A 54,084-nucleotide genomic window follows, 5' to 3' on the forward strand; every position below is an offset into this window, starting at 1 on the left:
AACCCCGGCGGTGAAGCCCACTACAGCGACACCAACCAGCGGACCTCGGTCACGTCGAGTTCCGGCACGCTGTTCACTGCCGGCTACGACACGCTCGACCAGACGCAGCCCGCGTCGATCACCGAGCGGGTCGGGTCGAGCGACGTCACGCACGTTTTCACCCGCACGGCGTTGGGCATTTCCCGGACCGTGGACAACGGCGCGGGTACCACGTACGCCCACGACATCGACGGCAAGCTCACCGGGCTGGTCGATGCCGCGGGTAAGCACCACAACGCCATCACCGACTACCAGGGCAGCGTGATCGCCTTGGTGGACGATGCCGGGGCGGTGACCGCTGGTTACACGTACACGCCCTATGGGTTCAACACCGGCATCACCGGCTCGGCGGGCTCGGCCAACCGGCTGCGGTGGCTGGGTACCTACCAGCTGGCCAGCAGTGAATATCTGACCGGTTACCGGCACTACAACCCGGCCTACGCCCGGTTCACCCAGCCTGACCCGACCGGTCAGGAAGCGAACGCCTACGCCTACGGCCAGGGCGACCCGGTCAACAACGCCGATGCCAGCGGAGCGATCTCGTGCCCGGCGGGTAAGAAGTCGATCACTGTGGCTGGTGGCTCGCAGGTATGCGGCGGAGGCCAGCTCTTCCCGCATGAACAGAAATGCGAGTACGCGTTTCTCAGTGGCACGTTGTTTGCTTGGGTCACGGGGAAGCCTGGCGCAGCCCTTATCGCCGGAGTCGGCGCTTGCGTCGGCGCCCTAAATCCGTTCAGCTGACCAATGATCCAGGGGAGATAGCCATGAAAGAGAAGAAGACCGGGTCGTTGACGTACTTCTTGGTGGCTACTCCTGTGCTGCTTGTCGTGCTCGTCCTGGGTTTCAGGTTTCTGTTTGGCGAACCTTTCGGGCAAGCGATTCTTGAGGGGATCATTGCGACCGTTGTGGTCGTGATGGTCGTGGTGACGAGCAACTTTTGGAGCAGCAGGAAGCGCAGGCGGCAGCGCGCCAAGTAGTGAAACACCTGGTCGCCCGACGGCTGGGTTTGCGAAATGGCCGCTGCCCTCGTGTCGGCAGCGGTGTCGTCGGCCACTTCCTCGGCCGGAGCCGAAAGGACAGATGAGCACCACCTGGGCCCGGAACCTCGCGAGGTTCCGGGCCCAGGTGCGTCGCGTCCCGGTCAGCCCTGGCGGGCCTTCGAGCGCGGGTTGTCCTTGTTGATCACCACTACCTTCGCGCCGCGGCGGATGACCTGGGCACCCGGCTGGCGAGCGAGCGGAGCGAGCTGCGGACCTTCATGGCGAGCCGTCCTTCCTGCGGGACCGTCTTCCCCGCACTCGCTTCAACTGCCCACCCGTCGGTTTCATTCCGCAACTCAGCTGGTCTCCCGGGCCACCCAGCCCTGGAGGTCGTCGCCGCGGATGGCGGCGGCCATCAGGTCGGGGAACTGGTCCGGGGTGCACGCGAAGGCCGGGATGCCCAGCTCGGCCAGTGCCGCCGCGTTCTCGTGGTCGTACGAGGGTGCGCCCGAGTCCGACAGTGCCAGCAGCGTCACCACCTGGACCCCCGCGCCGGCCAGCTCGGCGATGCGGTGCAGCAGCTCGTCTTCGTCGCCGCCCTCGTAGAGGTCGCTGATCAGCACCAGCAGCGTCCGCTCCGGGCGCTCGACCAGGCCCTGGCAGTACGCGATCGCCCGGTTGATGTCCGTGCCGCCGCCCAGCTGGGTGCCGAACAGGACGTCCACCGGGTCGGCGAGGTGCTCGGTGAGGTCCGCGACCTCCGTGTCGAACGCGACGAACGACGTCTTCAACGCCCGCATCGACGCCAGCACCGCGCCGAACAACCCCGAGTACACCACCGACTCCGCCATCGAGCCCGACTGGTCGACGGCCAGGATCACGTCCCGCTGCACCGCCTGCTGCCGCCGTCCGAAGCCGATCAGTTTCTCCGGGACGATCGTGCGCAGGTCGGGGGAGTAGTGCTTGAGGTTCGCGTGGATCGTGCGCGCCCAGTCGACGTCGCCGGGCCGCGGCCGGTGCGTGCGCGACGCCTTGTCCAGCGCGCCCCGGATCGCTGCGCGGGTGCGCTCGGCGAGCCGTTCCTCCAGCTCCGTGACGACCTTGCGGACCACCTCGCGCGCGGTCTCCTTCGTCTCCTCCGGCAGCACGCTGTTCAGCGACAGCAGCGTGCTGACCAGGTGGACGTCCGGCTCGACCGCCGACAGCAGCTCCTTCTCCAGCAGCATCCGGGTGAGCCCGAGCCGGTCGACCGCGTCGCGCTGCATCACCTGCACGACGGTGCTCGGGAAGTAGCGCCGGATGTCGCCCAGCCAGCGCGCGACCCGCGGGGCCGACGCGCCCAGGTTCGCGCTGCGCGGTCCGCCCGCGGCCTCCTCGTCGGGTTTGTCGTAGAGGGCGGCCAGCACCGCGTCCACCCCACTGTCCTCATCGGACAGCTGAGCGTCCTCCAGGCCCGACCCCGGCCCGGCGCCGTCCCCGCCCAGCACCAGCCGCCAGCGCCGCACGCGATCGGTATCGGTGCTCATGCTCCCACCCCCAGCAGCGTCGCCAGGACCGGCAGCACGCGCTCGGCCCGGTCCTCGTCCAGTTCGTCGGCCACCGCCACCACCCGCGCGGTGCCGGTGAGCCCGGCCGCGCGCTGTCCGATCGCCCGCTTCTCGGGCCCGCTGAACGCGCCGAACGTGCGGCGCAGCAACGGAAGCACCTCGGTGAAGACGTCGTCGGGGATCGCCGCCAGCCAGGCGTCGATCACCCGCAGCAGGCCTTCGTCGTGCACCAGCAGCAGCGCGCCGCCGTCGAAGAAGCCCTCGACGTAGGCCGCGCCGGCCGACGGTGTGACGCCCGGCGTGAGGGCCCGGCCCAGCCGCAGTTCGATGTCGAGCGCGTCGAACTGCCCGGCGTCGTGCAGGATTCGGGTGAGGCGTCCGGCGAGCAGCGGGGGCAGCGACGGCCGTTCGGCCAGCCGGGCCAGCGCCGCCAGCCAGCGTTCCTTCGCCTCGTCGCCCAGCAGGGAGGTGGCGTCGTGCACGCCGTCGATGAGCTGGGCCAGCCGGGCCGCGGCGTCGTCGTCGATGCCGTGGGCGGCCGGGGGCAGGCCGGCGCAGATCCGGTCCAGCATCCGGTCGGCGACCGCCCGCAGCGCGCCGGTGTCGGTGCCGCGGACGTTGCCGTACCGGGTCGCCCTGGCCAGTGCGGGCAGGGCCGACATCAGCCGGGCGACGTCCGCGTCCGCCGCCGCCCGGGCGTCGAGCGCCGCGAGCGCTTCGGGCAGCGCCTCCGGCAGGTCGGCGAGCAGGCAGTTCTCCACGGCCGTGGTGACCTCGTCGAGCGGCGGCGTGCCTTCGACAGTGCCGCGGACCGCCGCGGTGGCCGCCGACGGCACGGTGGTGCCGTACACGGCCGCCGCGACGAGGTCGACCTCGAACGACGGTTCCCAGGCCAGCGCCCACGTCTCGCGGAAGGTGCCCTTGTTCCGCCGTGCCGACGCCTCCCGGCTGCCCCACTCGATGCCGAGGATCCGCAGCCGGTGCAGCAGCTTCGACCGGTCGAGGCCGCCCGGGGTCCGCAGGTCGAGGTCGAGCTCCTTGACGACCGGGTCCTTCTTGAGCCGCAGGCGTTTCGCGGTCGCGGTCAGGTCCGCGGCCAGCGGCGGCTGCGGGACGCTGTCCGGCACTTCGCCGAGCCGTTCGCCGACCACCAGCCGCCGCGTGACGAGCTCGACCTGCACCTCGTCGCCGCCGCACAGCACGGCCCGGGTGGCTTCGGTGACCTCGGCCAGCCCGGCCGACGACCGGCCCCGCAGCGTGGCCAGGGTCTCGGCGAGGCGGACCGCCTCGATCACGTGCGCGGTCGAGACGGGCAGGTCCTCCTCCCGCAGCACGGCCGCGACCCCGGCGAGCCAGCGCGCGGTGACGTCGTCGGCCGTGGTGAACAGGTGGTGGTACCAGCCCGGCGACCGCACGCCCGCGCCGTAGCCGCTGGCCGTGGCGAGGCGCCCGTGGGTCCACGGCACCCAGGTGCACGCGACCTTCCGCTTCGGCAGTCCTTTGAGGACCGCCTGGTCGTGCGAGGCAGGCGGCAACGGGTCGGCCAGCGCGGGCACGTGCCAGGCACCGCAGACGACGGCGATGTTCTCGAAGCCGTCTTTGCGGGTGCGGCGCAGCACCGAGCGCATGTAGGCCTCGCGACGGGCTTCGTTGCCCTGCGGGGGTTTCTCGTCCTCGCGCACCGCGGTCATCGCGTCGGCGATCACCTCGAACGGGCTTTCGCTGTCCCGCCGCGATTCGACGACGTCGTCCCACCAGCGTTCCGGGTCGTCGTAGCCGCCCGCCGAAGCCAGCAAGGCGAGGGGATCGACCGGCGGGCCGGCGTGCTCGTCCGGCGGCGCGGCGAACGTGTGCGCGGCCGGGAGGTCGCAGAACCGCACCGGAATTCCGGCCTCGCGGGCGTAGGCGAGCGCCTGCCATTCGGGGCTGAAGACGGCGAACGGCCAGAACGCGGCCCGCGAGACGTCGTCGGTCGCGTACGCCAGGAGCGCGACCGGCGGCTGCATGGCCGGGTCCTCGGTGAGCTCGACCAGGGCATCGGCCTCGGGCGGTCCCTCGATGAGGACGACGTCGGGTTCGACTTCGGCGAGCCGCGTCGCCACGGCCCGGGCGGATCCCGGGCCGTGGTGACGGATGCCGAGCAGGTGGGTGGTCAAGAGATCTCCTGGCCCGCCCGGTAGAAGTCGGCCCAGCCGTCGCGTTCGCGGACCACGGTCTCCAGGTATTCGATCCAGATCGCGCGGTCGGCCACCGGGTCCTTGACCACGGCGCCGTGGATGCCCGCCGCGATGTCGTGCGGGCGCAGGACGCCGTCGCCGAAGTGGGCGGCCAGGGCGAGCCCGCCGGTGAGCACGCTGATCGCCTCGGCGGTCGACAGCGTGCCGGATGGCGACTTCACCGCCGTGCGGCCGTCTTCCGTGCGGCCCGAGCGGAGCTCGCGGAACACCGTGACCACGCGGCGGATCTCGCTCAGCTCGGCGGCTTCGGCCGGCAGCTTCAGCGACGCGCCCAGCTCGGCGACCCGCCGGCTGACGATCTCGACTTCGGCCTCGGCACTGTCTGGCAGCGGCAGGACCACCGTGTTGAACCGCCGCCGCAGCGCGCTGGACAGCTCGTTGACGCCCTTGTCTCGGTTGTTCGCCGTCGCGATCAGGTTGAAGCCCGGCCGCGCCTGCACCTCGGTGCCCAGCTCCGGGATCGGCAGCGTCTTCTCCGACAGGATGGTGATCAGCGAGTCCTGGACGTCCGCGGGGATGCGCGTCAGCTCCTCGAGCCGGGCCAGCTTGCCGTCGCGCATCGCGCGCAGCACCGGGCTTTCGACCAGGGCGGCGGGGCTCGGCCCCTCGGCGATCAGCCGGGCGTAGTTCCAGCCGTAGCGGATCGACTCCTCCGACGTTCCCGCGGTGCCCTGCACCAGCAGCGTCGAATCCCCGCTGATGGCGGCCGAGAGGTGCTCGGACACCCACGTCTTCGCCGTGCCGGGCACGCCGAGCAGCAGCAGCGCGCGATCGGTGGCGAGGGTGGCGACGGCGACCTCGATCAGCCGCCGCGGGCCGACGTACTTCGGGGTGATGACAGTGCCGTCCGGCAGCGTGCCGCCGAGCAGGTACTCGACGACGGCCCACGGCGACAGGTTCCAGCTGGGCGGCTTCGCCCGGTCGTCGGCGGCGGCCAGCGCGGCCAGCTCGGCGGCGTGGTCCTGTTCGGCGTGCGGCCGGAGGACGGTGGGGGCGGTCATGCGAGCTCCTCGTACATTTCGCGGCGGAAGTTCAGCGTTTCGGTGAGCGCCCGGCGCCACGGCCCGGCGTCCATGGTCAGGCGGGTGGTGGCCAGCGGGTGGCGCAGGCACTCCGGTGGGACCGCGCGCGCGATCACGACGGCGGCGTGCGAAACCAGGCGGTGGTCGTCCTGGCGGGCGATCCAGTCGAGCAGCGCGGTGCCGAGCTCCTTCGTCCACGGCCGCGGGAGCTCGTGCACCAGCCGCGCGAAGGATTCGACGGGCAGCCGGCTGATCAGGTGCCCGACGGTGGCGGCCTGGCTGCCCGGGCTCAGCACGCCGAGCAGCGACGGGGTGGTGCGCCCGCCGGGGTCGGCGCCGATCAGCGCCTGCGCCCAGGTCTCGTCGCGCTGCCGCAGGGCGGCGGTGGCCCAGGAGTCCCGCAGCACGGCGGCCGGGCAGCCTTCGACGGTCATCCGCACGACCTCGGCCGGCGGGCCGAACTCCGTCCAGAACGCCAGGGGAGCGGACGCGACGAGGGTGCGCAGCCGGACGGTGCCGTCACCGCGTTCCCCCTGCGGGACGGTGACTTCGAGGACCCGGCCCCGGCGGCGGACCAGCGGACGCAGCCGTTCGGCCATGCTCTCGCCGTAGCGCGTGCCGGGCAGCCGGCCGAGCAGATCGGCGGCCTGTTCCCGGACGGCGGCGGCCCGATCGGTGAGCGCGGCTTCGAGGAATGCTTCGTCCTGGGGGCGCACGTGTCCGGAGAGGACACCGAGGAAGTCGGCCCGGACGTCGGCGGGCTCGGTCTTCCAGGAAGAGGTGAGGGCTTCGCGGGCGGCATCCGGGTCTCGGGCGAGTCGGTCGGCGAGCCACCGGCGGCGCTGGGCGAGGCTGCCGTACTGCCAGACGTCGCCGGATTCTTCGGGCGGCGCGGCCAGGAACGCCCAATCGGGGTTCCGTTGGCCGAGCCAGGCCCCGACGGGCCCGGCCACGGCGGCGAGCGGCCCGCGCAGGGCGGCTTTGGTGCGGGCGGCCTCGGCGAGCAGCGGCAGGGTTTCCGGCGGGACGCGGTAGCCGGTGCCGGCCACGATGCCGAGCCACTCGAGGAGGAGATCGGGGTGGCTGGCGGCCAGCAGGCGTCCGAGCCGGTCCCGGGCGAGCGCGGGGACGAACGGGCGCTCGTCTTCGGGTGCCACGGGCAGCGGCCGGACGTCGCGCAGCGGCTGCCGCCCGGCCCGCCGGTAGGTGGCTAGCACGGCCGCGGCGGCGAGCAGCTGCTCGGCGGGGTCGCGGCGATCGGCGACGAGCTCCCGGACGGCGGCCGGCTGGGCGGACGGGTCCAGGGTGCGCCGCCGGGTGCCGAGGAGGGCGGTGCCGACGAGGTCTTCCCAGGCTTTCACGGCTTCACCGCCTTTCGGAGTGGGTGGGTTCGGGATGGTCGGGCTTCGAGGTGCGCGGCCGCAGCGCCGGACTCGGGTGCGGATCGGGACCGCTCGGCGTGGCTTCGGGATTCACAGCCGCACCGCCCGGCCTTCGTGCCAGCAGGTCAACGGCCGCAACCCCGCTTGGCTCCACTCGCCCGCCACCGTCAGCGGACGGCCCGCCGACAACGCCAGCAACGACCAGGGGAACGCGGACGGCACGAGCGGCAGCGCTGTTCCGTCCGGTTCGGACAGACACCAGCCGCCCGCGTGTTCCGCCGGGGTGACGCCCGACAGCAGCACCGGCCAGCGCTCCAGCCACGGGTCCGCCGCCATCGCCCGCGCGTGGGCCGCCAAGGCGTCCGCGATGGAACCGCCTTCGGCCGTGGGGGCCGGCAACGGGATCCCGCGCTCCGCCACCAGGGCGCGCATCGGGGCCGCGCCCGGGTAGAACGCCAGGTGCGCGGTCAGCCGGTGGCCCGGTGGCAATGTCGCGTCGAGGGGACGGCCCGGCGGCGCGAACGACAGCACCAGCGCGTCCCGGCCCGTGGCGAGGCCGCGCAGCCACGTCCGGCGGGTGAGCAGGCGGTCGTTTTCCTCGTCGGCCGCGCCCGTGATCAGCCATTCGTCCGCGACGCGCTCGCCGCTTTCCAGGACCCGGGCGGTTTCCACCGAGAAACCGAGCCTCGTGCGGACCGTTTCCGCCAGCGCGGGTGGCAGCGAGTCCAGGCGGGTGGCCGCGTCGGCGAGCAGGTACAGCTGGGACAGCTCGGCCAGCAGCGCCTCCGGCCAGTCGCGCCGGCCGACGAGGCCCGCCGCCCGGCGCAATCCGCCCGCGAGACCCGATGCCTGGGCGTCGACCATCCGCGCCGCGACCGTGCGCAGCTCCTCGCCGCCGGTGCGCTCGAAGCCCGCGAAACCCGCGCCGATCCGGTCGGTGAGCCAGACCTTCAGCTCCGCGACACCACCTTCGACGCGCGCCGCCCGCTCGGCAGCACGCCGCGCGGCCGCCTCCTCGTCTTTCGGCCCCGCCGCCTCGGCGCGCTTCTCCGCTCGCCGTGCGCGGTCGGCGCGTTCGGCCAGCCACGTGTGCACCCACTCGGGTGGTTCCGCGGCGTCGACCTGGCCGGCCGCCCAAAGCAGCAGGAGCCCCAGCGCGTGCTTGCACGGGAACTTCCGGCTGGGACAGGAACACCGGAACGCGGGCTCGGCGAGCTCGACGCACGTCTGGTACGGCTTCTTGCCGCTTCCCCGGCAGAAGCCCCACACGGCGTCTTCGGACGCGCCCGCGCCCGACCACCTCGCCGGCGTGGCGAGCGCCCGGCCCGCCTTTTCCGACGCGGGATCCGGCGCCAGCCCGGCCACGCGTTCCGCGGTCCACGGCACCGCCGTCACCACCTGTCCCCCCACTGTTCTCCCTCGCTTTCCGGTACGAGGTGAAGCATGCCAGTCACCACCGACATTTTGTGGGTGGCGAGTATTCTAGTGCTAGAGTACGGCCGTGCTGACCGACGCGGAGCTGACGGTGCTGGGCCTGGTGGCCGAGCGGCCGAGGCACGGCTACGAGCTGGACGAGGTCGTCTCGGAACGCGGCATGCGCGACTGGACGGCGCTCGGCTTCAGCTCGATCTACTACGTCCTGGGAAAACTCCGTGAGAAAGGCCTGGTCGCCGAGGTCGAAGCGGAACGAGCGCACGCCAAGGCCAAGAAGACGTTCACGGTCACCGAAGCGGGCCGCCAGGCGTGCGCGGCGGCCGCCGAAGCCGCCATCGCGGAGCTGCGGCCGGTGCACCCGCCGGTGCTGGTCGGCCTGGCCAACAGCCCGGCCGTCCCGCCCGAACGGCTCGCGGCCGCGCTGGCCCGGCGCGCGGAGGCGGTCGGGGAGCGGCTGGCCGAGGTCCGGCGCGCCGCCGCGGCCCAGGACCACGCGCCGCCGTTCGTCCGGGCGATCTTCGACTACTCCATCGCGCAACTCGAGGCGGAAGCCCGCTGGCTGGAAGGAATGACCTGATGCCGTACGACCTCAAGAAGGAACTGAAGGAGCTCTACGCTCCGAAGAACCGCGACTGGGCGCTGCTCGACGTGCCCGAGCAGCAGTTCCTCGCGATCGACGGCCGCGGCAACCCGAACACGGCGGAGAGTTACCAGAAAGCCGTCGAGGCGCTCTACGCCTTCGCGTACACGATCAAGATGGCGGCGAAGCAGCGAAGGGAAGACTTCGTCGTGGGTCCGTTGGAAGGCCTGTGGTGGGCCGAGGACTACGCGGCGTTCACCGTGCGAGCCAAGGATTCCTGGCAGTGGACGATGCTCATCGCGCAGCCGCCGTGGATCGGTGAGGACGCCGTCGAGGAGGCCCGGGAAACCGTGCGGCGCAAGAAGAAGCTCGACGCGCCGGTCCGGTTCGAGAAGCTGCACGAGGGCCGGTGCGCGCAGGTGCTCCACATCGGCTCGTACGACGACGAGGGGCCGATCCTGGCCCGCCTGCACGACGGATTCCTGGCGGAGCACGGGCTGAAGGAGGCCGGGCTGCACCACGAGGTCTACCTCGGCGACCCGCGCCGGACCGAGCCCGCGAAGCTCAAGACGGTGCTCCGTCAGCCGGTCGGCTGAACCGGCCGACGCTCGTTGACCGGTTGCCAGCGCCCCAAGGCGGCCTTCGGTGCGTCAGACGCACCGAAGGCCACATTGGATGCGTCAGACGCAACCAAGGCCACATTGGGGCGCTTGGGGGAGCGTCAGCCGGTCGGCTGATCCAGCTCGGCCAAGCCGTTTTCCCACCGCGCCCGGCGTTGCGCGGACGTCTGCTCCCACCACGGCGCACCGCGCTCGCCCAGCGCGACCTTCGCCGCCTGGACGCGCGCGCGGTCTTGGACGCGCCGGGCCGCCATCAGGTGCTTCTGCAGGCGGTCGCGGACGTCGGCGGGGATCTCCGGGTCCGTCGCGCGCCAGCGGCGGCCGTTCACGATGATGTACCGGCCGTCCGGGGTGTGTTCGGGCATCAGTATTCGCTGGTCGCCGGCCAGGTGTCGTCGTGCAGCAGCCGCTTGAGTATCTTGCCCGTCGCGTTGCGCGGCAGGTCCGGGACGAAATACACGTCCCGCGGCACCGCGAACCGGGCCAGCCGGTGGTGGATGTACTGGCGGATGTCCTCCGCGTGCAGCGACGCGCCCCGGCGCGGGACGACGTACGCCGCCAGTCGCTGGCCCCACTCCGCGTCCGCCACGCCGACCACCGCCGCGTCGTGGACGCCCGGGAGGGCCACCAAGGCCTCCTCCACCGGGCGCGGGAACACGTTTTCGCCGCCCGAGACGATCATTTCGTCGGCCCGGCCGGTGACGAACAGGCGGCCCGCCGCGTCGAGGTAGCCGACGTCGCCGCTGGCCATCATGTCGGCCGCGCGGGCCGGATCGGTTCCGCTCGTGTAGCCCTCGAACAGCATGTCGTTGCCGACGAAGATCTGGCCTTCGCCGCCCGGCGGCACCGGCTTGCGGTCCTCGTCCAGGATCGCCAGCCGCGTGCCGAGCGGGCAGCGGCCGGCCGTCGTCGGCGCGGCGCGCAGGTCGGCCGGGTCGGCGATGCTGGCCCAGGACACCTCGGTCGAGCCGTAGAAGTTGTAGAGGACGTCGCCGAAGGTGTCCATGAACTGCGTGACGAACGGCCCCGACATCGCCGAGCCGCTGCTGGCCACGATCCGCAGCGACGACACGTCGTAGCGCGCGCGGACGCGTTCGGGCAGGTCCATGATCCGCTGCAGCATGATCGGCACGGCGAACAGCGCGTCGCACTTCTGCTCGGCGATCGTCCGCAACGTCTCTTCGGCGTCGAACTTGCGGATCAGCGCGAGCGACGCCCGCAGCGCCATCCCGATCTGCATCGCGGCGAGGCCCCACGTGTGGAACAGCGGCGCCGCGACGAGCAGCCGGTCGCCGGCCCGCAGCGGGATCCGGTCGAGGATCGCCGCGGCGGTGCCCAGCCCCTTCGGCGTGGGGCGGCGCGCGCCCTTCGGCGTCCCGGTGGTGCCGGAGGTGAGCACGATCAGCCGGCCCGGCCGCTCGACCGGCTTCGGGCGGTCGGCGGGCGCGGCCTGGATCAGCTCGTCGACGGTCGGGTAGCCGGCGTCGGCGTCCGGCCAGGTGCTGATCCGGGCGAAGTCGCCGGGCACGTTCGCGATGGTCTGCGCGAACTCGTCGTCGGCCAGCACGGCGGAGGGCTGGTGCTCGGCGAGCACGTCCTTGACCGAGGCGGCGGACAGGCCGGTGTTGAGCAGGATGACGTCGGCACCGAGCTTGCTGGCGGCGACGAACGACTCGATCATCGCGGCGTGGTTGCGGCACATCAGCGCGATCCGGTCGCGCTCGACGACGCCGAGTTCGCTCAGCGCGTTGGCGAGCCGGTCGCTGCGCTCCTGGACCTGGCGGAACGTGCGGACGCTGCGTTCGTCGTGCAGGGCGAGCTCGTCCGGGACGCGGGCCGCCGCGGCCTGGTAGCCGCCCGCGACCGTGGCGCCCCACTGGGCGAGGGAGTTCAGCTGCCGCGCGAGCTTGTCCGGCCGTCCGGCGCTGAGCACGCCGGCGCGCAGCAGGATGCTCGTGGTGCGCAGCTTGGTGGCCTTGTTGGTCTCGCCGTCGGTTTCGGGGTCGTGCTCGCCGGCCAGGTGCAGGTCGAGGCGACGGGCGAGGGCGCGGACGTCCTTCTTGATCGACGAGACGAGTTCCAGGTGCGACGGCGGCAGCATCATCCGCACGAACAGCTCGGTCTTGCCGCCGGCCAGCGGTCTCAGCTCCAGGGAGACCCAGGTGCCCTCGTCCGGGACGCCGCACCACACGACGTGCTCGCCCGGCCGGTAGACGACGGCCTGCATCTGGGTTTCGAGCATCGGTCCCCGCGCGGGGACGATCCGGATCACGCCCCGCGGGCCGCGTCCGCGCGCGGCCGGCTCCTGGATCTCGCACCAGCTGATCTCCGGCACGAACCGCGAGTACCACTCCGGCGATCCGACGATCTGCCAGACCACGTCCGGCGGGTGCCCCACCACGGCACTCGCTTCGACCACATCGTCACGCATTGTCTGCCCTCACCGAAGTGTCACCGAACGCACGTTCAGGTCACGGAGGCGTCACAATAGCAGCAAACGGGTGATCGGGGATACTCCGAACGGCCAGATACCAGCGGGTAACGGACACTCGCAGTAGGTCCTTCGCGTGTCCATTGTAGACTTATGAACGGCGTTCACCATGCATAGTGGCGGTCCGGCCGTTCGACGTGATCGACAGGCGGGGTTCGAAGACGTCGTGGGCGCCCTGGAAGAGGCGAAGCTGTCGAGTGGGACATTTCCGACATCATGGCCAAAGTGGATCGGTCGGCGTGTGATCACGTTCCGTAGCGGGCGACGAGTTCCGCGCCCAGCCGCGCCAGCTCGGCCTTCACCGACTCCGGGCCTTCGACCTCGACCAGCGCGCCCCACCCCGCCAGCTCCTGCGCGATCATCACCGGCGCCGGCGCGGCCACCCGCGCGCGGACCCGCTCCCCGGGCAGCTCCGAGACCAGTTCGCAGTGCCGCCCGAACCGTCCCTGGAACACCCCGAAGAGCCGCCGGTCGAGCACCACGTCCGCGCTGAGCAGCGAACGCCGCTTTTCCATCTCCTCGACGACGTCCCGCCACACCCGGGCCACCTCCAGGTCCGGCGGACGGTCCGCGGGCTCATCGGTCGGGGTGGCCGAGACGATCCGGTCGACGCGGAAGGTGCGCCGGCCCTTCGCCGTGCCCGCGACCAGGTACCAGACCTCGTCCTTGTCGACCAGGCCCCACGGATCCACGAGCCGCTCGGACTTCTCGCGCCCGGCGTACGCGAGGCGGACGCGGCGGCGCGCGATGACGGCGTCCCGCAGCAGCGTGACCATCGGCGGCCGTTCCTTCGGACGTTCACCCCAGCCCACCTGGTCGACGACGACCGCGTCCGCCGCCGCCTCGGCGTCCGCCCGGAACGTGCCCGGCAGCGCGCCCATCAGCTTCCGCAGCGCCGACTTGACCTCGGGTGCGCCCGCCGCGGCCGGGCCGGCCAGCAGGAACAGCGCCTGGGCTTCGCGCGCGCTCAGCCCCGAGAGGTCGGTGCGTGCCCCGCCGACGAGCTGCCAGCCCCCGCCGCGGCCCGGCTGCGGGTAGACGGGCACGCCGGCGGCCGAGAGGGCTTCGAGGTCGCGGCGGGCGGTCGCGACGGAGATCTCCAGCTCGGCGGCCAGCTCGGCGGCCGTGACGCGGCCCCGCGTCTGCATCAGCAGGAGGGTGGCCACGAGGCGGTCCGCGCGCATGGGGAAAGTGTCGCAGGAAAAGTGGTCACTCGATGAGCACTTTTCCTCCGCATGATGGCTCCACACCGCTGGAGAGGAGCAGGACATGCTGCGAGGGATGGCCACCGTCACCTACTACGCCGAAGACCACGAGGCCGCGAAGGCCTGGTACACGGAGTTCCTCGGGATGGCGCCGTACTACGAGGTCCCGGGGTACTTCGAGTTCCGGATCGGCGACTACCGGCACGAACTCGGGATCATCGACCGCAAGTACGCCCCCTTCACGCACACCGAGCCGGGCGGCGAGATCGTCCGCTGGCACGTCGACGACCTCGAAGCGACCTTCGCCCGCCTGCTGGAGCTGGGCGCGGAGGAGTACGAGCCGATGATCGAACGCGGGCCGGGTTTCGTGACGGCCTCGGTCGTCGACCCGTTCGGCAACGTCCTCGGGATCATGACGAACGTGCACTATCTCGCGGTGCTGGCGGAACGCTCATGAGCCGGTACGCCTCTTTGACGCACTTCTCGCACCGCTCGTGCCGCGCGGTCTTGCCCGCGGGATCGGTGCCGTAGAAGGGGAAGCAGCCCGCGCCGCAGCTCGCGAAGTAGATGAGGCCGAGCCGCACCTCGCCGCGGCCGACGTAGTGGCTGAGCCGGCGACGCGGTTCCGGCCCGCACTCGGGGATCCAGCCGTGGGAAGGCAGCCGGGCGGCGGCGATCTCGTCGAGGACGCCCGCGCGGCTGATCAGGTCCGCGCCGAGACAGCTGAGGCGCTCGCCGAGGTCGCGCAGGCCGTCCGCGCGCAGGGGCGGGCCGGTCAGCCAGGTGACGTCGCCGGGGAGCGTTTCGGCGAGGTCGCGAAGACGGGTCAGGAGTGCGTGGTCCGGGTCCATGACCAGCAGCGAAACTGACGCGGATCCGCGACACCAGCCGACGGGCGGGGCAGCGGAAATGTCGGACCCCGATGACACAATGCGGTCATGGCAACACCCTTCGCGACACCCCGGGCGAGAGCGCTCGGGTTCGGGCTGCGCACCTGCCGGGAGGCAAAGAACCTTGGTGTGCGGCAGCTGGCCCGGAAGATCGGCGTGCATGCGCAGGAACTGTCCAACTGGGAGTACGGAAAGCGGATTCCCAAGGTGGAGCAGGTGGCGCTGCTCTTGGGGTTCCTGGTGGTGGAGCCGGGGGAGCGGGCGAGGTTGCTGGAGCTCGCCCGCACCGCCCGAGAGCCGAGCTGGCTCGAGAAAGTGATGCCCAACCCGAAAGCCTTCACGTATGTCCAGTACGAGCGGGAGACGAGTGAGATGTTCGGCTGGGAACCGGTGCTGATTCCGGGACTCTTCCAGACGCCCGCCTATACCCGCGTGGTGCTGGCCGGGCTCGGGGTGCCGGATGAGCACATCGAACGGCAGACGCTGGCGCGGCAGGTTCGCCGGGACCTGCTCACCGGGCCGAGGCCGGTTCCCTACCAGGCGGTTATCGGCGAAGCCGCCTTGCGCCCCGGGTTCATCGAGCCGCCGGTCATGGCCGAGCAGCTTCGGCTCGTGCTCGATCTGGCACGGCGGCGGAGCGTTTCCGTGCAGGTGCTCCGCGGCAGTTCGAGCTGTCACCCGGGGCTCTGCGGACCGTTCGCCATCCTCGGCTTCGAGCAGCTGCCGCCCATCGTGTTCATCGAGCAATTTCAGGCGAGCGGCTACCTCTACGATGAGGACCAGGTCGCCGGTTACCGGGCGGCCGCGAAGACTCTGGCGGCGCTTGCCCTGAGCGAGCAGGACAGCTGTGCGTTCATCGGGGAGGTGATCGCCGAACTCGGAGGCTCGGATGGGTGAGTGGCGGACTTCCCGCTATTCAGGCAAGGACAACTGCGTCGAAGTGGCGCTCGGACCTGCGGCAAAAATCCGCGACACCAAGGACCGCTCCGGCGGCACCCTCGAAATCTCCACCCGATCGTGGGAAGCCTTACTCTCCGCACTGTGTTGCCCGGCCACACTGGATCTTCCGAAGGTGTAGCTCCCGCACACATAGCTAGCGACCGGGGTCACGCTTACCGTTCCCGTCCATGACCAGCGATCTGGACGGGCGCACCGCCCTCGTCACCGGCGGGGCCGGCGGTATCGGCCTCGCCTGCGTCCGCGCCCTCGCCGCGGCCGGGGCCAAGGTGCACGTCGTCGACATCGACGAACGCCGCACCGAAGCCGCCGCCGCCGAGGTCGGCGGGTGGGCGCACGTTGCCGACCTCACCGATCCCTCCTCCGTCGCCGGTCTCCCCGCCGAGGTCGACGTCCTGGTCAACAACGCCGGGATCCAGCACGTCGCACCCCTCGAAGACTTCCCGCCGGAGGTCTTCACGCGGATCCAGACCCTGATGGTCACCGCTCCCTTCCTGCTCATCCGGCACACCCTCCCGGCCATGTACGCCCGGGGGTGGGGGCGGATCGTCAACATGTCGAGCGTCCACGGGCTGCGCGCCTCCGCCTACAAGTCCGCTTACGTCGCCGCCAAGCACGGCCTGGAAGGCCTCTCGAAGGTCGCCGCGCTCGAAGGCGCCGAGCACGGGGTCACCAGCAACTGCGTGAACCCGGGTTACGTGCGCACCCCGCTCGTCGACGGGCAGATCGACGCCCAGGCCGCCGAGCACGACATCCCGCGTGAGGACGTCGTCTCCGAAGTGCTCCTCAAGCGGGCCGCGATCAAGAAGCTCATCGAACCCGAAGACGTCGCTTCCCTGGTGGTGTGGCTGTGCTCGCCGCACGCCGGTCACATCACCGGGGCCTCAGTTCCCCTCGATGGCGGTTGGACCGCCGCTTAACCGCCCGCATCAACCACAAGGAAGTGGAGCCCGCAGTGAGCCAACCCCACCGGTCGGCGATCGCCAAGATCGTCGGCGCGAGCCTGATCGGCACCACCATCGAGTGGTACGACTTCTTCCTCTACACCTCGGCCGCCGCCCTCGTCTTCAACAAGCTGTTCTTCCCGACGGCGGACCCGCTCACCGGCACGCTGCTGGCGTTCCTGACCTACGCCGTCGGGTTCCTGGCCCGCCCGATCGGCGGGCTGGTCTTCGGGCACTTCGGCGACCGGCTCGGCCGCAAGAAACTGCTGGTCCTCAGCCTCGTCCTGATGGGCGGCTCGACCTGCCTGATGGGCGTCCTGCCGACGTACGCCACCGCGGGTGTCGCGGCACCCCTGCTGCTCACGCTGCTGCGGCTCGTCCAGGGCTTCGCGCTCGGCGGGGAATGGGGCGGGGCCGTCCTGATCGTCTCCGAACACGGCGACGACCGCCGCCGCGGGTTCTGGGCCAGCTGGCCGCAGTGCGGCGCGCCCGGCGGGAACCTGCTGGCCACCGCCGTGCTGGCCGTCCTGTCGGCCACGCAGTCCGATGCCACGTTCCTGTCGTGGGGCTGGCGCGTCCCGTTCCTGCTCTCCGGGGTGCTGCTGCTGATCGGGCTGTGGATCCGGCTGGCCGTCGCCGAGTCGCCGGTGTTCCTCGCCGCGCAGCGCCAGGCCGAGGCGCGCGCCGACAAGCACGTCCCGGTCGTCGACGTCTTCCGCAACAGCTGGCGGCAGGTGCTGATCACCATCGGTGCCCGGATGGCCGAGAACGTCTCGTACTACGTGATCACCGCGTTTATCCTGGTGTACGTCACGACCGGGCTGCACCTGCCGAAGGGCGTCGGCCTGACCGCCGTCCTCATCGGCTCGGCCGTGCACTTCGTGACGATCCCGGTGTGGGGCGCGCTGTCCGACCGCGTCGGACGGCGTCCGGTCTACCTGTTCGGCGCGATCGGGATGGCCGTGTGGGGCTTCGCGTTCTTCGCGCTGCTGGACACGAAGTCGTCGGCGGTGATCGTGCTGGCCGCGACCGTCGGGCTGGTGCTGCACGGCGCGATGTACGGCCCGCAGGCCGCTTTCTTCGCCGAGCAGTTCCCGACCCGGGTGCGCTACACCGGCCTTTCCGTCGGCGGGCAGCTGTCGTCGATCGCCGCCGGGGCCGTCGCGCCGCTGATCGCCGTCGCGCTGTTCTCGGCCTGGCACAGCACCGTGCCGGTGTCGCTGTACGTCGCGGCGATGTGCCTGATCACGACGATCGCGCTGCTTTCCGCCCGCGAGACCCGCGGCGAATCGCTGCACGACGACGTCGAGGCCGAGAAGGCGGCCGTTTCGCCCTAACATGACGGCCGTGACCGCACCCTCGGACGCGCTGCGCCGGCTGCTCGACCTGCTCGCCTCCGGGGCGAGCACCGAGCAGCTGGCGCACGTCGTCGTGGCCGCCCGCGCCGAGGGCGCCCTCGACGCGGCCGACCTGGCCGCGCTGGCCAGCGCGGGCGAGCTGGCCCTGCGGATCCGCGAGACGCTGGCCGAGCACCGGCGGCGCGAGGCCCAGCTCACCGCGCTGTTCGAGACCGCGAGCGAGCTCGCCGCACTGTCCGATCCGGACACCGTGCTGCGCTCGATCGTCCGGCGGGCGCGGGCGCTGCTCGGCGTCGACGTCTCCTACCTCAGCCTCAACAACGAGGCCGAGGGCAAGACCTACATCCGGGTCAGCGACGGCTCGGTGTCGGCGGAGTTCCAGCAGATCGTGCTCGGGATGGGCGAGGGCCTGGGCGGGCTGGTCGCGCAGACCGCGCGGCCGTACGCGACGTCGGACTACTTCAACGACGACCGGTTCAAGCACACGCGGCACATCGACTCCGGCGTCGAAGACGAGGGCCTGACCGCGATCCTCGGCGTCCCGCTGGCGATCGGCCCGAAGGTGCTCGGCGTGCTCTTCGCGTCCGACCGGGCCACCCGCGAGTTCTCCGCGGACGAGGTGGCGCTGCTGTCGTCGCTGGCCGACCACGCGGCGATCGCCCTGGACAGCGCGAACCTGCTCGACCAGACCCGCCGCGCGGTCGCGGAGCTCAACGAGGCCAACGCGACGATGGAACGCGCCGAGGACGCCCACGACCGGCTGACCGACCTCGTCCTGCGCGGGGGCGACCTGCCGGACGTCGCCGACGCGGTCGCCGCCGTGCTGCACGGAGACCTCACGGTCTACGACGCCGACGGCACGCTCCTGGCGAGTTCGGCGGCCCCGGTGCCGCTCGACCCGGACGCGCTCGCCGCGGCCCGCACCACCGGACGGGCGGTGTCCACAAAGGACAACTGGGTGTGCGCGGTCCAGGCCGGTCCGGAACTCCTCGGCAGCCTGGTGCTGGCCGGTCGCGCGGGCCTCGGCGATCCCGACCGGCGGCTGTTCGAACGCGCCGGCGTCGTGACGGCGTTGCTGCTGATGCTGCGGCGGTCGGTGGTGCGCGCCGAAGACGAGGTCCGCGGCGAGCTGCTGACCGACCTGCTCACCGCACCCGACCGCAACCCGCGGGCGCTGCTGGCCCGCGGCCGACGGCTCGGGATCGACCTGTCGGCCCCGCACGCGGTCCTGGTCGCCCACGCGGACGGCGGCTCGCGCCGTCGGGTGGCGAGCGCGGCGGCCCGGCACGCGACGCTGGTCGGGGTGCACGCGGAGGAAGTCGTGCTGCTCGCGACCGGCGACCCGGACGAGCTGGCCCGCCGCGTCGCGGCCGACCTCGGTTCCGCGACCGGCCGCCCGGTCACGGTGGGCGCGGCGGGCCCGGCGAGCGGCCCGTCGGCGATCGCGGACGCCCACGCGGAGGCGGCGCGCTGCGTCCGGGCGTTGCTGGCGCTCGGCCGCACGGGCGAAGGCGCGGCAATGGCCGGGCTCGGTTTCCTCGGCCAGCTCCTCGGCGACCGCGCGGACCTCGACGCGTTCGTCCGCCAGACGCTCGGACCGGTGCTGGACTACGACTCCCGCCGAGGCACCGAGCTGGTGGCGACGCTGCGGGCGTATTTCGCGAACGGCTCGCAGCTGGCGCGCACGAAGGACGTGCTGCACGTCCACGTGAACACGGTCGTGCAGCGGCTGGAACGGGTGGCGTCGCTGCTGGGGGAGGACTGGCAGGCGCCGGACCGGGCCCTGGAAATCCAGCTGGCCCTGCGGTTGCACCGGCTCGCGTCGCCGCGCTGACGCCGCCGGGGCGCAGTGAATGACTCATTCCTGGCGTCCGAGGCCAGGAATGAGTCATTCATGACGCCGTGGCCGAGCTTCCTCTGGCTCTACCCGTCTAGCACTGCCCGTCGGCGAGGACCCAGTAGCCCGGAGACGTCTCCCTCAGCGCGTGGACGGTGAAGGTGTTCCACAATCCCATGGCCTGGTTCGAACCGTTCGCGTACGTCTGCCCGGCGCTCTGGTGCGCGCGGCCCGCCTGGGTGTGGGCGTAGTTGCTGGCGCTCACGCAAGTGCCGGCCGGAGCGGTGGTGGTCGTCGTGGTGCTGGTCGTCGGCGGCGGGGTGGTGGTGCCCGATCCGTTGTCCAGGCCGAAGAACACGCCCGTGTAGTAACTGGAGCAGATCCCGGCCAGGAAGTACGCGCCCGTGCTGCCGCACTGCGTCGGGCCGCTTCCGGGGTCGACCGCGGTGCCGTGGCCCATCCCGGCGATCGAGTACAGCTGGACCTTGTCCGCGTACGTCGTCAGCGTCGTGCCGCCGGGCAGGGACTGCGTGCTCGTCGGCGTCTGGGACACGCCGTGCACCGCGGTCCACTGGTCGCGCAGCTCGGTTCCGTTGACCGGGTAGACGGTGTAGTCGCCGGTGCCCTGCCAGATCGCCACCCGCGGCCAGGGCCCGCCGTAGCCGGGGTACTGCGCCTTGACCTTCGACGCCCACTGCGCCGGTGTCAGGCGCTGGTCGTTCTGCTGGCAGCTCGAGGCCTGGGTGATGCTGGTGGCGCACTGCGCGGGCAGCCCGGCGTCGATGCCGCCGCCGGCGAAGACGTCCGGGTAGGCGGCGAGCAGGTCGGCCGCCATCCCGCCGCCGGCCGACAAGCCGGTCACGAACACCCGGGAGCGGTCCGAGCCGTGGTCGGCGACCGCCTTGTCCACCATGGACTTGATCGACGCCGCTTCGCCCTTCCCGCGCGTGTCGTCGGCGGGGTCGAACCAGGTGAAGCACTTCAGCGAGTTGTTCGCCGTCGACGTCTGCGGGAACACCATCTCGAACCGCCACCGGTCGGCCAGCTCAGGCCAGCCGGAATGGGCGTGGTAGTCCGCGGCGCTCTGCGTGCAGCCGTGCAGGGCGACGACCACCGGACGGCCGGTCCCGAGCCCGGCGGGGGTGTAGGTGTACATCGCCAGGTTGCCGGGATTGGCGCCGAAATCGGGCACCTGGACCAGGGACGACGGCGGCGGGTCGGCGGCCGCCACCCCGACGGTGGTGAGCACGGCGGCGGTGATCGCGGCGAGTCCCGCGAAGGCGAGCTTGCGCATGTGAGTTCCTTCTCGTCGTTGAGAGGGGTTTCAGCGACGCTAAGACGGCTTCGCGGTCGAGACCATGTGGCCGTCCACCACAACGGCTCGCCGCATCATGGTGACCGGCGGGATGGCTCGCGGGCGCGGCACGCGCTTGGCTTGGGGACAGTCGAGACCGGAGGTGGACCGTGCGGGGTTGGCTGGCTTGGGTTCTGGCGGGTGCACTCGCGGCGGCGCTGCCGGTGCCGGCGTCGGCTTCGGCCGGGGGTTGCTCGGTGCGGGTGCCCGGCGCCCAGCTGTCGGTGGCCGCGTGCCTCGACGACCTGACGACGACCGGCACGCTCGCGTCCGGGCACACCGTCGAGGCGGACTGGGCCGGGTTGACGTCGGCGGGGCTGCCCACGTTCGGTGTGGTGCCCGGCGTCCAGGTCGACGGCTACTTCCCGGACTCCTCGACGGCGAACACCAACCACGGCTGGAACCACGACGCCCAGTTCGTGCTGCGCCTGCCGGACCGGTGGAACGGCGGCCTGGTCGTCTCCGGCTCGCCCGGCGTCCGGCGCCAGTACGCGAACGACCGCGCGATCGGCGACCAGGCGCTCGCGGAGGGCTACGCGTTCGCCGCGACCGACAAGGGCAACACCGGCGCGGCCTTCTTCACCGACGGCGTCCGGCCGGGCGACGCGCTGGCCGAGTGGAATTCGCGCGTCACGCAGCTGACCCTCGCCGCCCGGTCCGCGGCGGCCCGGCACTACGGCCGCCCGGTCACGAAGACCCTCGCCGCCGGGCTGTCCAACGGCGGGTACCTGGTGCGGTGGCAGCTGGAGAACCGGCCGTGGCTCTACGACGGCGGCGTCGACTGGGAGGGGACGCTGTGGCGGCCCGACGGGCCGAACCTGCTCACGTTCCTGCCGCCGGCGCTGCGGGCGTATCCGGCCTACGCGGCCGGGTCGGAGGCCGCCCACCAGTCCATTTTGGACGCCGGGTTCGCACCCGGGTCGGAGTTCTTGTGGGACTACCACTACCGCGTCTACTGGGACCTGACCCAGCGGATCTACCGCGAAGAGGTCGACCCGGCGTTCGACGGCTCTCTGGAGGCCGGCACCCCGTTCTGCGCTTCGGGAACGCCCGCCTGTGACGCCGACTACGAGTACGCGTCCCGGCCGCCGTCGGTGGCGCGGGCGGTGGAGCGGATCTCGCTGACCGGGCGGATCGGCAAGCCGCTGCTGACCCTCCACGGCACGCTCGACACGCTCCTGCCGATCACCCGCGACTCCGACGTCTACGACCGGATGATCCGCGATTCGGGACGCGGGGCACTGCACCGGTACTACCGCATCGAGGGCGGCAACCACGTCGACGGGCTCGTCGACGCCTTCCCGGACCGCCTGCGCCCCCTCGGCCCGTGCTTCCGGACGGCGTTCGACGCCCTCGCCGGCTGGCTGCACGGCGCGCGGCCATCGGCCTCGGCGACGATCGCCCGCCCGGCCGGAGCGACCCCGGCGGAACTGGCGCGGTCGTGCGCATTGAGCTGACCGGCGCTGAAGTCGTGAATGGACGTAAATTGCGGTGAACCGGATCGAACCAGCAGCCGTATTAGTGGGTAAGGGGCGCGGTGTACCCGCCGCGCATGCCCGCTGAGCTGCAGTTTTACCGTCCGGACGGTCGACCCCGTTCGGCCGCTTGCGGGAGCGGTGACCGTCATTCATGATGGTCTTCGGGGTTCGCGAAATTCGTTGATGTCGAATATCCAGGTGTCGGCCATGCTGCGGAAGAACCGTCCGTCCGGAAGTGAACGTCATGCTCCTACCTGTGCCCGGGGCCGCCTGATGGCCGTCGACCTGCCGGGCCTCGCGATCGTCGCCGGGCTGCTGCTGCCTGCCCTCGCCGCGGCGGCCTGGGCGATCAGCCTGGAACGCCGGCGGCCGGGGCGTCCCCCGGCCGTCCCCGACCCGGAACCGGACTTCACCGTGGCCGGCATCCAGTCGCGCCTCCGCCGCGAGGTGGCCGCGCGGAAGCTGGCCGACGCGGGCACGGTGGCCCTGCCGACGCTGCCGATCCCGGCCCAGACCCGCCGCGAACCGGACCGGACCCGCCTGCCGTGCCGGGTGGCGGGTATCCTCCCGCCACCGGCCCCGGTGACCGTCGGGTTCCCGGCCCCGCGGTTCGCGTTCGCACCCCCGGACACGGACCTGATGCGCCGCATCCTCGACGGTCTGCGCAAACTGGACTAGCCGCGACCGGGATGTACCGCGATCACGGCTCCAGGGCGGCGGGCGACTCGGCGTCCGGGATCAGCAGCCGGGGCGCGCCCGAGCCGTCCGCCGGGACCGACCAGACGTCCGCGTGGCCCGGGCCGCGGGGGAGGCCGTAACCGATCGTGTGGTCGTCGAGCCAGGCGGGCTGGTCGTCGACGCTGCGGGTCTCCGCCAGCGGCGTCACCTTCGACGTCGCCAGGTCCAGTACCGACAGCCGCCAGCCGCGGGCCGGGTCGCCGTCCACGGCGGACTTGAACGCCACCCGGGTACCGTCCGGGGACAGCGACGGGCATTCGACGTTCTCGCGCAGCGTGCGGATCGTGTGCGCGGTGAAGTCGCCCGCGACCAGGTAACGCCGGCCGGCCGTCGACATCGTCGCGTAGAAGTGGCGGTCGTCGCCGGTGAACGTCACGCCCCAGAAGTTGAGGTCCGCGGCTTGGTACGGCTTGCCGTCGAGGGTGACCGCGTAGTCCTCGAGCGTGCCCGCGAGGTCGCCGGTCGCCGTGTCGAGGATGCCGGCGCGGGTGGAGAACATGCCGCCGTTGTAGGAGTCGCCGGTGACGAAGACCGTCCACGCGAGCATCCGGCCGCTCGCCGAGACCCGCGCCCGGTTCGGCAGCCCGACCAGCGGGATCTCGCGCTGCACGGCGAGGCCGGAGTCGAGTACCGCCAGCTGGTAGGTGGTCAGGTCGCCGTCCTGGCGCAGGCAGAGCCCGGTGCCGCCGGCGGCGTACACCCGCGCGCACGACAGCGGCGACACCGTTCGCGGGCCGCCGGGGTCGGCGGCGAACACCGTGGCGACGTGCCCGCGGTCGGCGTCGGCGGTGCTGCGGAACAGCAGCCGCGGGCCGGGGGCGAGGCTGACCGCGCCCGTCGCGGTGACGTCGTGGCTGCGCGCGCTCGCGAACCCGACGTACGCGATCGCGGCCCCGGCCAGCACGAGCACGCCGACGACGGCGATGAGGATCCGGGTCTTCACGCCGTCGCCTTCCGCAGCACGGTGAACGTCACGGCGATCGCGACCACCGCGCCACCCGCGGCGACGGCGATCGCGAGGTCCGCACCCCAGAACTGCCAGGCGAGTCCGAACAGGACGGACGAGGTGAAGTAGGCGAGCGCCTGCGCGGTCTGGACGAGCGAGATCCCGGTGGTGCGCAGCGATTCCGGCAGCAGCGGGCCGGCCAGGGCCATGAGCACGCCGTCGGTCGCCGCGTAGAACGCGCCGTACAACGCCAGCGAGAGCACGATCAGCGGCCAGCCGGACACCGGCCCGGCGAGCAGCAGGTAGACCAGCGCGAGGGCGCCGTACCCGCCGAGCACCACCGGCAGCCGCCCGATCCGGTCGGCGAGCGCGCCCAGCGGCGCGGCGAGCAGCAGGTAGCCGAGGTTCGTGCCGACCGCGAGCAGCGGGAACCAGCCGGTGGCGATGTCCTCCTTGTGCTGCAGCAGCAGGTAGACGAACCCGTCGCCGACCGTGGCCAGCCCGAGCACGCAGGCGGCCACCAGCAGCCGCCGCACGCCGCTGCCACGCAGCAACGCGGCCGCCGCCCGCGGCGAAACCGGCGTCGCGGCCGCTTTCGGCGTCCGGCGGTCGCGGACGAACAGCACCAGCAGCAGCACCCCGATCGCGGCGATGCAGAAGCTGACGACGAACACGGCGTCGAACGCCTCGGGATCGGTGGCCCCCACGGCGGCCAGCACGGCGAGCGCGACCAGCGGCCCGGCGAACGCGCCCACGCTGTCCATCGCGCGGTGCACGCCGAAAGCGCGCCCGAGCAGCGGTTCGGGCGCCGACAAGGTGATCAGGGCGTCACGCGGCGCGGTCCGCAGGCCCTTGCCCGTGCGGTCGAGGGTGATCACCGCGCCGATCGCGACCGCCGACGCCCCCGCGGCGAGCAGGCCGAGCTTCGCCACCGCGGACAGCGCGTAGCCGGCGCCGGCCACGACCTTGCGCCGCCGGATCCGGTCGGCGACGTACCCGCCGACGATCCGCAGCAACGCCGTCGCGCCGGTGTAGAGGCCGTCGACCAGGCCGTACGCGGCCGGGCTCAGGTGCAGCCCGAGGACGAGGTACACGGGCAGGACCGCGGTGACCATCTCCGAGGAGACGTCGGTGACCAGGCTGACGGCGCCCAGCGCGAAGACGTTCGCGCCGACCGCCGAGAGCTTGCGCCGGGACACCGTCCCAGCATGCTCTCGGCGGCCGATGGTGGACAGGTACACGCGGTTACTGCCAGACGTCGAGGATCGGCGACTTGCTCGCGGCGTTGCCGATGCCGGGCAGGCCGTAGGACGCCTCGATGGTGCGCAGCACGGTGTAGTGGTTGATCGTTTCGCTGTAGCTGCCGACCTTGACGTGCGCGCCGGTGAAGCTGGTGAAGATCTGGTTGACCGACGTGTTGCTGTCCTCGTCGAAGGTCGTGATCAGCAGGCTGTTGTGCGTCTTGGCCCACTGGGCGTAGGCGTCGAGGTTCTTCTTCAGCCAGGTGTCGCCGGTGCCGATGCTGCAGTCGTGCATGTCGTTGCACATGTCGGGCGTGACGAAGGAAACGGTCGGCAGCTGGGTGAAGTCGGACGGGAAGCTCGAGAACCGCACGTTGCTCGCGGCCGGGACGTTGGAGAAGTCGACCCAGCTGTTGTGCTTGCGCCGGTAGGTGCCGCTGGAGCAGCCGGTGTAGCCGTCCGAGGGCATGGCTTCGGAGTAGCCCTTGAAGGTCTTGCCCGCGTCGAGCAGCTGACGGCCGAGGTTGGCCTTCGCGCCGAGGTCGGCCGGGCAGCTGTCGTCGGTGACGCCCTGCGTCGCGCCGGAGAAGAGGGCGACGTAGTTGGGCTGGCTCGGGTGGGTGATCGCGTAGGAGCTCGTGAACTTCGCGCTCTGCGAGGCGAGGGTGTTGAAGTAGGGCGCGCTGGAGCTGCCGTTGATCGAGGAGTACTTCTTGTTCTCGAACATCACCAGGACGATGTGGTCGAACGCCGGCACGGCCGCGGCGGTCGGCCGGACGGCGGGTTCGTCCGGTCCGGTGGCGACGGCCGCGGTGACCGCACCGGCGGTGACCAGGGTGGCCGCGGCGAAGGCGGCGAAGATCCGCTTGCGGATCATGGGTCCTCCAGCACTGAGGGGGTGGGCGCCTCATGGTGCCCGCGGCAGGGGGCCGGTTCGTGAGGTGCTGTGGTCCGGTCGGTGAACACCGGGAAACCTCCGGCGGACAACGGAAAGAGTGGGTGAATGGCTTTCCGGTGTCAACCTCCTTTGGTCGGGGCGCCAGGGCTTTGACAGGTCGTTCCCAGCTCGTTCAAAGGAACGGCGCCGACACTCGGTGCCATGGAACCCACCACCCCGGCCGGACCCGCCCGCCGCGAGCACGGACGCCGCAAGGCCGCACTGGCCGCGGCGGCCGCCGCGGTACTGGGCGCGGCCGCGGTCGGCGCCATCGGCTTCGGCCTCTCGACCGCTTCGGCCACCACCTCCACCTCGGATTCGACGGCCACCGACCCGGCCGGCTCCTCGGACGGCTTGCAGGCGCCGGACAGCGGCTTGAGCAGCGGATCCGGGCACGCGCACACCGGCTCGGGTGCGTCGTGACCACGGCGTTCCCGGCCCTGGCACGACGGCCGAGCTGGTCGTCACGGATCCCACCCGGCTGGGGGAGGCGCTCGCGGTCCTGCGCGAGGAGCTGGCGGCGATCGACGCGGCCTGTAGCCGGTTCCGGTCCGACTCGGAGATCTCCCGGCTGCACGAGGCGGCCGGGCGGCAGGTCCGGGTGGGGCCGTTGCTGGCGGAGGCGCTGGGGGTGGCGTTGCGGGCGGCCCGGCTGACGGACGGGTTGGTCGACCCGACGGTCGGGACGGCGGTGTGCGCGCTGGGGTACGACTGTGATTTCGCTTTCGTTGCCGGTGATCGGAACGCGGACGACCTCGGCGGTGCCGATGATCGGGACACCGCAACGGATCCCGCGCCCGGCTGGCACCGGGTTCTCTTCGATCCCGCCCAGCGGCTCGTCGTCCTCCCGCGGGGTGTCCACCTCGACCTCGGCGCGACCGCCAAGGCCCTTGCCGCGGACCGGGCCGCCCGGCGGATCCACGGCACCGTCGGCTGCGGCGTCCTGGTGAACCTGGGCGGCGATCTGCGCGCCGCCGGGCCTGCTCCCGACGGCGGCTGGCAGATCGCGCTCGGCGACGACCACACCGAGGCCGTCGCCCGGCCGGACACCACCGTCGCCCTCCACCGTGACGGCGCGCTCGCGACCTCCGGCACCGTCCGGCGGCGCTGGCGGCACCGCGGCCGGACCGTGCACCACATCGTCGATCCGCGCACCGGCGACGTCGCCGCCGCGCGCTGGCGCACCGTCACCGTCGCCGCCAAGTCCACTGTGGACGCCAACACCGCGAGCACGGCGGCGATCGTCCTCGGCGCGGACGCACCCGGCTGGCTCGAGCGAAGGCACCTCCCCGCGCGACTCGTCGGCGTCGATGGCGACGTCGTCACCACGCCCGGCTGGCCCGCGGAACGGCAGGCGGCATGAGCTCCGCCGTGTGGTACTTCAGCCGCGCGAGCGGGCTCGTCTCGCTGGTGCTCTTCACCGGCGTGGTCGTCCTCGGCGCGCTCGGCGCCGGCCGGTTCGCCACGCGCGAGTGGCCCCGGTTCGCCGTCGCCGCCGTGCACCGGAACCTCGCGCTGACCAGCCTGGCCTTCCTCGCCGCGCACATCGCGTCGGCGATCCTCGACGGGTACGTCCCGCTCGGCTGGCTCGACGTCGTCGTCCCGTTCGGCGCCGGTTACCAGCCGCTGTGGGTCGGGCTCGGCGCCGTCGCGATCGACCTGCTGATCGCGATCGTCGTCACCAGTCTCGTGCGCACCCGCCTCCCCGCGCGGGCTTGGCGGGCAGTGCACTGGCTGGCCTACCTGTGCTGGCCGGTCGCGCTGGTGCACGGGTTCGGCATGGCCGAAAACGACGCCGCCTTCGGCTGGATCGTCGCGCTCGACGTCCTCTGCGTGCTGGCCGTGCTCGGTTCCGCCGGCTACCGCGCCACCCGCGCCCGCAAGTTCGCTGCCCTGGGAGGCCTCCGATGAGCATCCTGCCCCCGCACCGGCTCGACCTGGCCGGCCACCGGCGTCGCAACGGCGTCGTGCCGTGGGTCGCCTACCACGGCGACGACGGCCGCGACCGGCTGATCGCCGCCGTCGAAGCGGCGGACCTGCGCGGCCGCGGCGGAGGCGGCTTCCCGACGGCGGTGAAGCTGCGCGCGGCCCGCTCGAACCGCTCGATCGTCGTCGCGAACGGGTGTGAAGGCGACCCGCTCAGCCGGAAAGACGGTGTCCTGCTGACGCTTTCGCCGCACCTCGTGCTCGACGGCCTGCAGCTCGCCGCGCACGCGATCGGTGCCGCCGAGGCCGTCCTCTGCGTGCACGCGGGCAGCCCGGCGCTGCCGAGTGTGGCCGCCGCGCTCGCCGAGCGCGAAGACCGGGTGCCGGTGCGGGTCGCGGAGGTGCCGCGCCGGTACGTCGCCAGCGAGGAGACCGCGCTCGTCCGGTACCTGACGTCGGGTGACGCGCGGCCGCTGGGCAAGCGGCCCCGGCCCGCCGAACGCGGCGTGCGCGGGCGGCCGACCCTGGTGTCCAATGTGGAGACCCTGGCGCAGCTGGCGTCGGTGGTTCTCCTGGGCCCGCACCACTACCGCGCGTCCCGGACCGAACTGGTCACGGTGACCGGCGCGGTCCGGCGGCCCGGCGTCGTCGAGGTGGCCGCGGGGACGTCACTGGCCGGCGTGCTGGCCGCGGCGGGCGGCGAAGCGGAGCCGGTGCAGGCGGTGCTCGCCGGCGGAACGTGGACAGCGGACCTCGGCGGTGGCCTGACCGGGATCGCGACGGTCTACGCGCTCCCGGCGCGCGACTGCGGGCTGGAGTACACGGCGAAGGTGCTGGCGTTCCTGGCGGCCGAGTCGGCCCGGCAGTGCGGCCCGTGCACGTTCGGCCTGCCGTCGATCGCGGCCGACTTCGCGGAGCTGCTCGACGGCGGTCCGGCGACGGCCCGGCTGGCCCGCCGCCTCCCGCTGCTCACCGGCCGGGGCGCGTGCGCCCACCCGGACGGCGCGGCCCGGCTCGCGGCGAGCGCGCTGCAGGTGTTCGACGCCGACGTCCGCGCGCACCAGGCCGACGGCCGGTGCCGGGTCCCGGTGGGTGTGGCATGAAGGTGACGGTGGACCCGATCGGGTGTCGCGCGCACGGCTTGTGCGCGGACCTGCTGCCGGAGCTGGTGCGCCTCGACGAGTGGGGCTTTCCGGTGGTGGCGCCGGGCGCGGTGCCGGCGGCACTGGCGACCGAGGCCCGGCGCGCGGCCGCGGCGTGCCCGGCACTGGCGTTGCGGCTGCAGCGGTAATCCGGTCGTGCGGGGGTCGCGGTGCCGTTAGCCTTCGGCACCATGGACGGCAAGCTCATCGACCGGATCCGCGGCAGCATGCGCACCGCGCGCTGCACCGGCTGCGCGGCAGGCTTCCCGGCCACGGAGATCCTCGCGGCGGCGACCCGGTGATCCGCGAAGCCCGCGGCGACGACTGGCCCGCGATCTGGCCGATCATCCACGACGTCGTCACCGAGCAGCGGACGTTCCCCTACGACCCGGCGATGACCGAGCGCGAGGCGCGGCAGACGTGGCTGCGCGATCCACCGGCCCGGGTGGTCGTCGCCCTCGACGGCGACCGCGTGACCGGGACGGCCAACATGTACGCCAACCGGCCGGGACCCGGCAGTCACGTGGCGTCCGGCAGCCTGATGGTCGCGAAGGAGGCGCGGGGCACGGGAGTCGGGCGGGCGCTGACGACGGACATGATCGGCTGGGCCCGGCGGAGCGGGTTCGCGGCCATCCAGTTCAACGCGGTGGTCGAGGTGAACGTGGCCGCGATCCGCCTGTACGAGAGCCTGGGGTTCGTGACGCTCGGAACGGCGCCCGGCGCGTTCCGCCACCCGTCCGCGGGCGACGTCGGGCTGCGCATCATGTGGCTGGACTTGCGGTGACCCGTCCGCCGAACCGCCAGGAGTGAACCTCGATGGTGGCGTAGCGGTCTTGCGTGAGGAGGCTGCGGGCCGCCCCGGGGGTGGCCGCCCTGGTCAGCGCGGCCGTGCCGAGCCAGGTGGCGCCGTCGTCGGAGAGGAGCGGTCCGTAGGCGATCAGGTCGTGCCCGTCCGGGCGTCCGACGTCGGCGGGCGGGCCTTCGGCGAGGCCGAGGACCAGGTAGCCCGACGGCTCGCCGGGGGAGTCCCACATGGTGGTCCCGAGGGTGTTGCGCCACCGGCGCAGCAGGACGTCCCGGTAGCCGCCGGCCTGGTAGGTGGGCTCGTCGAAGGCGAACGCACGGGCGGCGGCCGGGTCCGGCAGGTCGAGGACGTGCACGCTGCCGGTGGGGGTGCCGTCGCGGTCCGAGGTGGGGCCGCGGGCGATCATCCGGTCTGCGTACCTGTCCATGTAGGACCAGTGCGCCTCCAGCGTTCGCTGCCGCAGCGCCGAGGACCCCGGGCGGTCGCGGTGGTAGCAGAAGAACTCCATGGGACGAGTATCGCGAGCTACGCGCTCGCTTGATCGACCGGATCCGCGGACTCCTCCGACAGTTCTTCGGCGAAGATCGTGTCGATCTTCCGGCTCGCGGCCCGCAGTTTCGCCACGGTCGCGACGAGCAGCACCACTGCGGCGGCGGGCACCACCAGCAGCACGGGCGGCCACCCGAAGCCGGCCACCGCGGCGACGCAGAACAGGGCGGAGAGCAGGAAGACTGCCCGCCCGGCGACCCGCGGCCACGCGGGACGGGGCTTGGCGTGCCGGCCGCTCGGTGTGCGGAAAACCGGCCGCGCGAGGGCAGCGTGGACACTCATCCAGACCTCCGGGAATGTTCGTCGAACCAGCCGGGAGGGGATTCCCGGCGGCGGCACCGTGGAGTCAGTCGGGCCGGACCGGCCGCCGGTTACCTGTCGTTATTGGTTCGAGTCCCCATTCACGAAATCGAATTACCCGCCATTCCCGGCCGTTTTCCGCACTAGGGCCGTTCGGCCCGGATTCGCGCGCCGGAGGTCCCGCTCAGGAGTCGTGGCCGGGACCCTTGCCCTTGGTCTTGCCGGGCGGGTCGGTCTTCGGGGGCTTGCCCTGCTTCGCCGGGTCCCCGGCCGGGGTCGGCGGCTCGGCGGCGGGCGGCTGCCCGGTCGTGGCCGGGTTCTCGTGGGTGACGGCGGCGGGTTCGAGCGGCTCCGGCCCACCGGTGCTCGGCCGCGAACCGGAGCCGGAGTGCGGCGCGGTGCCGGAGTCGGCGAGCGGGGTGGACGACGCGGGCGTGGCGGAAGCGGCGGGCGGGTTCACCGCGGGCTGAGCGGGTGAACCGGTCCCGCTTCCCTGCTCGAACAGCACCATGGCGGCCGCGGCGGCCACGGCGGCGGCCGTCAGCCCTGCGACGGTGGCCCACCGGCGGCGGTTCGGGTTCTCGGCCGGGGAAGAAGCGACGGCTTCGCCTCGGCGGGTGGGGCTGGGAACCAGGGTCGCGCCGACTCCCGCGGCCGGGACCAGCGCGTCGCGAGCCGGGCTGATGGCGGTCGTGTCGTGCTGCGCGGAACCGGCGACCGTTGCCGGGGCGTCGCCCGCCGCGGGAGCCGGGCCGGGGGCGTGCCCCGCGGAACCGGGACCCGAGGCCAGGTCGTCGTCGGCCGGGCCGAGGGCGCTCGCGTGCCCCGGAACCGACGCCGGGTCGCCGGCCGGGCCGAGGGTGGTCGCGCGTCCCGGAACCGACGCCGGGTCGCCGGCCGGGCCGAGGGCGCTCGCGTGCCCCGCTGAACCGGCAGCCGTTGCCAAGTCGCCGCCCGCGGCGCCCGCCACCGGTACCGCGCGGCGGCGCCAGCGCGGACTGCGCTGCGTTCTGCTCCACGGCAACGTCGGCGGCGGCGCGTGCAGCATGTCCAGGACCTTCGCGGCCGTCGGCCGGTCGGCGGGTTCGCGCTGCGTCATCCGGCGCAGCGTGTACGCCAGCGTCGCCGGTGCGTCGTCCGGGATCCGCGGCGGTCTCGTCAGCCGGGCCATGGCCGCCTCGACCATCGTGCCCGGGTATTCCCGTTGGCCCGTCAGGCATTCCAGCAGGATCAAGCCCAGCGCGTACACGTCCGCCGGCGGGCCGGCCGGCTCGCCCGACACCTGTTCCGGCGCCAGGTACGCCGCCGTGCCCGGGATCAGGCCGGTGCCCGTGATGTGGGTGGTGTCGAGGGCGTGGGCGATGCCGAAGTCGCCGATCAGCGGACCGTCCGCGGACAGGAACACGTTGGCCGGCTTCAGGTCGCGGTGCACGATCCGCTGCGCGTGGACGTGCGCCAGTGCCTCGGCGAGCCCGTCGGCCAGCGCCGTCACGTCCGCGGCCGGCATCGGGCCGCCCAGCAGGCGCTCGGCGAGGTTCTCGCCCTCGACGAGCTGCATCACCAGGTACGTCCGGCCGTTCTCGGTGCCGCTGTCCAGCAGCGCCACCACGCCCGGGTGGCTGATGCTGCCCTGGATGGTCATCTCGCGCAGCCGGCGCCGCTGGTCGAGCGCCACCGCGTCGCGGTCGTAGATCTTGACGGCGACCTCGCGGGTCAGCCGCACGTCGTAGGCCCGGTAGACGCGGGCGGTGCCGCCGCTGCCGATCAGCCTGCCGACTTCGTAGCGGCCGCCCAGCAGGCCCGGCGGCCGCTCGTCGTCGAGAGCGCTGCGCGGGGTGATGGTGAATTCCCCCATCGCGTAACGGCCACGGGTGACCTCCGCCCCGTCGTCAGTCGGCGGGCGCCCCGTTCTCCCGGCTTCGTCGGCCACGGGCGCCAGGTACCCCGGCGCGGTGGACGGCAAACGTCGGAAGATCACGAAGAAAGTATCGTCCGGGGGCCCGCCGGCGTGACAGTCAGGGCCGCGCGAACGCGTCCACGCCGGTGAGCTGGGCCGACAGCGTCCACAGGCGCGCGGCCTGCTCGCGGTCGACGGCGTACCGGCGGACACCCGAGGCCGCGAGGCCCTCGGCGTCCTCCGGCGCGAGCTCGGCGACGTCGCAGTCCTCCAGGTACAGCCCGCCGAGCCCGGCCAGCTGGGGCGAGGTGGCGGCCCAGACCGTGGTCGCGGCGCCCTGCTCGGGCGTCTTGAACTGCATCAGGACGTTCCCGGCCTCGTCGATCCAGCCGCGTTCGATCATTTCCTCCCGCGGCAGGTGCCGCTGCAGCGGCGTCATGATGCCGCCGGGGTGCAGGGCGAACGCGTGGACGTCCTTCTCCGCGCCCAGCTGGTCGAGGTGGACGGCGAAGAGCACGTTCGCCGTCTTCGCCTGGCCGTAGGCCTGCCACTTCTCGTAGCCGGTCTCGAACTGCACGTCGTCCCAGCGGATCGGCGAGTAGTGGTGGCCGCGCGAGGACAGCGAGACCACGCGGGCACCCTCGGCGACCGCCGGCCACAGCCGGTTGACCAGCGCGAAGTGGCCGAGGTGGTTGGTGGCGAACTGGGCCTCCCAACCCGGCCCGACGCGGGTCTCCGGGCAGGCCATGATGCCGGCGTTGGCGATGAGCAGGTCGATCCGCCGCCCGGTCGCCAGGAACCGGTCGGCGAACGCGCGGACGCTCTCGAGGTCGCCCAGGTCCAGCTCGCCGACCTCGACGTTCCCGATCCCGGCGAGCGCCTCCTCGGCGGTCTCGCGGCGGCGGGCCGGGACGACGACGTGGGCGCCGGCGCCGGTCAGCGCGCGGGTGGTTTCGAGGCCGATCCCGGAGTACCCGCCGGTGACGACGGCGAGCTTCCCGGTGAGGTCGATGCCTGCGACGGCTTCGGCGGCCGTGGTGGTGGCGCCGAAGCCCGAGCCGATCTTGTGCTGTGCGGTGGTCATGGGTCCGACGCTACGAGCTGGAGTGCACTCCAGCGCAAATCGCGGACGGGGCCGAAACGGGGGACAATCGCCGGGAGAGGCGCAGCCGACCCAGGAAGGCTCTGATGTCCGACTACTACGGGAACCAGCCCCAGGACGTCCGCCCGGGGATCGACGCGCGCCGCCTGTGGGCGGGCGGCGTGGCGACGGCGGTGGTCGCGGCCCTGCTCGCGGTCGTCGGGCTGCTGGTCGCACGCGGGATCTTCGAGGTCGAAGTGCTCGCCCCAAAAGGCGAAGGCGTCTGGGGCAACGCGAGCACCACGACGTACGCGCTGGTCGCCGCCGCGGTGGCCCTGCTCGCCACCGGGCTGATGCACCTGCTGAGCGTCGCGACCCCGGCGCCGTCGCAGTTCTTCGGCTGGATCATGGTGCTGGTCACGCTGATCGCGGTGGTGCTGCCGCTGACCCTGACGGTGGCGCCGAGCGCGAAGATCGCCACGGCGGCGATCAACCTGGTGATCGGCCTGGTCATCGCCGCGGTGGTGAACAGCATGGCGGCCAGCGCCCGCACGCTGCACCGGCGGCGCACCCAGCAGAGCGCGGCGCCGCCGCCGACCCGGCAGTACCCGCAGCAGCAGCCCCCGCCGACCCGCTACTACGACCAGTGACGGTGGACACCGCCGACGTGCGGGCGACGAACCGCCGCGTGATCGAGCAGTTCCGCGCGGGCGGCGAGGTCGAGGGCATGCACCGCGAGCGGCTGGTGCTGCTCACGACGACGGGCCGCCGCTCGGGCGAGCCGCGCACGGTCCCGATGATGTACCACCGCGACGGCGACCGGCTGCTGGTGGTGGCGTCGAACATCGGGGCGCCGAAGCACCCGGACTGGTACCTGAACCTCGCGGAGGATCCGCGGGTGAAAGTGGAGGTCGACGGCCGCGAGTTCGAGGCGGAGGCGTTGCCCCTGCTGGGCGCGGACTACGTGCGGATGTGGACCGAACTGGAGAAGCACTACCCGTTCCTCGCCGATCACCAGGCCAAGGCTCGGCAAGCCAAGCGGGTCATCCCGATCGTGGAGCTGTCCGAAGAGGACTGACACGGCCGGGTGCAGTGAATGACTCATTCCTGGCGTCAGACGCCAGGAACGAGTCATTCACTGCGTTGGGTGGCGACCGTCCTACTTGCTCGCCACCCGGCGGTACCGGGCCGTCGCCAGCGGGGCGAAGATCGCGATGATCGCCAAGCAGCACAGGATCGCGTACAGCGCCGCGTTCTCCGCAGGCCAGCCCGTCGGCGGGGCGCCGAACCGGTTGCCGAACAGGTCGCGCGTCGCGTTGATCACCGCCGTGAACGGGTTCCAGTCCGCGATCGCCTTCAGGAACGCCGGGAGCGTGTCCGTCGGGACGAACGCCGAGGAGATGAAGCTCAGCGGGAACATCCAGATCAGCCCCGCGCTCTGCGCCACCTCGACGCTGCGCGCCGCCAGGCCGATCAGCGCGCCGACCCAGGACAGGGCCCACGCGAACATCAGCATCACCAGGTAGCCCAGCAGCGCGTCCCAGAAGCTGCCGCGGATGCGCCAGCCCACCAGCAGCCCGCACAGGGACATCACGACCAGCGCCACCACGCTCACGACCAGGTCCGACGTCGTGCGGCCGAGGACCACCGCGATGCGGGACATCGGCAGCGAGCGGAACCGGTCGATGATGCCCTTCTGCAGGTCGTTGGCGAAGCCGATGACCGTGAACGCCGAGTTGAACGCCACCGTCTGGGCGAAGATCCCGGCGATCAGGAACTCGCGGTACGCCGCCCCGCCCGCTTCGCCGCCGATCGCGTTGCCGAAGACGTAGGCGAACAGCAGGACGAACATGATCGGCTGCAGCGTCGCGGCCATCAGCCAGTCGGGGTTGCGGCGGACGTTCACCAGGTTGCGCCACGTGACGATGCCGCCGTCGGAGATGCTTTTGGCGAGCGCGTTCACTTCGCGGCCTCCTCAGCCGAAGCACCGTGGCCGGTCAGGGACAGGAAGACGTCGTCCAGGGTCGGGCGGTGCAGGCCGACGTCCTGGACCGTGATGCCGTGGGAGTCGAGCCGCCGCAACGCCTCGATCAGCGCCTTCGGCCCGGTGTCGACGAGGATCTCGGCCCGCCGCGTGTGACCGTCGCCGGACGGCTCGCCGGTGCCCACCTCGCGCAGGACGTCCAGCGTCGCCGGCAGGTCCTCGGCCGACGCGACGACCAGCTCCAGGCGCTCACCGCCGATCTGGGCCTTGAGCTCGTCCGCGGTGCCGCGCGCGATCACCCGGCCGTGGTCGATCACCACGATGGAGTCGGCGAGGTGGTCGGCCTCTTCGAGGTACTGCGTGGTCAGCAGGACGGTCGTGCCGTCGGCCACGAGCTCTTTGATGACCTCCCAGGTGTCGAGCCGCCCGCCCGGGTCGAGGCCGGTGGTCGGCTCGTCCAGCACGACGACGGTCGGCTCCGCGACCAGCGCACCGGCCAGGTCGAGCCGGCGGCGCATGCCACCGGAGTAGCCCTTCGCCGGCCGGTCGGCGGCCTCCTCGAGCCGGAACCGGCTGAGCAGCTCGCGGGCCCGCGAGCGGGCCGCGGCCTTCTTGCGGCCGTAGAGCCGCCCGACCATGTAGAGGTTCTCGAAGCCGGTGAGGTTCTCGTCGACGGCCGCGTACTGGCCGGACAGCCCGATCCGCTGCCGCACCTCGTCCGGCTCGGCCAGCACGTCGTACCCGGCCACGTGCGCCGACCCGGAGTCCGGGCGCAGCAGCGTGGTCAGGATGCGCACGGTGGTGGTCTTCCCGGCGCCGTTCGGGCCGAGCAGGCCGAGCACCTGCCCGGCCGGGATGTCGAGGTCGACACCGTCGAGCGCGCGCGTCGAACCGTAGGTCTTCACGAGCCCGCGTACCCGGACGGCGGTGTCCGGCTCCGGCTGTGGCATGTCGGCTCCCCCTTCAGGTGACCCCGACAAGCTAGGCCAAGCTGCCCGATTTGTCCTCCGGGTTTATCCCTGGTTCGCGGACAGCGTGACGGCGAACTCCGGCGGCGTCCGCAGCGTCTGGAACACGACGCAGTAGCGCTCGGTCAGCTTCTTCAGCGTGACGAGCTGCTCTTCGGAAGCGTCGGTGTCCAGGTCGAACGACAGCCGGATGGCGCGGAAGCCCACCGGCGCGTCCTTGGCGACGGCCAGCGTGCCGCGGAAGTCGAGGTCGCCCTCGGCCCGGACGCGCCCGCCGCGGACGGCGAGCCCGAGCGACGTCGCGACGGCCCGCAATGTCACCCCCGCGCAGGCGGCGAGCGCTTCGAGCAGCATGTCCCCCGAGCAGGCGAGGGTGCCGTCGCCGCCGGTGGCCGGGTGCAGGCCGGCCTCGACGACCGCGCGGCCGGTTTCGACCTTGCAGGAGATGCCCAGGCCGTCCAGTTCGGCGTCGGCGTGCAGCGTGACGAGCGCGCTCTCCGGCTGCTCGCGGTACTTGTCCTTCAGCGGTGCCTGTGTCGCGCGCAGCTCTTCGGTGTCCATCCGCCGATTCTGCTCCGGAAACGCCGAAGCGGGGAGACCGCGTGGTCTCCCCGCTTCGGATCAGTGGTTCAGCTTCAGCTCAGGGTCACGGCCACGTCGTCGATGACGAACGAGGTCTGCAGCGAGCTGTCTTCGGTGCCGCTGAACTTCAGCGCCAGGGTGCCACCGGCGGCCGACGAGACGTCGATCGTCTTGAGCGTGTACCCGGTGCCCTTGTTCAGGTTGGAGTAGCTGCCCAGCGTCGTGCTGCCGTTGGTGACGGTCAGCTTGTCGTAGGCGGTCGTGGTGGTGGTCTCCGCCGTGTCGATGTGCAGGTAGAACGTCAGGCTGGCGTGGCAGCCCGCCGGGATGCTCACCGACTGGGCGACGGCTTCGGTGTGGGTCGAGCCGTAGCCGTCGAGGTAGGCGCTGTACGTGCCGCCGTGCGCCGCCTCACCCGAGGACGCCCACTGGCCGATCGCGCCGGTGTCGCCGGTCCAGCTGGAAGCACCCGACTCGAAGCCGCCGTTGGCGATCTTCTGGCCGGAGCAGCCGCCGGTGGTGCCGACGGTCCAGGTGAACGACGCCGTGCCGGTCTTGCCGGCCGCGTCCTTCGCCGTCACCGTGACGTTCGAGGTGCCCGCGGTGGTTGCGGTGCCCGAGATCGTGCCGGTGGAGGCGTTGATCGAGAGGCCGGCCGGCAGGCCCGAGGCCGACCAGGTGTACGGCGCGGTGCCGCCGGAAGCCGACAGCGGCAGGTTGACCGAAGCGCCGGTCACGGTCGACTGGTTGCCCGGGTTCGAAACGGTGACCGTGCCGGTCGCCGAGCAGGTCGGGTCGGCCGACTGCGCCGGCACGCTGATCGCGTCCCACGCCGCCTTGACGGTGTTGAACTCGGTGCAGCTGCCCGGGAACAGGTTCTTCGCCGCGGTCAGGGTCCAGGTGCGGTACTTGAGGTACGAGCTGCTGGAGGTCTTGAGCAGCATCGCGTTGTAGAAGATCTTCACCGCGGTCTGGACGCCGAGGCCGGTGATGGTGGAGTTGTTGCACGTGGTGCTGGTCGGCTGGCCGTTGGTCGGGTTCGTGCCCTCGGCCAGCAGGTAGAACCAGTGGTTGCCGGGGCCGGCGGCCGCGTGCACCTCACCGTTGGGGACACTGCTGTCGTAGCAGTTCTTGTCGCCCAGCGCCGACGGGTTGTACATGTTGCGGATCGGGCCGGAGCCGACCAGGTTGACCTGCTCGCCGACGAGGAAGTCCGGCTTGTCGTAGGGAGCGGGCTCGTTCGCGAACCACTCGGTCGAGGCGCCGAAGACGTCCGCGACGAACTCCTGGGTGCCCGCGCCCGAGATGCCGCCCGGGGTGTGGTCGTCGATGCCGTGGCCGTGCTCGTGCGCGACGACGTCGATCGAGCCGATCCAGCCGCCGGCGGTGTTCTTGCCGATCTGGACCTGGCTGCCGTCGTAGTAGGCGTTCTGGTCGTTGAGGCCGACGCGGATCGGCCAGCCGCCGCCGTTGCCGTCGAAGCCGTTGCGGCCCAGCCACTGCGAGAGCATCTTGTTCTCGGTTTGGGCGGCGAACAGCGCGTCGACGCAGCCGGTTTCGCGGTTGCTGGCGGTGCCGTTGCCCCAGAGGTCGTCCGGTCCGCTGAAGGTGGTGTTGTTGGCCGCGTCCTGGCAGGACGTGTTGGTGATCGTCGGGTCCTTCAGCGAGTACGTGCTGCCCGAGTGCGTGGTGTCGAGGTGCACCGGGTTCGGGCCGTTCCACGCGCTGGTGCCGTCGCCGTTGAGGACGTGCTCCTGGGTCTTGAGCACCTTCCCGGTGGCGGCGTCGACGATGACGTCGAGCCGGCTCGGGCCTTCGGCGTCCCGGCCGACGACCGTGCTCTTCCACGCCAGCGTCGGCGTGCCGAGCGCGTAGACGACCTGCTGCGCGGGGCTGACGCTGTCCACCGCGGACAGCTGCTGCCGGGCGGTCGCCTCGGCCGCGTCCTTCGAGACCTTCGCCGTGGTGGTGGCCAGGTTGATGGTCTGGTCCTGCGCGACGGAGGTGCCGAGCACCTGGCCCGTCGAGTCGGTCGCGACGACGAAGTCGCCACCCACCACGGCCAGGCCCTTGTAGCTGCGCTCGTAGGGGATGTACTTCAGCCCGTTGGTGGCGGAAATCGCCTTCTGGGCCACGAAAACGTCGTCCGCGCTCGCGTGCAGCGCGGCGGGCCGGCTCGCCACGAGCCCGGCCGCCGCCGACACGGCCAGGGTCTGGGCGTCGGGGACGGCGTTCGGGGTGGTGGGCTGGGCCTGGGCGGTGGTGGTCGTGCACACCGCGGCGATGAGGGCGCCGCTCGCGGCCAAGACGAATGGACGTCTCAGTTGCATCGAAGGATCTCCTCCGGGCAGGGCGAACCGGCCCGGGGTCGAGCCGGGCCGAGAACGGGGACGACGGGGAAAAATGGTGCGGCTTAGCGGAAATCAGCATCCGGGGTGGAAGGCTCGTGAACAAGCGACGAACGTAGGAGTCTTATCGGCATGTCGCAATACATCCCAAATAGGACATTCAACGCTATTGGGATTCCGGGTGTTCACTGTCCACTGTGTACTGAAGGAAGATCACCGCCGTTCGGGCGATCTTTCCTGCGTCCGAGACGACGAAGGCCCCTTCGCCGGGGTGGCGAAGGGGCCTTCGGGGTACTGAGGGTCAGGCGGTCTTCTCGCGCTTCGGGAGCTTCCAGCCCGGGCGCACGAAGTGGCACGTGTACCCGTTCGGGATGCGCTGCAGGTAGTCCTGGTGCTCCGGCTCGGCCTCCCAGAAGTCACCCACCGGGGCGACCTCGGTGACGACCTTGCCCGGCCACAGCCCCGATGCGTCGACGTCGGCGATCGTGTCCTCGGCGACCCGCTTCTGCTCGTCGTTCTCGAAGAAGATCGCCGAGCGGTAGCTCAGGCCGATGTCGTTGCCCTGGCGGTTCTTCGTCGTCGGGTCGTGCACCTGGAAGAAGAACTCGAGCAGGTCGCGGAACGTGGTCTGCGCGGGGTCGTAGATCACCTCGATGGCCTCGGCGTGCGTGCCGTGGTTGCGGTATGTGGCGTTGGGGACGTCGCCGCCGCTGTAACCGACCCGGGTCGAGACCACCCCGGGCTGACGGCGGAACAGCTCCTGCATGCCCCAGAAGCAGCCGCCGGCCAGGACGGCCCTTTCGGTTGACGTGGTCACGGCGTCACTCCTTCTTCTCGTGCGGTGCTACCGACCGTTACAACTGTCCCGGACCCCCGATGATTCCACGCGGGTGTTACGGAAGCCTGACGTGACGTGGGACGATGGTCCCGGGACGGGATGACTCCCGGGAGGCGCGATGCGCGACGACATCGCCTCGGAACGCTCCGGTGGCGTGCTGGTCGTCGAGATGCGCGGTGAGCCGGCAATCACGACGCTGCTGCGCTGGGCGACGGTGCTCGAGACCGCCGTGTGCGAACTGCCGTGGCCCCGGCTCCTGGTCATCGACCTCGGCCGGCTGGACTTCCTCTCCGACGGCGGCGTCCGCGGCCTGCTCGAGGCGTTCGACCGCTGCCGCGACCGGGGCCTGCCGGGGTGCCTCGTCGCACCGCCCGGCACCGGCGTCGACCGGGTGGTCCGCCGCACCCGGCTGGTCGAGCGCGTCCCGGTGTTCCCGGACCGCCTGGCGACGATCGTCGCCTACCAGCCGGTCGAGGTGCGCTGGCTGCCTTGCTGAGCGTCATCGTGGCGTCACGCCTCGGTGCGCGGCTGCTTCACCTGGTGAAACGTCACCCGAACTGCGTCGTCTGAACTTCGCGGATCAGTGCGCGGCTCTCGTCGGGCTCCAGTGACGCGGCCACCAGGGCGTCGTGGTAGCCCCGAAGTAGGCGTACATGCAGCTCATCGAGAACAGCGGGGGATGGGCGAAGGGAAAGACGCGCAGCTCGATGTTCGGCGCGGCCGACCGTTCGACCAGGTGGTCCAGCTGGGCGCGCATGATCTCGCTGGAGCCGACGAACTGCCGCAGGGTCGACTCGTGGGTCACCGCGACCAGCCGCAGCGGCTCCATGTCCTCACGCTCGGCGAGGACGTGCTCGCGGTGCTCGCGCAGGTCGACGAGCCGGTCGACCTCTTCGGCCGACCACCACGGTTCGTGCGTCGAGTACTGGGCGCGGGCGTAGTCCGGGGTCTGCAGGAGCACCGGCAGCAGCGGGATCGTGTAGATCCGGGCCACCGTCGCTTCGGACTCGTACGCGAGGTGGGCGTCGAGCCCGGGGGTCGCCGTGGTCTGCGAGTAGTCGGTCCACCAGCCCTGCCTGCCGGAGGCCTTCACCCAGCGCATCAGCCGCTCGGCCAGCTGCGTCTCCTCGATACCGTAGAAGCGGATCAGGTCGCGGACGTCCCTGGCTTGCGGGCTGCCCTGCGCGTTCTCGAGCCGGGACAGTTTCGATGTCGAGATCAGCAGCGCCTCGGCCACCTCTTCGAGGGTGCGCCCGGACTCGTCGCGCAGGCTCCTGAGCGTGTCCGCGATCCGGCGGCGCGGCACGATCGGACCTTGCGTGGGGGCCATGGGACCTCATCCTGCGCAGCGCGAGGGCCGGTCAACGGGAACCCGTAGTGGGATTCCCGTAGTGCAAGGAGCATACCTGTTGCTCCCATTTGCTTGAGTGTCGAGGTAAGGACTGTTTCATCACGAATCCGGCATTCTGCTTTACTTTTCGCGCTTGCCGCCGATTACTGGTGATCAGATGCGGTGCTGCACGAGATGGGGTCGGTCGATGACTCGCTTCGCGTGACGCCTGAATCTTTCAGCAGGTTCGTTCAGTGGAATTTCGCGGGCATCTGACCACAGTGGTGGCCGGGATAGGCGAGGAACCTTCCGAGCGGGTGGGGATCGAAGCCCTGTCGCCGAAATATCGCGACAGCGTGTATACGGTTTGTTACTTCTTCGACTACCTGGGAGTTCTGCTGGCATTCGGCATGATAGAGAAAGATGTCATCGTGAGCGCCTTGGGAACGCATATCATGCGCGTCTGGTACCTGCTGCAGCCTTACATCGTAGCGGAACGCGTTTACCGGGAACGCGTGTGCCCGGTAGACGCGCCGGCTGGTTTCCTCGTCTACTTCGAATACTTGGTGGTTCTCGTGCGGAAATCGGGCGGACGCAACGCCAGCGAGGTCATCGTGCGGCGGCTGGGAATCCCTCATCTCGATACTCCGGCCGCCACCGGCGCGACAAGGGCGTAGGGGCCTCGCCGGCCATGATCACCGCTGAGCCGGTGAGCGGACAGTCACTCACCGGCTCGAGGCTCACTCGCCGCGCATCGAGCGGCGGATCTCGGCCAGCCGGTCTTTCGCCGCCTGGTCACGGTCCGCGATCTTCTTGTCGAGGGCCTCGGCGGTGTTCTCGGTGCCGAGGCCGGCGACGTCGACCGAGCCGAGCGAGCTGGTGTACCGGTTCTCGATCTTGTCGCGGACGAAGTCGAAGCTGGGCACGCCGCCCTCGCTGTAGTCCGGGTCCGGCAGCGGCGGCGACGGGATCGCCGGCGCCGCGGTCGGGGTGTCGTCGACGATCTCGCCCTCGACCACGTTCGGGTCGCCGTCGGGTTTGCTCATCTTCCGACCTTAGCGCCGGTGTGGGCAGTCCTGCCGTGACCAGTGGGTAATTCGGCCGTGGACCGGGATGGCGCGGTGGGGAACCCTCGACGCGAACAGCCGGTGTCCGGAGGGAGCAAACCATGAGTGCCGGGGCCTACCGCGCCGAAACGGCGGAGATGGGGTCGGTCGTCCGCGCGGTCGAGGACGTCGGGTCGTCCTTTCTCTCGGCCACCCGCGACCTGGAGGGCCTGGTGCTGGACGCGTTGTCCTTCGCCGGGATCGGCAGCGGCGTCGCGGCCGCGAACTCGGCCCTGCACTCGACGCTGGGCAGCGCCCTGCAGAAGCTGCTGCACCTCCTGACGAACGTGAACCAGAACGTCCAGAAGGCCGCGGACGGCTACCGCGCCGCCGACTCCGACGTCGCCCAGGCCTACGGCGGCGGTGGACAGGCCGGGGGAGGTGCCGCCGCCGCGGCGCCGCAGCAGCTGGACCCCCGGGTCGTCGACTCGATCATGCGGTCCGAAGGCGCGACGGGGGAGCAGGGCGGCGTGCCCGAGGCCTACGGTTTCCGGCAGAACATGCACAACGGCTACGACCGGATCATCGCCGCCCGCGAGCAGTACGGGATCGGCAGCGCCGAGGAACGCGCGGTCGTCGCCGACCTGATGACCGCGAACGCGCGCACGGCGGGCGCGCTCAACTTCACCGATCCCGGCACCCAGGCGGCGATCATGTCCGGGGCGCACATGCGCGGCGCCGGTGGCGTGCGCGCGATCCTCAACCACATGGCGGGCGAGGACATCGTGCGCAGCTCCCGGACGCTGAGCGACGCGACCATCCAGCACGTCCAGGGCCTGACGCCGGAGCAGTTCCAGCAGGAGTTCCGCGACGCCCGCGTCGAGTACGACCGGCAGGTCTACGGCGGGACGACGACCACCCAGGGCGGCCACACGCAGAACTGGTGGGACCGCTACGGAAACGGCCTGACTCGCCGCTACGACCGCGAGCAGACCGAGTTTCTCCGGCTTTCGCAGCCGCAGGATTGATTCGAAGATCGCCCGAGTGGGCACTCTCGTTGGGTAGCCGAACGACAACGGGAGGCACACGATGAACCGGAGGATGATCGCACTTCTGGGCGGGGTCGCCGCGATGGCGGGGACCGTGGCGTTCGCGGGTACGGCCGAAGCGGCGTCGACGCCGTGCAGTGCCGAAGCGAAGGCCTGCGTCCAGCGCAGTTCGAATACCGCGTGGCTGACCGACGGCGCCGGGAACGTCACCTACGGCGGCGTCCCGATCACCGTGGGGCTGCCGAAGTACCCGACCCCGCTGGGGAAGTTCCACGTGCAGTACAAGGACATCGACCACTACAGCAAGCAGTTCAACGGGCCGATGCCGTACTCGGTGTTCTTCACCACCACCGGGGTCGCGTTCCACCAGGGCAGCCTGAAGGTCAAGTCCCACGGGTGCGTGCACCTTTCGCACGACGCCGCGGTGACGTTCTACAACTCGCTGCACCCGGGTGACGTCGTCGAAGTCGTTTCCTGACGGGTGCGTTCCAGCAGCGCGCCGACGACGGCACCGAACACGAGGTGATCCAGGATCTGCGGCCCGCGCGGCAACGCCCGCACGGCGGGGTACGCGCGGGCCGCGATCCCGAGGTCCAGCGCCGCGATGGCCAGTCCCGCGACGGCGCCACCACCGGCCCCGAGCCGGTGGCGCCGCGCGATCGCGGTGAGCACCCCGGTCCAGGTGGCTGAGACGACGACGTGCGCGATCAGCCCGGCGGCGATGCCGGGCCGGTTGCGGCGTCCGGGGAGCAGGGTGCCCGCCGCTTTGGTGGCCGCCAGGACGTCGGCGCCGATGAAGAGGGCGTGGGCGGTCGAGGGGATGCCGCTGACGACGGCGCCGATCGCGCCGGCGGTTGCCGGTTTCATCCGAAGGTCACCACCGGTCGACGGTATACCTCTGACCGGTTCGGCGCCTGCCGCAAGTCATGTGTGGCAACTGCCTCCGGTTTCGTCGTCCAGGTCGGTGAGGGTGAGCCGGGCGGCCGAGGCGAAGTCGACTGTGAACCTGGCCAGGACGACGATCTGCATGATCCATTCGTCAGTCAGGTCGTCGACTGTGAGCGGTGCCGTTGGTACTGCGAGCCGTACGTACGGCCCGGACGAGTCCTTCCAGTCGTAGGCGTAGAAGCCTCGGGCCGCGAGATCCCGCCAGTCGGTGTAGTCACCCGTGTCGCTGGGCTGACTGATGGAGTCACCCACATAGGGCCAGGTGTTGACCAGTTCCACGGCCGCGTCGACGGACTCAACGTGCTCTCCGACTGCCTTGGGAACCGGGCCGTACCCGGCGGAAGTGAGCACGGCAAGAGCGCCGGAGGGGTCGACTGCAAGCCAGTCGAACTCGATACCCGCGCGAGGGTGCGCGTACTCGTCCTTCATCGAATGCTCCTAGCCGACTCACCGAGCGGCGGCCAGGCTAACCCGTCAGAGCCGGATCGGTTTCTTGTTCATGAATTCCTCGATACCCAAAGCCCCCAGCTCCCGACCCATCCCCGACCGCTTGATCCCCCCGAACGGCAGATCCGCCTCCGACCCGCCCGACTTGTTCACGTACACCATCCCCGCCTCGATTCCCCTCGCCACACGAGCCGCGCGTGCTCGGTCGGTGGCGAACACGCTCGCCCCCAACCCGAAGGTCGTGTCGTTCGCCAGCTCGACCGCCTCCGCTTCCGACGACGCCCGGAACAGCAGCGCCACCGGGCCGAAGATCTCCTCGTGGTACGCCGCCATGTCCGGTGTCACGTCCGTCAGGACCGTGGCCTCCACATACGCGCCCCGGCCCGGGATGCGGTGGCCGCCCGCGCGCAGGGTCGCGCCTTCGCGGATCGCCGTCTCGATCTGGGCCGCCACCTCGTCGGCCGCCGTCGTGGAGGCGAGCGGGGGGAGGGTGGTTGACGGGTCCGCCGGGTCGCCCGGGACGTAGTACTCCGTCACGCGCTTGGCGAACCGGTCGGCGAACTCCTCGTACAGCTCGCCCAGGACGATGATGCGCTTCGGTGCGTTGCAGGACTGGCCGCAGTTGCGCATCCGGGCCGTGGCCGTGATCTTGACCGTTTCGTCCAGGTCATCGGTGTCCAGGACGATCAGCGGGTCGGAGCCGCCCAGTTCCAGGACGCACTTCTTGAGGTTCCGGCCGGCCTCGGCCGCCACCGAGATGCCCGCCTGCTCACTGCCGGTGAGCGACACCCCGGCCAGGCGCGGGTCCGCGAGCATCCACGGGACCTGACGGCTCGACGCGAACACGTTCACATACGCGTCCGCGGGCACGCCGGCGTCCCGCAGCACCGACTCGATCGCGATCGCCGACCGCGGGCAGATCGACGCGTGCTTCAGCAGGATCGTGTTGCCCAGCACCAGGTTCGGCGCCACGAACCGGGCGACCTGGTAGCACGGGAAGTTCCACGGCATCACGCCCAGCAGCGCGCCGATCGGCTCCTTCGTCAGCACCGCCTCGCCGCCGCGGAGCGTCAGGGGCTCGTCCGCCAGCAGGTCCGGGCCGCGCTCGCCGTAGTACCGGAAGATGTCGGCGACGACGCCCACTTCGCCACGGCCTTCGTTGATCCGCTTGCCCATCTCCAGGGTCATGATCGCGGCGAGCTCGTCCGCGCGTTCGGCGAACAGCTCCGCCGCGCGCAGCACGATCGCGGCACGCTCGGCGACCGGCCGGGCCCGCCAGGCCGCATACCCGCGGTGCACCCGGTCGATCGCGACGCGGACCTCCTCGTCGGCCGCGTTCGGGATCTCGTCGACCAGCTCGCCCGTCGCGGGGTTGGTGACTGTGTACAAGGCGGCCTCCTCTGCCAGACTACTGGATACTGTATACAACATGTGAGCCGTCGTCGACACCCGCGCGGCGGTACCCGTCACCGCTTGATCGACTATCGTTCCCCCATGACGCTGGAACTCACCGGCGGACCCGATTTCGCCGCGCAGGCCCCGAAAAACACCCGCTGGACCCGGCAGTACACGGCCACAGCAGTCACGTTCGGCTGCCCGGCACGCACGTCGGAACGGACTCCGCGGGTGTGGAGCGGGCGCGGTCTCGGCCTGCCGGAGGCGGACTTGGCGGGGTTCGCCGGGCAGCTGAGGCGTGTCATGAAGCATGAGGCTTACTGGATCGCCCGGGCTCGTCACGAGGGTGACGCGGCTGTCTGGACGCCGGGCCGCTACGACGACGAGGACGGCTTCGTCTACTTCGCCGGCCCTTGCACCCACGGCGACCCGTGGCCCGGCTATCGTCCGGCGACGGCGTTCACCATCGCGCTGCCGCACGTCCGCGGTCTGCGGATCCGGGTGGCGGCCTACCTGGCCGGATGAAGGCTGCCACCGCCTCAGCTCTCGGCCAGCAGGGCGCGCACCTCCTCGGCCTCCGGCGCCCGCAACTCCGTATACGCCACCAAAGCCGCCTCCAGGTGAGCCTTAGCCTCGGTGCCGTTCCCGGCTGCCCGGTGCGTCACCCCCAGCCCGTGCTGCGCGAAGGCCTGCTCACGAAGGTGACCAGCCCGGCGCGCCAGCGCCAAAGCCTTCTCGTACAACGAAATCGCCTCGAGGCCAGACTTCGTCGCCGCGAAGTCGTTCAGTGCCGTCACCTCGAGGTTCGTGTTCCTGCCCTCTCGGGCGTACTCCAGCGCACGGCGGAAGTACGCGTCAGCGTCCTCCGGGCGGCCCAACCCCGCATACGCGCTGCCCAGCGCCGCCAGTACCGGGCCGCCCAGGCCTGCTGAACCCAGGTCCTCCGCTATGCGGCCGCTCTGGTGCAGGTACTTCGCCGCCTCCTGGTGGTTGCCGCACCAGCGGTGGTGCTCTCCCATGTTGCACAGCGCGATTCCCTCCAGCAGCGCGTACCCCGTCCGGCGCGCTGCGGCCAAGGCCTCGTCGTACTGCTCGCGGGCCTCAGGGCGGCGGCCTCGGATGTCCTCGATCGTGGCGATGCTGTTGCGGGTCATGCTCTCCAGCAGATCGTTCCGAAGCCGCAACGCCAGGGAAAGAGCCTGCTCGAGATGCGCGGCGGCCGCGTCGTACCGGCCCAGGAAGGTCAAGGTCATCCCCACCGCGTGCTGCGCGAAGCCCCACTCCTTCGTACCGGGCGTGGTCAGCGCGAGGGCGGTCGTGTGGAGGGTGAGCGCCTCGTTGTGGTGCGCCGCGACGTACAGGTAGCGCCACAGCGTCGCTGCCAAGCGGACGACGTGGTCCGCCAGCGCCTCCGGGGCGCTCGTCGCCAACGCCAGCATCGTCGCCCGCTCGGCGTCCAGCCAGGCTCGGTCGGACTGGACTTGCGCGAAGTCGGGACGCGGGCCGTCCACCCGCGGGCGCAAGTAGGGCTCGTGCGGGGAAAACCGGTCCATCGCCGCCGAGGCCCAGCTCAGGTAGTGGTCGAACAGCCTGGTCGACGCGGCCAGGCGGGTGGCGGGGTCGTCGGAGGCGACGAGTTCGGCCGCGTACAGCTTGACCAGGTCGTGCATGCGGAAGCGGCCCGGCTGGTGCTCCTCCAGGAGGTTGGCCGCGCACAGCACGCGCACCGCCCGCGCGTCCCCGAGCAGGGCCGTCGCGGCCGCGCGGCCGATGTCCTCGGTGGGAACCAGGCCGAGGAGGCGGAAGGCCGATGCGGCGGCCGGGGACAGGGCACGGTAGGACGCGTCGAACACCGCGCGCAGGCTCGCCGTCAGCTCCCCGGTGTCCAGGGCGTCCAGCCGGCTTTCGCGCAGTTCGGCCGCCAGTGCGGCCAGCCGCCGGTCCGGGTGGGCCGCGACGCGCGCCGCGACGATGGCCAGCGCCAGCGCCATTCCGCCGCACCGGGCCAGGATTTCCTGCACCGCCTCGGGTTCCTCGGCCAAGCGGGCGGCGCCCAGCCGGTGCGCCAGCAGCTCCCGCGCCTGGCCCTCGTCGAGGGTGCGCAGCGGCAGTGCGCGAGCGCCGTGCGTGGTGAGCAGGCCGCCCAGCTCGTGACGGCTGGTGATGAGGACCGAACACGACGACCCGCCGGGCAGCAACGGCGTCACGTGCCGGGTGTCCTGCGCGTTGTCGAGCACGATGAGCAGCCGGCGCCGGGCCGTCAGGCTGCGGTAGAGCGCCGCCTGCCCGTCCGGCTCCGGCGGGACCGACGCCGGCGCCACACCCAGTGCGCCGAGGAACCCCCGGACCGCGCGCTCGGCCGGCACCGGCTCGTGCGCCGGGTCGAAGCCGTGCAGGTCGACGTACAACTGGCCGTCGGGGAACCGGCTCGCGTGGTCGGTCGCCCACCGCACCGCCAGCCACGTCTTCCCGAGGCCGCCCGCGCCGGAGATCACCGCGACCGCGCCGTCCGGGGCCAGCAGGCGGTCGAGCTCCGCCAGCTCGGCAGCACGTCCGGAGAACGACGGCGCCGCGGCCGGGAGCTGCCGCGGTTCCGGGCCGCCGCCGCTCAGGATCCGCTCGTGCAGGCCGCGCAACCGCGGACCCGGGTCGGCGCCGAGCTCGTCGGCCAAGCGCGACCGGACCTCTTCGTACTCCCGGAGCGCGTCGGCCGGACGCCCGTCGAGGAACAACGCCTCGATCCGCTGGGCCGCCGCCCGTTCGCCGGCGTCCGGGGCGGGCTCGGCGAGCACAGCGGCGTGGGCGCCGGTGCGCAGCCGCAGGTCGTCGCGGTCGAGCACGGCCGTCTCGCGCCTGCGCTCCAGGGCACCGCGGACCTCGGCCACCCACGGCGAATCCAGCTCGCTGAGCGGCGTCCCGCGCCAGAGCGCCAGGGCTTCGTCGTACAGGGCGAGCGCGGTGTGGTCGTCCGTCGTCTTCTTCGCCTGCTGCAGGAGGCTCTCGAACCGGTGGACGTCCACCGTCTGCGGGTCGGCCATCAGGACGTAGCCGTCCCGGTCCCGCTCGATCGTCACGCCGTCCAGCGCACCCAGCAGCGTCCGCAGCCGCGAGACGTAGGCGTACAGCGAGTTCCGCGGCCGCCGGGGCGGCCGCTCGCCCCACACGCGGTCGACGAGGCGGTCGACCGGGACCGCCCGGCCGACGTCGAGCAGCAGCACCGCCAGCACGTCACGCTGCCGCGCGTGCCCGATGTCGAGCCGGGTGCCATCGGCCAGGACCTCGACCGGCCCCAGCACCCGCAGTTCCACCACGCCACCCTCCCTTGCCTCAGGCGTAGCGGATCCGCGACACCCCGGCAAGGTCTGTTCAAGATTTCCCCAACGGCCCCCGCGCACCGTGACGGCACGGACGACCGAGGGAGCCCCGAGATGATTTCCGACGCCTACCTCCGCGCACGCATCGCCGAGGTCCAGCAGGAGTTCGCCGCCGCGCGGGCGTGGCTGCGCAGGTTGCGGGTCCGCCGCCGGAAGGCGCCGAAGCCGGCGGAGTTGTCAGAACACTGATAATCCGCCTGGATGACCTTCCTCCCTCGGAGTGGTGTCGGTCAACGGCGCTGCTCCGACCTGCAGTTTACCGTCCGTTAGCCTGTTCGGACGATTGCGGTGGAGTCGATCACGGTGTCGAATAATCGCCTACAAGGATTAATCGCCGTGAGGAGCTGGCTGTGCACTGGGGGACCGCGCTCGAAGACGGAGGGGCGGCGGGGCTTGTCCGTCCGTACTTCCGCACCCACGGCCGGACGCGCCCGACGCGCGACCTCCCGGTCGAGACGCTCGTCTCGACCACCCCGCGCGGGCGGGCCATGACGCGCAACAGCACGGCGGAGGAGTCGGAAATCTGCGTGCTGTGCTGCACTTCGCAGTCGGTGGCCGAGGTGGCCGCGCGGCGGCGGCTGCCGCTCGGCGTGGCGCGGGTCCTGCTCTCCGATCTCGCCGACCGCGGGCTCGTCGCGGTGCACACCGCGAAGAAGGGCAACGGCAACCGGCCGAGCATGGACCTGATGAAACGCATCCTGCACGGCCTCAGCCGGCTGTGAACTCCCGGACCAGCCGCGCGAACTCCGCCGGCTGGTCGAGCGGCAGCAGCGTGTAGCTGTCGGCCACCTCGACGAGCTGCCCCTTGGGCAGCAGCGCCGCCAGGCGACGGCCGTGCTCGAGCGGCATCACGCGGTCCTCGGTGGCCCAGACGACCAGCGCCGGCCGGTCGAAGCCCGGGAGCCGTTCGGCCGCTTCCCGGAGGATGTCCGGTGCGGCGGCGGCCGCCCGCAGGACGCGGACCGTGTCGCGGCGGACGCCGGCCTGGCTCAGCAGCGGCCGGAGCCAGCGGGCCGTGGCCGCGTCCCCGCGCTTCGTCAGCCACCCGAACGCGATCGGGAGCCGCCGCACCGCGCGCAGCCGCAGCTGCTGCACGAACGCGCCGAACAGGCGGGGCGGCAGTTTCCCGGCCAGGAACAGCGTTCTGCCGGTGAGGCCGGGCGGGAAGTTGTCGAACGCGTCGCACGAGGCGAGCACGACCCGGCCGACCCGCGGGGCGTCCTCCGCCATGAGCAGCTGCACCAGCGCGCCGCCGGTGTCGACGCCGACCAGGGTGACGTCCCGCAGGTCGAGCTGCTCCAGGAACTCCGCGAGCAGCCGCGCGAGACCCCGCATCGACAGGTCGGCACCGTCCCGCATCGGGTGCCGGTGCGCGCCGAGCGGCAGCGTCGGGACGACGCAGCGCAGGCCGTCGAGGGCGGCGACCGGGCCGTCCCAGAGCGAGCCGTCCATCAGGAGGCCGTGGACGAAGACGACGGCCGGGCCCGCCCCGCCCGTGTCGGTGTACTCGACGGTGCCCGCGGACAGCGCGACCTGCATGCCAGCCTCCCAGTGACGTCCCCTGGGCAGAAGTGAACCACGTGGTTCGCAAACTGTCGAGGCTCAGGGGGCCGCTTCCTCCCGTTCGACCGCCCGCAGCAGGGCCGCGACGCCGGCCTCCGCGCCTTCGCCGTCCGGGCTGGTCAGCAGATCCACGAGGAAACCGCGCAGCGTCGCGAGGATCATCTCGGCGACCTCGAGCTTGCGCCGCTCCGGCCAGTGCGGCGGGCAGAACGACACCAGCGTCGGCAGGTACTGCTGCGACGCGCCGCGGCCGAGCGCGGCGTACCGGCCCGGGTCGTACATCGCCAGGCCCATCGCCTGGTCGAGGACGCGCCGCAGCTGCGTCTCCTCGTCGCGGAGGCTGGCCCAGGCGGCCCGGACGCGCCCGGCGAGCGTGGGCGATTCCGCGGCGACGGCCGTCAGCGCGTTGCCGATCCGCCGTTCCCGCAGCGCGAAAACCACCTGACGCAGCAGGTCCTCGGCGCCTTCGAAGTGGTAGAGCAGCACCTTGTGGGTCGTTCCGGCCGCCCGCGCGGCCCGTCGCAGGGAGAAGTCGACGAGCCCGTTCTCGGCGACGTCGTCGGTGATCTTCGCCAGCAGTTCCCGGCGCCGGGCCTCGCCGCGGGGCGACCCGGCCGACCGCCGGTACCCGGCCCGGGCCGGTTCGTCGGTAGCGTTGTCCACGACGGACAGCTTGGCACGGGGAGGGTGCGGCGATGCGGGTGCTGGTGACCGGGGGCAACGCGGGGATCGGCTACTTCGCCGCCGAGCAGCTGGCTTCGGCGGGCGCGGACGTGGTGATCGGCAGCCGCGACCCGGCCAAGGCGCAGGCCGCGACCGAGTCGATCCGCTCGCGGGTCGCCGGGGCGAAGGTCCGGCACGTCCGGCTGGACCTGGCCGACCTGGGTTCCCTCGAACCGGACGTGGGTGTGCTGGACGCCGTGCTGTGCAACGCCGGTGTCGCGCTCGACGCGCCGCCGCGGCGGGAGACCGCGGACGGGCACGAGCTGATGTTCGGCACCAACCACCTCGGCCACTTCGCGCTGATCGCCCGGCTGCGGCCGGTGCTGGCCCCGGCGGCCCGGATCGTCACCACGGGCAGCTTCGCGGCGAAGTCGGCTCACCTCGACTTCGCGGATCTCCAGAGCTCGCGTGACTACCACCCGAAGCGGGCCTACGAGCGGTCCAAACTGGCCCAGATGCTGTTCGCGCTCGAACTCGACCGGCGGCTGCGGGCCGCGGGCTCCGCGCAGCTCAGCGTGCTCGCCCACCCCGGCGGCGCGCTCGACTCGCTGACGCCGTCGCGGCCGCCGGTGCACACCCGCACCGCCGGCGCGTGGCTGCGCGGGCTCCCGGCCCGGATGCTGTTGCAGGGCAAGGACGCCGGGGCCCGGCCCGCGGTGCGCGCGGTCCTCGACCCGGACGTCGAGGGCGGCCAGCTGTGGGGCCCGCGCGTGTTCGGCCTGCGCGGGCGGCCGCGGCCGGAACGCCGGTGGGCGAACCTGGCCGACGACGCGGCCGCCGCGCGGCTGTGGACGGAAAGCGTGGCGCTGACCGGGCTGGACCCGCTCGGCTAGCTGCCGTTGTCCCCGCCGGTGACGTTGCCGATGCCGGCGGGCACTCCCTTGATCATGTCGACGACGGTCTTGCCGGCCAGGCCCGACTTGCCGAACCACGGGTCGGTCATGACCTTGATGGCCGACTCGAACTTTTCCGCGCCTTCCTTGCCGAAGAGCTTGCCGAGCTCGTGCACGGAGAAGTTGCTGATCTTGTCGAACTTCTGCATGATCTCGGGCGTCACACCATCCATTTGGGACAGCTTGGTCTTGATGACGTCGGTCATCTGATCGGTGAACGGCTTGTGTGGCTTGGGGTCGGGGGTGGGTGCCGGGTCCGGAGTGGACTGAGTGGTGTCCGGCTTCGGTTCCGGGGTGGAGTCGGGCTTGGGCTCCGGGGTGGCCGAGGAGGGCGCGGGTTCCGGCTTGGGCTCGGGGGTGGTGTCCGGCTTGGGTTCCGGTTTCGGTTCGGGTGTGGCCGAGGAGGGAGTGGTGTCCGGTTTCGGCTCGGGCTTGGGGTCCGGTTTGGGTTCGGGTTTCGGGTCCGGGGTGGCCGACGAGGACGAGGGTGCGGGTTCCGGCTTCGGTTGCGGTTTGGGCTCGGGGGTGGTGTCCGGCTTGGGCTCGGGCTTCGGTTCGGGAGTGGCCGACGAGGGAGTGGTGTCGGGCTTGGGGTCCGGCTTGGGCTCGGGCTTCGGGTCCGGAGTCGCCGACGAAGGCTTGGGGTCGGGTTTCGGGGCCGGGGTGGCGTCCGGCTTCG

The 54,084-nt window shown here is 71.8% G+C and carries 59 protein-coding genes and 1 pseudogene (1 of these 60 only partly in view); 28 read left to right on the plus strand and 32 right to left on the minus strand.

Annotation, left to right across the window (positions count from 1 at the left end; translation table 11 throughout):
- Both IE317_RS12655 and IE317_RS12660 read left to right on the plus strand, forming a co-directional pair.
- Positions 1-780, plus strand: a 780-nt coding sequence (locus tag IE317_RS12655; protein WP_191309605.1) for an RHS repeat-associated core domain-containing protein, incomplete at its 5' end; no start/stop codon positions are given.
- Between the two features lie 23 nt (positions 781-803).
- Positions 804-1,016, plus strand: a complete 213-nt coding sequence (locus IE317_RS12660) for a hypothetical protein (RefSeq protein WP_191309606.1) — start codon at positions 804-806, stop codon at positions 1,014-1,016.
- A 164-nt stretch (positions 1,017-1,180) separates the two neighbouring features.
- Here IE317_RS12660 and IE317_RS12665 read toward each other — a convergent pair.
- The 6 genes and pseudogenes from IE317_RS12665 to IE317_RS45110 all read right to left on the minus strand — a co-directional run bounded on the left by IE317_RS12665 (position 1,181) and on the right by IE317_RS45110 (position 8,617).
- Positions 1,181-1,299: pseudogene (locus IE317_RS12665) on the minus strand (50S ribosomal protein L36).
- A gap of 76 nt (positions 1,300-1,375) precedes the next feature.
- Positions 1,376-2,545: a VWA domain-containing protein gene (locus tag IE317_RS12670; protein ID WP_191309607.1), complete on the minus strand. Its 1,170-nt coding sequence runs from the start codon at positions 2,543-2,545 to the stop codon at positions 1,376-1,378.
- Entirely contained in the window at positions 2,542-4,722 is a 2,181-nt protein-coding gene (locus tag IE317_RS12675) for a DUF5682 family protein (protein ID WP_191309608.1), read from the minus strand. Before IE317_RS12675 ends, IE317_RS12670 begins: the two co-directional genes overlap by 4 nt.
- Positions 4,719-5,804 carry an ATP-binding protein gene (locus IE317_RS12680; RefSeq protein WP_191309609.1) on the minus strand — a complete coding sequence of 362 codons (1,086 nt, stop codon included), beginning with the start codon at positions 5,802-5,804 and terminating at the stop codon, positions 4,719-4,721. The genes IE317_RS12675 and IE317_RS12680 overlap by 4 nt, the downstream gene beginning before the upstream one ends.
- A complete protein-coding gene (locus IE317_RS12685; RefSeq protein WP_191309610.1) occupies positions 5,801-7,186 on the minus strand; it encodes a DUF5691 domain-containing protein in 1,386 nt (461 codons plus the stop codon). Before IE317_RS12685 ends, IE317_RS12680 begins: the two co-directional genes overlap by 4 nt.
- Positions 7,187-7,297: 111 nt before the next feature.
- Entirely contained in the window at positions 7,298-8,617 is a 1,320-nt protein-coding gene (locus tag IE317_RS45110; protein ID WP_268246870.1) for an SWIM zinc finger family protein, read from the minus strand.
- A gap of 91 nt (positions 8,618-8,708) precedes the next feature.
- On the opposite strand from IE317_RS45110, the gene IE317_RS12695 reads away from it, so the two are divergent.
- Complete coding sequence (locus IE317_RS12695) at positions 8,709-9,218, plus strand: PadR family transcriptional regulator (protein ID WP_191309611.1); 510 nt, start codon at positions 8,709-8,711, stop codon at positions 9,216-9,218.
- Entirely contained in the window at positions 9,218-9,817 is a 600-nt protein-coding gene (locus tag IE317_RS12700) for a GyrI-like domain-containing protein (RefSeq protein WP_191309612.1), read from the plus strand. The genes IE317_RS12695 and IE317_RS12700 overlap by 1 nt, the downstream gene beginning before the upstream one ends.
- Positions 9,818-9,942: 125 nt before the next feature.
- Here the strand turns inward: IE317_RS12700 and IE317_RS12705 are convergent, their stop codons facing one another.
- The 3 genes from IE317_RS12705 to IE317_RS12715 all read right to left on the minus strand — a co-directional run bounded on the left by IE317_RS12705 (position 9,943) and on the right by IE317_RS12715 (position 13,516).
- Positions 9,943-10,206: a hypothetical protein gene (locus tag IE317_RS12705; protein WP_191309613.1), complete on the minus strand. Its 264-nt coding sequence runs from the start codon at positions 10,204-10,206 to the stop codon at positions 9,943-9,945.
- Entirely contained in the window at positions 10,206-12,272 is a 2,067-nt protein-coding gene (locus IE317_RS12710) for an AMP-binding protein (protein ID WP_191309614.1), read from the minus strand. Before IE317_RS12710 ends, IE317_RS12705 begins: the two co-directional genes overlap by 1 nt.
- A 305-nt stretch (positions 12,273-12,577) precedes the next feature.
- Complete coding sequence (locus IE317_RS12715) at positions 12,578-13,516, minus strand: helix-turn-helix transcriptional regulator (protein WP_191309615.1); 939 nt, start codon at positions 13,514-13,516, stop codon at positions 12,578-12,580.
- 85 nt (positions 13,517-13,601) lie between these two features.
- Here IE317_RS12715 and IE317_RS12720 point away from each other — a divergent pair, with 85 nt between their 5' ends.
- Positions 13,602-13,994 carry a VOC family protein gene (locus IE317_RS12720; RefSeq protein WP_191309616.1) on the plus strand — a complete coding sequence of 131 codons (393 nt, stop codon included), beginning with the start codon at positions 13,602-13,604 and terminating at the stop codon, positions 13,992-13,994.
- Here the strand turns inward: IE317_RS12720 and IE317_RS12725 are convergent.
- Complete coding sequence (locus tag IE317_RS12725; protein ID WP_191309618.1) at positions 13,948-14,388, minus strand: hypothetical protein; 441 nt, start codon at positions 14,386-14,388, stop codon at positions 13,948-13,950. The genes IE317_RS12720 and IE317_RS12725 overlap by 47 nt on opposite strands.
- Positions 14,389-14,475: 87 nt before the next feature.
- Here IE317_RS12725 and IE317_RS12730 point away from each other — a divergent pair, with 87 nt between their 5' ends.
- The 5 genes from IE317_RS12730 to IE317_RS12750 are packed head-to-tail and all read left to right on the plus strand — an operon-like array spanning position 14,476 to position 19,520.
- On the plus strand, positions 14,476-15,324 hold the full coding sequence (locus IE317_RS12730; protein WP_191309620.1) for a helix-turn-helix domain-containing protein: 849 nt from the start codon (positions 14,476-14,478) through the stop codon (positions 15,322-15,324).
- Positions 15,317-15,505 carry a DUF397 domain-containing protein gene (locus IE317_RS12735; protein WP_191309621.1) on the plus strand — a complete coding sequence of 63 codons (189 nt, stop codon included), beginning with the start codon at positions 15,317-15,319 and terminating at the stop codon, positions 15,503-15,505. The genes IE317_RS12730 and IE317_RS12735 overlap by 8 nt, the downstream gene beginning before the upstream one ends.
- Positions 15,506-15,554: 49 nt before the next feature.
- Positions 15,555-16,304, plus strand: a complete 750-nt coding sequence (locus IE317_RS12740) for a 3-hydroxybutyrate dehydrogenase (RefSeq protein ID WP_191309623.1) — start codon at positions 15,555-15,557, stop codon at positions 16,302-16,304.
- Positions 16,305-16,339: 35 nt separating this feature from the next.
- A complete protein-coding gene (locus IE317_RS12745; RefSeq protein ID WP_191309625.1) occupies positions 16,340-17,665 on the plus strand; it encodes an MFS transporter in 1,326 nt (441 codons plus the stop codon).
- A gap of 1 nt (position 17,666) precedes the next feature.
- Positions 17,667-19,520, plus strand: coding sequence for a helix-turn-helix domain-containing protein (locus IE317_RS12750; RefSeq protein WP_191309627.1), 1,854 nt, complete (start codon positions 17,667-17,669; stop codon positions 19,518-19,520).
- Positions 19,521-19,617: 97 nt separating this feature from the next.
- Here IE317_RS12750 and IE317_RS12755 read toward each other — a convergent pair whose 3' ends face one another.
- Positions 19,618-20,817 carry an extracellular catalytic domain type 1 short-chain-length polyhydroxyalkanoate depolymerase gene (locus tag IE317_RS12755; RefSeq protein ID WP_191309628.1) on the minus strand — a complete coding sequence of 400 codons (1,200 nt, stop codon included), beginning with the start codon at positions 20,815-20,817 and terminating at the stop codon, positions 19,618-19,620.
- Between the two features lie 170 nt (positions 20,818-20,987).
- Between IE317_RS12755 and IE317_RS12760 the strand changes: the two genes are divergently transcribed.
- Together IE317_RS12760 and IE317_RS12765 are read left to right on the plus strand one after the other, a co-directional pair.
- The gene (locus tag IE317_RS12760) at positions 20,988-22,334 is read left to right on the plus strand and encodes a tannase/feruloyl esterase family alpha/beta hydrolase (RefSeq protein ID WP_229902679.1); all 1,347 of its coding nucleotides are present in this window, start codon (positions 20,988-20,990) and stop codon (positions 22,332-22,334) included.
- Between the two features lie 294 nt (positions 22,335-22,628).
- On the plus strand, positions 22,629-23,033 hold the full coding sequence (locus IE317_RS12765; protein ID WP_191309630.1) for a hypothetical protein: 405 nt from the start codon (positions 22,629-22,631) through the stop codon (positions 23,031-23,033).
- Positions 23,034-23,055: 22 nt separating this feature from the next.
- Here IE317_RS12765 and IE317_RS12770 read toward each other — a convergent pair whose 3' ends face one another.
- From IE317_RS12770 to IE317_RS12780, 3 genes are read right to left on the minus strand one after another with little or no spacing between them, the layout of a single operon-like run.
- Positions 23,056-24,036, minus strand: coding sequence for a TolB family protein (locus IE317_RS12770; RefSeq protein WP_191309632.1), 981 nt, complete (start codon positions 24,034-24,036; stop codon positions 23,056-23,058).
- Positions 24,033-25,280 carry an MFS transporter gene (locus tag IE317_RS12775; protein ID WP_373309038.1) on the minus strand — a complete coding sequence of 416 codons (1,248 nt, stop codon included), beginning with the start codon at positions 25,278-25,280 and terminating at the stop codon, positions 24,033-24,035. The genes IE317_RS12770 and IE317_RS12775 overlap by 4 nt, the downstream gene beginning before the upstream one ends.
- A gap of 4 nt (positions 25,281-25,284) precedes the next feature.
- A complete protein-coding gene (locus IE317_RS12780) occupies positions 25,285-26,157 on the minus strand; it encodes an alkaline phosphatase family protein (protein WP_191309636.1) in 873 nt (290 codons plus the stop codon).
- Positions 26,158-26,379: 222 nt separating this feature from the next.
- Between IE317_RS12780 and IE317_RS12785 the strand changes: the two genes are divergently transcribed.
- From IE317_RS12785 to IE317_RS12810, 6 genes are all read left to right on the plus strand, one after another.
- Positions 26,380-26,640: a hypothetical protein gene (locus tag IE317_RS12785; protein ID WP_191309637.1), complete on the plus strand. Its 261-nt coding sequence runs from the start codon at positions 26,380-26,382 to the stop codon at positions 26,638-26,640.
- Positions 26,630-27,580, plus strand: a complete 951-nt coding sequence (locus IE317_RS12790) for an FAD:protein FMN transferase (protein WP_229902680.1) — start codon at positions 26,630-26,632, stop codon at positions 27,578-27,580. Before IE317_RS12785 ends, IE317_RS12790 begins: the two co-directional genes overlap by 11 nt.
- Positions 27,577-28,128 carry a ferric reductase-like transmembrane domain-containing protein gene (locus IE317_RS12795; protein WP_191309639.1) on the plus strand — a complete coding sequence of 184 codons (552 nt, stop codon included), beginning with the start codon at positions 27,577-27,579 and terminating at the stop codon, positions 28,126-28,128. The genes IE317_RS12790 and IE317_RS12795 overlap by 4 nt, the downstream gene beginning before the upstream one ends.
- The gene (locus tag IE317_RS12800; protein WP_191309641.1) at positions 28,125-29,246 is read left to right on the plus strand and encodes an NADH-ubiquinone oxidoreductase-F iron-sulfur binding region domain-containing protein; all 1,122 of its coding nucleotides are present in this window, start codon (positions 28,125-28,127) and stop codon (positions 29,244-29,246) included. Before IE317_RS12795 ends, IE317_RS12800 begins: the two co-directional genes overlap by 4 nt.
- Positions 29,243-29,434, plus strand: coding sequence for a ferredoxin (locus IE317_RS12805; RefSeq protein ID WP_191309642.1), 192 nt, complete (start codon positions 29,243-29,245; stop codon positions 29,432-29,434). The genes IE317_RS12800 and IE317_RS12805 overlap by 4 nt, the downstream gene beginning before the upstream one ends.
- Positions 29,435-29,583: 149 nt before the next feature.
- A complete protein-coding gene (locus tag IE317_RS12810) occupies positions 29,584-30,069 on the plus strand; it encodes a GNAT family N-acetyltransferase (RefSeq protein ID WP_191309644.1) in 486 nt (161 codons plus the stop codon).
- Here the strand turns inward: IE317_RS12810 and IE317_RS12815 are convergent.
- The 4 genes from IE317_RS12815 to IE317_RS12830 all read right to left on the minus strand — a co-directional run bounded on the left by IE317_RS12815 (position 30,047) and on the right by IE317_RS12830 (position 33,920).
- A complete protein-coding gene (locus IE317_RS12815) occupies positions 30,047-30,598 on the minus strand; it encodes a YciI family protein (protein ID WP_191309646.1) in 552 nt (183 codons plus the stop codon). The genes IE317_RS12810 and IE317_RS12815 overlap by 23 nt on opposite strands.
- A 17-nt stretch (positions 30,599-30,615) precedes the next feature.
- On the minus strand, positions 30,616-30,921 hold the full coding sequence (locus tag IE317_RS12820; protein WP_191309648.1) for a hypothetical protein: 306 nt from the start codon (positions 30,919-30,921) through the stop codon (positions 30,616-30,618).
- Between the two features lie 202 nt (positions 30,922-31,123).
- A complete protein-coding gene (locus tag IE317_RS12825; RefSeq protein WP_229902681.1) occupies positions 31,124-32,917 on the minus strand; it encodes a serine/threonine-protein kinase in 1,794 nt (597 codons plus the stop codon).
- Positions 32,918-32,954: 37 nt separating this feature from the next.
- Positions 32,955-33,920, minus strand: a complete 966-nt coding sequence (locus IE317_RS12830; protein WP_191309649.1) for an SDR family NAD(P)-dependent oxidoreductase — start codon at positions 33,918-33,920, stop codon at positions 32,955-32,957.
- Positions 33,921-34,024: 104 nt separating this feature from the next.
- Here IE317_RS12830 and IE317_RS12835 point away from each other — a divergent pair, with 104 nt between their 5' ends.
- Positions 34,025-34,567 carry a DUF6069 family protein gene (locus tag IE317_RS12835; RefSeq protein WP_191309651.1) on the plus strand — a complete coding sequence of 181 codons (543 nt, stop codon included), beginning with the start codon at positions 34,025-34,027 and terminating at the stop codon, positions 34,565-34,567.
- Between the two features lie 2 nt (positions 34,568-34,569).
- Positions 34,570-34,995, plus strand: coding sequence for a nitroreductase/quinone reductase family protein (locus IE317_RS12840; RefSeq protein ID WP_191309653.1), 426 nt, complete (start codon positions 34,570-34,572; stop codon positions 34,993-34,995).
- An 81-nt stretch (positions 34,996-35,076) separates the two neighbouring features.
- On the opposite strand, the gene IE317_RS12845 is transcribed toward IE317_RS12840, so the two are convergent.
- The 5 genes from IE317_RS12845 to msrA all read right to left on the minus strand — a co-directional run bounded on the left by IE317_RS12845 (position 35,077) and on the right by msrA (position 40,616).
- On the minus strand, positions 35,077-35,880 hold the full coding sequence (locus IE317_RS12845; protein ID WP_191309655.1) for an ABC transporter permease: 804 nt from the start codon (positions 35,878-35,880) through the stop codon (positions 35,077-35,079).
- A complete protein-coding gene (locus IE317_RS12850; protein WP_191309657.1) occupies positions 35,877-36,851 on the minus strand; it encodes an ATP-binding cassette domain-containing protein in 975 nt (324 codons plus the stop codon). The genes IE317_RS12845 and IE317_RS12850 overlap by 4 nt, the downstream gene beginning before the upstream one ends.
- A gap of 63 nt (positions 36,852-36,914) precedes the next feature.
- Positions 36,915-37,430 (minus strand): OsmC family protein, encoded by a 516-nt coding sequence (locus IE317_RS12855; RefSeq protein WP_191309658.1) that lies wholly within the window; start codon positions 37,428-37,430, stop codon positions 36,915-36,917.
- A gap of 74 nt (positions 37,431-37,504) precedes the next feature.
- On the minus strand, positions 37,505-39,781 hold the full coding sequence (locus tag IE317_RS12860; RefSeq protein WP_191309660.1) for a M4 family metallopeptidase: 2,277 nt from the start codon (positions 39,779-39,781) through the stop codon (positions 37,505-37,507).
- Positions 39,782-40,100: 319 nt separating this feature from the next.
- Positions 40,101-40,616, minus strand: coding sequence for a peptide-methionine (S)-S-oxide reductase MsrA (gene msrA, locus IE317_RS12865; protein WP_191309661.1), 516 nt, complete (start codon positions 40,614-40,616; stop codon positions 40,101-40,103).
- A gap of 139 nt (positions 40,617-40,755) precedes the next feature.
- Here msrA and IE317_RS12870 point away from each other — a divergent pair, with 139 nt between their 5' ends.
- Positions 40,756-41,133 (plus strand): STAS domain-containing protein, encoded by a 378-nt coding sequence (locus IE317_RS12870; protein WP_191309663.1) that lies wholly within the window; start codon positions 40,756-40,758, stop codon positions 41,131-41,133.
- 84 nt (positions 41,134-41,217) lie between these two features.
- Here IE317_RS12870 and IE317_RS12875 read toward each other — a convergent pair whose 3' ends face one another.
- Positions 41,218-41,967: a helix-turn-helix domain-containing protein gene (locus IE317_RS12875; protein WP_229902682.1), complete on the minus strand. Its 750-nt coding sequence runs from the start codon at positions 41,965-41,967 to the stop codon at positions 41,218-41,220.
- Between the two features lie 254 nt (positions 41,968-42,221).
- Between IE317_RS12875 and IE317_RS12880 the strand changes: the two genes are divergently transcribed.
- Positions 42,222-42,644, plus strand: a complete 423-nt coding sequence (locus IE317_RS12880; protein WP_191309665.1) for a DUF4760 domain-containing protein — start codon at positions 42,222-42,224, stop codon at positions 42,642-42,644.
- Between the two features lie 63 nt (positions 42,645-42,707).
- Here IE317_RS12880 and IE317_RS12885 read toward each other — a convergent pair whose 3' ends face one another.
- On the minus strand, positions 42,708-43,013 hold the full coding sequence (locus IE317_RS12885) for a hypothetical protein (RefSeq protein WP_191309666.1): 306 nt from the start codon (positions 43,011-43,013) through the stop codon (positions 42,708-42,710).
- A gap of 122 nt (positions 43,014-43,135) precedes the next feature.
- Here IE317_RS12885 and IE317_RS12890 point away from each other — a divergent pair, with 122 nt between their 5' ends.
- Both IE317_RS12890 and IE317_RS12895 read left to right on the plus strand, forming a co-directional pair.
- Entirely contained in the window at positions 43,136-44,041 is a 906-nt protein-coding gene (locus tag IE317_RS12890) for a hypothetical protein (protein ID WP_191309668.1), read from the plus strand.
- A 61-nt stretch (positions 44,042-44,102) separates the two neighbouring features.
- Positions 44,103-44,540, plus strand: a complete 438-nt coding sequence (locus IE317_RS12895) for a L,D-transpeptidase (protein WP_191309670.1) — start codon at positions 44,103-44,105, stop codon at positions 44,538-44,540.
- Here IE317_RS12895 and IE317_RS12900 read toward each other — a convergent pair.
- From IE317_RS12900 to IE317_RS12910, 3 genes are read right to left on the minus strand one after another with little or no spacing between them, the layout of a single operon-like run.
- Complete coding sequence (locus IE317_RS12900; RefSeq protein ID WP_191309672.1) at positions 44,495-44,929, minus strand: hypothetical protein; 435 nt, start codon at positions 44,927-44,929, stop codon at positions 44,495-44,497. The two genes, IE317_RS12895 and IE317_RS12900, sit on opposite strands and share 46 nt — an antisense overlap.
- Before the next feature lie 57 nt (positions 44,930-44,986).
- Positions 44,987-45,439 carry a hypothetical protein gene (locus IE317_RS12905; RefSeq protein WP_191309674.1) on the minus strand — a complete coding sequence of 151 codons (453 nt, stop codon included), beginning with the start codon at positions 45,437-45,439 and terminating at the stop codon, positions 44,987-44,989.
- Positions 45,440-45,484: 45 nt separating this feature from the next.
- A complete protein-coding gene (locus tag IE317_RS12910; protein WP_191309676.1) occupies positions 45,485-46,846 on the minus strand; it encodes an NAD-dependent succinate-semialdehyde dehydrogenase in 1,362 nt (453 codons plus the stop codon).
- 105 nt (positions 46,847-46,951) lie between these two features.
- Here IE317_RS12910 and IE317_RS12915 point away from each other — a divergent pair, with 105 nt between their 5' ends.
- On the plus strand, positions 46,952-47,377 hold the full coding sequence (locus IE317_RS12915; protein WP_191309678.1) for a hypothetical protein: 426 nt from the start codon (positions 46,952-46,954) through the stop codon (positions 47,375-47,377).
- A 14-nt stretch (positions 47,378-47,391) separates the two neighbouring features.
- Here IE317_RS12915 and IE317_RS12920 read toward each other — a convergent pair whose 3' ends face one another.
- The gene (locus IE317_RS12920) at positions 47,392-50,163 is read right to left on the minus strand and encodes an AfsR/SARP family transcriptional regulator (RefSeq protein WP_191309679.1); all 2,772 of its coding nucleotides are present in this window, start codon (positions 50,161-50,163) and stop codon (positions 47,392-47,394) included.
- 117 nt (positions 50,164-50,280) lie between these two features.
- Here IE317_RS12920 and IE317_RS45115 point away from each other — a divergent pair, with 117 nt between their 5' ends.
- Positions 50,281-50,415: a hypothetical protein gene (locus IE317_RS45115; RefSeq protein ID WP_268246871.1), complete on the plus strand. Its 135-nt coding sequence runs from the start codon at positions 50,281-50,283 to the stop codon at positions 50,413-50,415.
- A 161-nt stretch (positions 50,416-50,576) separates the two neighbouring features.
- Complete coding sequence (locus IE317_RS12925; protein ID WP_191309681.1) at positions 50,577-50,948, plus strand: DUF742 domain-containing protein; 372 nt, start codon at positions 50,577-50,579, stop codon at positions 50,946-50,948.
- Here the strand turns inward: IE317_RS12925 and IE317_RS12930 are convergent.
- Both IE317_RS12930 and IE317_RS12935 read right to left on the minus strand, forming a co-directional pair.
- Positions 50,935-51,765 (minus strand): alpha/beta fold hydrolase, encoded by an 831-nt coding sequence (locus IE317_RS12930; RefSeq protein WP_191309683.1) that lies wholly within the window; start codon positions 51,763-51,765, stop codon positions 50,935-50,937. The two genes, IE317_RS12925 and IE317_RS12930, sit on opposite strands and share 14 nt — an antisense overlap.
- A 63-nt stretch (positions 51,766-51,828) precedes the next feature.
- Positions 51,829-52,452, minus strand: coding sequence for a TetR/AcrR family transcriptional regulator (locus IE317_RS12935; protein WP_191309684.1), 624 nt, complete (start codon positions 52,450-52,452; stop codon positions 51,829-51,831).
- 32 nt (positions 52,453-52,484) lie between these two features.
- On the opposite strand from IE317_RS12935, the gene IE317_RS12940 reads away from it, so the two are divergent.
- The gene (locus tag IE317_RS12940) at positions 52,485-53,345 is read left to right on the plus strand and encodes an SDR family NAD(P)-dependent oxidoreductase (RefSeq protein ID WP_191309686.1); all 861 of its coding nucleotides are present in this window, start codon (positions 52,485-52,487) and stop codon (positions 53,343-53,345) included.
- Here IE317_RS12940 and IE317_RS45120 read toward each other — a convergent pair.
- A protein-coding gene (locus tag IE317_RS45120; RefSeq protein WP_191309688.1) for a hypothetical protein crosses the window boundary here: on the minus strand, positions 53,342-54,084 show its final stretch. 808 nt of this gene lie beyond the right edge of the window; 743 of the gene's 1,551 nt are visible here — the last part of the coding sequence; its start codon lies beyond the right edge, outside the window; it ends in the stop codon at positions 53,342-53,344. The genes IE317_RS12940 and IE317_RS45120 overlap by 4 nt on opposite strands.

This window comes from Amycolatopsis bullii (assembly GCF_014654205.1).
GTDB classification, from domain to species: Bacteria; Actinomycetota; Actinomycetes; order Mycobacteriales; family Pseudonocardiaceae; genus Amycolatopsis; species Amycolatopsis plumensis.

Excerpts from the sequence above, each read along its gene's own strand:
- IE317_RS12820 (WP_191309648.1), bottom strand. The coding sequence starts at position 30,921 with ATGAGTGTCCACGCTGCCCTCGCGCGGCCGGTTTTCCGCACACCGAGC.
- IE317_RS12905 (WP_191309674.1), bottom strand. The coding sequence starts at position 45,439 with ATGAAGGACGAGTACGCGCACCCTCGCGCGGGTATCGAGTTCGACTGG.
- IE317_RS12870 (WP_191309663.1), top strand. The coding sequence starts at position 40,756 with ATGCGCGACGACATCGCCTCGGAACGCTCCGGTGGCGTGCTGGTCGTC.
- IE317_RS12805 (WP_191309642.1), top strand. The coding sequence starts at position 29,243 with ATGAAGGTGACGGTGGACCCGATCGGGTGTCGCGCGCACGGCTTGTGC.
- IE317_RS12830 (WP_191309649.1), bottom strand. The coding sequence starts at position 33,920 with ATGACCACCGCACAGCACAAGATCGGCTCGGGCTTCGGCGCCACCACC.
- IE317_RS12750 (WP_191309627.1), top strand. The coding sequence starts at position 17,667 with ATGACGGCCGTGACCGCACCCTCGGACGCGCTGCGCCGGCTGCTCGAC.
- IE317_RS12915 (WP_191309678.1), top strand. The coding sequence starts at position 46,952 with ATGACGCTGGAACTCACCGGCGGACCCGATTTCGCCGCGCAGGCCCCG.
- IE317_RS12890 (WP_191309668.1), top strand. The coding sequence starts at position 43,136 with ATGAGTGCCGGGGCCTACCGCGCCGAAACGGCGGAGATGGGGTCGGTC.
- IE317_RS12885 (WP_191309666.1), bottom strand. The coding sequence starts at position 43,013 with ATGAGCAAACCCGACGGCGACCCGAACGTGGTCGAGGGCGAGATCGTC.
- IE317_RS12860 (WP_191309660.1), bottom strand. The coding sequence starts at position 39,781 with ATGCAACTGAGACGTCCATTCGTCTTGGCCGCGAGCGGCGCCCTCATC.
- IE317_RS12765 (WP_191309630.1), top strand. The coding sequence starts at position 22,629 with ATGGCCGTCGACCTGCCGGGCCTCGCGATCGTCGCCGGGCTGCTGCTG.
- IE317_RS12680 (WP_191309609.1), bottom strand. The coding sequence starts at position 5,804 with ATGACCGCCCCCACCGTCCTCCGGCCGCACGCCGAACAGGACCACGCC.
- IE317_RS12720 (WP_191309616.1), top strand. The coding sequence starts at position 13,602 with ATGCTGCGAGGGATGGCCACCGTCACCTACTACGCCGAAGACCACGAG.
- IE317_RS12710 (WP_191309614.1), bottom strand. The coding sequence starts at position 12,272 with ATGCGTGACGATGTGGTCGAAGCGAGTGCCGTGGTGGGGCACCCGCCG.
- IE317_RS12815 (WP_191309646.1), bottom strand. The coding sequence starts at position 30,598 with ATGGAGTTCTTCTGCTACCACCGCGACCGCCCGGGGTCCTCGGCGCTG.
- IE317_RS12940 (WP_191309686.1), top strand. The coding sequence starts at position 52,485 with ATGCGGGTGCTGGTGACCGGGGGCAACGCGGGGATCGGCTACTTCGCC.
- IE317_RS12730 (WP_191309620.1), top strand. The coding sequence starts at position 14,476 with ATGGCAACACCCTTCGCGACACCCCGGGCGAGAGCGCTCGGGTTCGGG.
- IE317_RS12875 (WP_229902682.1), bottom strand. The coding sequence starts at position 41,967 with ATGGCCCCCACGCAAGGTCCGATCGTGCCGCGCCGCCGGATCGCGGAC.
- IE317_RS12735 (WP_191309621.1), top strand. The coding sequence starts at position 15,317 with ATGGGTGAGTGGCGGACTTCCCGCTATTCAGGCAAGGACAACTGCGTC.
- IE317_RS12660 (WP_191309606.1), top strand. The coding sequence starts at position 804 with ATGAAAGAGAAGAAGACCGGGTCGTTGACGTACTTCTTGGTGGCTACT.
- IE317_RS12900 (WP_191309672.1), bottom strand. The coding sequence starts at position 44,929 with ATGAAACCGGCAACCGCCGGCGCGATCGGCGCCGTCGTCAGCGGCATC.
- IE317_RS12780 (WP_191309636.1), bottom strand. The coding sequence starts at position 26,157 with ATGATCCGCAAGCGGATCTTCGCCGCCTTCGCCGCGGCCACCCTGGTC.
- IE317_RS12850 (WP_191309657.1), bottom strand. The coding sequence starts at position 36,851 with ATGCCACAGCCGGAGCCGGACACCGCCGTCCGGGTACGCGGGCTCGTG.
- IE317_RS12670 (WP_191309607.1), bottom strand. The coding sequence starts at position 2,545 with ATGAGCACCGATACCGATCGCGTGCGGCGCTGGCGGCTGGTGCTGGGC.
- IE317_RS12855 (WP_191309658.1), bottom strand. The coding sequence starts at position 37,430 with ATGGACACCGAAGAGCTGCGCGCGACACAGGCACCGCTGAAGGACAAG.
- IE317_RS12835 (WP_191309651.1), top strand. The coding sequence starts at position 34,025 with ATGTCCGACTACTACGGGAACCAGCCCCAGGACGTCCGCCCGGGGATC.
- IE317_RS12755 (WP_191309628.1), bottom strand. The coding sequence starts at position 20,817 with ATGCGCAAGCTCGCCTTCGCGGGACTCGCCGCGATCACCGCCGCCGTG.
- IE317_RS12725 (WP_191309618.1), bottom strand. The coding sequence starts at position 14,388 with ATGGACCCGGACCACGCACTCCTGACCCGTCTTCGCGACCTCGCCGAA.
- IE317_RS12795 (WP_191309639.1), top strand. The coding sequence starts at position 27,577 with ATGAGCTCCGCCGTGTGGTACTTCAGCCGCGCGAGCGGGCTCGTCTCG.
- IE317_RS12895 (WP_191309670.1), top strand. The coding sequence starts at position 44,103 with ATGAACCGGAGGATGATCGCACTTCTGGGCGGGGTCGCCGCGATGGCG.
- IE317_RS12715 (WP_191309615.1), bottom strand. The coding sequence starts at position 13,516 with ATGCGCGCGGACCGCCTCGTGGCCACCCTCCTGCTGATGCAGACGCGG.
- IE317_RS12930 (WP_191309683.1), bottom strand. The coding sequence starts at position 51,765 with ATGCAGGTCGCGCTGTCCGCGGGCACCGTCGAGTACACCGACACGGGC.
- IE317_RS12740 (WP_191309623.1), top strand. The coding sequence starts at position 15,555 with ATGACCAGCGATCTGGACGGGCGCACCGCCCTCGTCACCGGCGGGGCC.
- IE317_RS12705 (WP_191309613.1), bottom strand. The coding sequence starts at position 10,206 with ATGCCCGAACACACCCCGGACGGCCGGTACATCATCGTGAACGGCCGC.
- IE317_RS12700 (WP_191309612.1), top strand. The coding sequence starts at position 9,218 with ATGCCGTACGACCTCAAGAAGGAACTGAAGGAGCTCTACGCTCCGAAG.
- IE317_RS12800 (WP_191309641.1), top strand. The coding sequence starts at position 28,125 with ATGAGCATCCTGCCCCCGCACCGGCTCGACCTGGCCGGCCACCGGCGT.
- IE317_RS45115 (WP_268246871.1), top strand. The coding sequence starts at position 50,281 with ATGATTTCCGACGCCTACCTCCGCGCACGCATCGCCGAGGTCCAGCAG.
- IE317_RS12785 (WP_191309637.1), top strand. The coding sequence starts at position 26,380 with ATGGAACCCACCACCCCGGCCGGACCCGCCCGCCGCGAGCACGGACGC.